Raw genomic sequence first — 57,671 nt, forward strand, 5'->3', positions numbered from 1 at the left:
GCCCCTCGTCCCCTGGTTGCTCACGAGGGTGCCGATCTTCTCACCCTTCACCGCCCGCGCGATATTGCCCTCGGCAAGGAGCTCGAAGACGAGGATCGGCAGCTTGTTGTCGCGGCAGAGGGTGACGGCCGTGGCATCGGCGACCTTCAGGTCGCGGGTGATGACCTCGCCGTACTCCAGGGCGTCGAACTTCACCGCATCGGGGTTCTTGGCGGGGTCGGAGTCGTAGACGCCGTCGACCCCGTTCTTCCCCATCAGCAGTGCCTCCGCGTGGATCTCCAACGCGCGCTGTGCGGCCGTGGTGTCGGTGGAGAAGTACGGCATGCCCATGCCGGCACCGAAGATGACGACCCTGCCCTTCTCCAGGTGCCGCACCGCCCGCAACGGAATGTACGGCTCCGCGACCTGTCCCATCGTGATGGCGGTCTGGACACGCGAGTCGATGCCCTCCTTCTCCAGGAAGTCCTGGAGGGCGAGGCAGTTCATGACCGTGCCGAGCATCCCCATGTAGTCGGAACGTGCCCGGTCCATGCCGCGCTGCTGCAGTTCCGCGCCGCGGAAGAAGTTGCCGCCGCCGATCACGACGGCCATCTCCGCCCCGTCCCGCACGACCGACGCGATCTCATGGGCCATCTTGTGCACGACATCGGGGTCGACACCGAGCCCCCCGCCGCCGGCGAACGCCTCACCGGAAAGCTTGAGCAGGAAACGCCGCCGGCCGCCGCGCTCCCCGCCGGTGTCACTCAGTGTGTCGCTGGTGTCGCTGCCCTTACCCATGAGTTCTCCTCGTGCACATACGAAAGAGGCCACTGCCGTCGGATCATCGCAATCCCTGGTGCGGCAATGGCCTCCTCGTCACAACTGCCCTGTGGCCCGACCCTAGCGGGTGCGTACCGGTTGCGTGCTCCACGCGACCGGCGTGCGTATGCGGGGTCGGGGCGTCAGGCGCCTACGCGGAAGCGGGCGAAGTGCTTCAGCGTGACACCCGCCTCGTCCAGAACCTTCTGGACCGTCTTCTTGTTGTCCTTCGCGAAGGGCTGGTCCAGCAGCGAGTTCTCCTTGAAGAACCCCGTGACCCGGCCTTCGACGATCTTGGGGAGCGCCTGCTCGGGCTTGCCCTCCTCGCGCGCGGTCTCCTCGGCGATGCGGCGCTCGTTCTCCACCGTCTCAGCCGGGACGTCCTCACGGGAGAGGAACTTCGGACCGAAGGCGGCGATGTGCTGCGCGACGTCCTTGGCGACCTCGGCGTTCTCCTTGTCCAGCTCGACCAGCACACCGACCTGCGGGGGCAGGTCCGGGCTGGTGCGGTGCAGGTAGGAGGCGACGAATCCGCCGGCGTACTGGGCGAAGCGGTCCAGGACGATCTTCTCGCCCAGGTTCGCGTTCGCCTCGTCGACGTACGCCTGGACGCTCTTGCCCGGCTCGATCTCCGAGGCGAGCAGGGCGGCGGTGTCGGCCGGGCCGGAGGAGGCCACGTGCGCGGCGATGGAGTCGGCGACGGCGATGAACTTCTCACCCTTGGCGACGAAGTCCGTCTCGCACTTCAGCTCGACCAGCACACCGGAGGTGTTGTCGTCGGAGATGCGCGCGACGACCGCGCCGTTGGAGGCGGTACGGCTCTCGCGCTTGGCGACGCCCTTCTGCCCCTTGACACGGAGGATCTCGACGGCCTTGTCGACGTTGCCCTCGGCCTCGTCCAGCGCCTTCTTGCAGTCCATCATGCCGGCGCCGGTCAGCTCACGGAGCTTCTTGACGTCGGCGGCGGTGTAGTTCGCCATTGTGGTTTCCTTCTGTGACCAGGCTCCGCCCCGCGCCGGTGGGCGCTGGGGCAGAGCTCGTCCGTGTTGAGGTCTCTCTGCGGCCGGATGAGACGCCTTCCACCGCCGCGGTGCGGTCGGCCGCCGCGGTGAGGCGGAGCACGGTCCGTACGTCTCTTCTCATACGGCCGTCGAGGCGGTTCGCCGGCCGGGGCGGGACGCTGCGTCCCGCCCCGGCCGGTGAACGTCACGCGTTCTCGGCGGCCTTCGGCTCGGCGGCTTCCTCGGCGGGCTTCTCCTCGGCCTTGGCCTCGGCGTCGGCCGGCGTCGCGTCGGCCGGCGTCGCGTCGGCTGCCTTGCTCTCGGCGGCCTCGCCCTCGGGAGCCTCGGCGGCTGCTTCCGTGCTCTTCTCCTTCTCACCCTCCAGGAGCTCGCGCTCCCACTCGGCGAGCGGCTCTGCGGCCTTGTCCCCGCCCTTGGCGGCCTCGGCCGCACCGGAGCGGGCGATGAGGCCCTCTGCCGCGGCGTCGGCGATCACGCGGGTGAGCAGGGTGACGGAGCGGATCGCGTCGTCGTTGCCCGGGATCTTGTAGTCGACCTCGTCCGGGTCGCAGTTGGTGTCCAGGATCGCGACGACCGGGATGTTGAGCTTCCGCGCCTCGCCGACGGCGATGTGCTCCTTCTTGGTGTCCACGATCCACACGGCGCTGGGCACCTTCTGCATCTCGCGGATACCGCCGAGCGTCTTCTCCAGCTTCGCCTTCTCGCGGGAGAGAACGAGCAGCTCCTTCTTGGTGAGGCCGGAGGCGGCCACGTCCTCGAAGTCGATCTGCTCCAGTTCCTTCAGGCGCTGCAGCCGCTTGTAGACGGTCGAGAAGTTCGTCAGCATGCCGCCCAGCCAGCGCTGGTTCACGTAGGGCATGCCCACGCGCGTGGCCTGCTCGGCGATGGCCTCCTGGGCCTGCTTCTTCGTGCCGACGAACATGATGGAGCCGCCGTGCGCGACGGTCTCCTTGACGAACTCGTAGGCGCGGTCGATGTACGACAGCGACTGGAGCAGGTCGATGATGTAGATGCCATTGCGCTCGGTGAAGATGAAGCGCTTCATCTTCGGGTTCCAGCGGCGGGTCTGGTGCCCGAAGTGGACGCCGCTCTCCAGCAGCTCCCGCATCGTGACGACGGCCATGGCCGTTCTCCTTGAGTTTCTCGGTTGTCGTCAGCGACAGCCAGGACGGCCATCGCTTGCCTGACGCCTCTGGTCGCGCTGTGCCCGGGAGGTGCCTGAGGGGCCCTCCTGGGACCGAGATGCGCGGCCACCGGGTGAGGGTGGCGAGGCGTGCGAAGTCAGTCCGGTGGGCCGGACCGCCACCAGCAGTGTACGGGACCTTGCGGGCGCGTGGCCCCCTCGCAGGGACGGCCTGCGGGCCGCGCGGGCAGGGGCGTACTCGGCAGGCACACCGCGCCGCCCGCCCGGGTGACGTCCTTGTCCACAACTTTCTGGTTGTCCACGGTTGTTCACCATGATCCCCGTCATCCGTGCCGAGACGCCACGGTGTGCGTATGGCAGCAGCACAAGAGGTGTTCCGGGCAGCCGCTCCCGGTGCTGGGCGGAGGAAGACGCGTGGTGGATCGGGAAGACGGCGGAAGGCACGGGTACGGGTGCTCCGGCTGGGGCTGCTCTGTGCGGTGGCCGGCCTGCTGCTCCTCCCCACCACCGGGCCGGCGGCAGTGACCGCAGCCTCCGGAACCTCGGCAGGCGCTCAGGCCGGTGCGGACGGCGGGGACGGGCCCCGGAGCCTGTCCCCGCCGACCGTCGGGCGCGACCGCGTCTGGCCGGTGACGGGTGGGACGGGTGCGGCGAGGCCGGTCGTGGAGCGCGGCTGGGAGCCGCCACCCAGCGACTGGGCGGCAGGACACCGCGGCGTGGATCTCACTGCACGGCGGGGCAGACCGGTGCGCGCGGTCGGGGACGGCCGGGTCTCCTTCTCGGGCAAGGTGGCGGGGCGAGGCGTGGTGTCGGTCGAGCTGTCGGGTACGGGCAATCCGCCCGTCCGCACCACCTACGAACCGGTGCGGCCCTCGGTGAGCGAAGGGGAAGAGGTACACGCGGGCGAGAGGATCGCCACCGTGTCGGACGGGCCGTTCCACTGCGCCGGTGCGTGTCTGCACTGGGGTGCGCGGCGGGACCAGCGCTATCTCGACCCGCTCTCACTGCTGCCGGACGCCCTCCTGCGAGGTGCCCCCTCCAGGCTGCTCCCCGTCTTCGGGGTCCCGGTGCCCGAAGACTCGTCGCACTCCCGCACCGGCTCCCTCTCCGGGACGGAACCGGGACGGGCGGCGCCAGCGGGGGACACGGGGCCCTCGGCCCGCACGGGAGGGTCGCGGTCCCATGCGGAGCACGGACATTCCGGCGGGGCCGGGGTCAGCGTGGGCGGAGGCGGCCTGGCTGTCGGGCTCACGGGAGCGGCACTGTTCGCCCGCCGCAGGCTGGCACGGCCCGGCACTTCACCGAGGGGCCCGCCGCCAACAGCCGGGAACTGTCCGGCTCCGGGGTGTCCACGCCCTCCAGCCGCACGCGTACCGGTGTCAGGTGCCGACGCCGCGCAGGGCCATGCCGACCGCGGCTTCCGTGATCTCTTCCGGGGTCTCGGCCGCGCCGAGTTCGATGCGGCGGACTGCCGCGTCCACCACGCCCTGGAGCAGCATCGCGGCCAGGCGCGGCTGTTCATGCCCCAGAGCACCGAGCGCCTCGACGACCATGGCCACGAGACCGCCGTGGGCGGCACGGATCTTCTCCCGCGCGCCCGCGTCCAGTTCGCCCGCCGAGATCGCCACGACCGCACGGTGCCGCCGGTCACCGACGAGCGCGAGCTGCCGGCGCACGTAAGCCTCGATCTGGCCTTCCGGCGACCCGGCCTCGGCCATGGCCGCTTCCACTTCGGCTGCCCACACGGGAAAGTCAACAGCGCAGAGTTCCTCGACGACCGCGCCGCGGGAGCGGAAGTACTCATAGACGGAGGAGCGCGCGAGCCCCGTCCGCTGCGCGAGGGCGGGGAAGGTCAGGGCTTCCGTGCCGCCTTCGGACAACAGTGCGCGGGCAGCGTCCAGCAGGGAGGCGCGCTGCATGGTCCGGTGCTCGGCCACCGAGGCCGCTCGAATCCTGGGCACGGCTCCACCATACGGACGGAGGTACCGGTTCAGCGACCGACGTCGGCCAGCTTGGCACGAAGTTGAAGCACCGACTTGGTGTGGATCTGGCTCACCCTGCTCTCGGTGACGCCGAGCACCTGCCCGATCTCGGCAAGGGTCAGCCCCTCGTAGTAGTAGAGGGTGACCACCGTCTTCTCGCGTTCGGGAAGGGTGTTGATGGCCCTGGCAAGGAGCCGTCGCATCTCGCGGCCCTCGGCGACCTCGACGGGATCGTCAGCGGCCGTGTCCTCCAGGGTGTCCATCAGGCTGAGCCCCGCGCCGCCCTCGCCACCGACGTGCAGCAGTTCCTCCTCCAGCGCGACGACGTTCGCCAGGGACAACTGGCTGAAGACTCCCCGCAGTTCCTCCAGCGGAATACCCATCTCCGCCGCGACCTCCGGCTCCGAGGGGCTGCGCCGCAAGCTCGCCTCCAGCGAAGCGTAGGCACGCTCCACAGCCCGCGCCTTCTGGCGTACCGACCGGGGAATCCAGTCCAGGGCCCGCAGTTCGTCGATCATGGCGCCGCGGATGCGTGTGATCGCGTACGTCTCGAACTTGATGGATCGCTCGGGGTCGAACTTCTCGATGGCGTCGATGAGTCCGAAGATCCCGGACGAGACGAAGTCGGCCTGCTCCACGTTGGAGGGAAGTCCGACGCTCACCCGTCCGGCGACGTACTTCACCAGGGGCGAGTAGTGCAGGATCAGCTGTTCCCGCAGCCCCTCGTCGCCCGTGGCCTTGTAGGACCGCCACAGCACATCGAGCGGACTGTGGTCGGCACCGTGCCCGGTGTTCTCGGCTGCGACCGGCGCCGCGGCCGTGGCCGCGCGGTCAGTCCCGGGGATGTGCTGGGGCATTCGTCGCCTTGAGCCGTTCTGCTGAGTAGTCGTCACGCGGAGGCAGCGTGACCGGATGCCTCTTCCATGGGTTTCGTGAGCGTAGCGTGATCACGGAGTCGCAATATGCGATGAGCACGCCCTTCGGGATGCGCAGATACGTTCCGCTGCCCGCACAGGGGAGTTACCCCGACGAGCGAACCCAAGACCGGCGTTCGGTACCGGAGGGGGCGAAACCAGAGCATACGGATCACTCTTTCATTCGATAGCCGCAGGTCAAGGACCGGCTCTTCACTCGATGGGGTGCCCGCCCCCCGGTGCGGCGGACCTGCTCAACTGCCAGCGGCTGCCACGGCGTTCGACGAAGCCGAGCGCGTGCAGCTCCTTGAGCCGCACCAGTGCGACCTCGGCGGTGACGCCGACGGACAGCGCCAGCTGTGCCGGGTCGGCCGTGCCGCGGCCGGGCAGTGCGTCGAGGACGAGCGCCGCCTCACCCGGGAGCACGTCGCGGGGGATGGCAGGGCCGCGCCGCTGGGGCGCCAGTTCACCGATCCTCCCGACCAGTTCGATCACTTCGGCGGCGTCCGTGACCACGCTGCCCTCCTCGCGCAGGAGTTCGTGTACTCCCGCCGACAGTCCCGAGGTGACCGGCCCGGGCACGCCCATCACGAACCTGCCCAGCCGCCGAGCGTGCCGGGCCGTCGAGAGGGAGCCGCTGCGCAGCGCCGCCTCCACGACGACGGTGCCGCGGGTGAGGGCGGCGATCACCCTGTTGCGGAGCACGAAGCGGCTCCGTGTCGGATGGTCGCCCGGCGGCAACTCGGCCACGAGCAGGCCCTGTTCGCCGACGCGCCGGATGAGTTCGGCATGGCCGGGCGGGTACGCCACGTCCACCCCGCACGCCAGCACCCCCACCGTTGCACCGCCGGCGGCAAGCGCACCCCGGTGCGCGGCACCGTCGATGCCGTAGGCCGCGCCGGAGACCACACTCCAGCCCCGCTCCGCCAGCCCGGCACCGAGGACGGACGCCACGTGCACGCCGTACTCCGTACATGCCCTGGCGCCGACGACCGCCACGGAGCGCAGCGCCCAGAAGCGCAGATCCGCCGCACCGCGCACCCAGAGTCCGACCGGTCTGGTGGCACCGAGGGCATCGAGCTGTCCTGGCCATTCCCGGTCGCCCGGGCACAGGAAGCGGCCACCCGCCGCGTCGACGGCTGCCAGGTCCGCCTCGGGCCGGGCTCTTCCGGTGCGTGAGCGCAGACCGGCCCAGCGTCGCTCGTCCGCGCCGGGGAGGGGCGCCCCGTTTCCGCGCAGTGCCCGCAGCACCTCCTGCGCTCCGTACGCCCTCAGCCATCGGCCCGCCCTCTCGTCGCCCGGCTCGACGATCCGGGTCAGAGCGACGCGGGCGAGCCTCTCGTCAGTGCCGGCGCCGCGCCCCTGGCTCTCCTGCGGCCCTCCCCCGGCTCCCGCCGAGCTGCCCGCGGGACCGTCCGTGCCGTCCACGTCGGCCATGTGATCCGCACCGTCCGTGCCGTCCGCCGCGCGGGGAGCACCCGGGTGCCGCGTGCGTTCCCGGCGGCTCTCGCCCTCGCGGCTCATGCCCCCGCCCCGGGCCCCGCAGGCAGCCTCGCACCGCGCCGGATCCCGGTTCGCAGTTCCAGGGCCCAGTCGACGTCCTCGGCTGTGGGCCGGTCGTGCCCGGCCAGGTCCGCGACTGTCCACGCGACGCGCAGCACGCGGTCCATTCCGCGGGCCGTCAGCAGGCCCAGTTCCATGTCCTCCTCCGCCCTGCTCAGCGCTCCGGGCTCGGGAGGCCAGCGCGTGCGCAGCTCATGGCCGGGAACGTCGCTGTTGGCCGTCCAGGGAGTCTCCGTGTACCGCTCGGCGGCTCGCCCGCGCGCCGCGAGCACGCGCTGGGCGATCACCGCAGTGGGCTCGGCGCCGCCGGGCAGCCCGGCGAGCTCGGACCGGGAGAGGGGTTTGACGGGGACCCGGAGGTCGACACGGTCCATCAGCGGCCCGGACAGCCTCGCGCGGTAGCGCCTGATGGACGAGGGCCGGCACTCGCATCCTCCGCCGTTCATCCCGTGCCGTCCGCAGGGGCACGGATTGGCAGCGAGGACGAGGAGGAAGCGCGCCGGCATGCGCATGGTCCCCGAGGCCCGCGCCACCACGACCTGACCGGACTCCAGCGGCTGACGCATCGCGTCGAGCACCCGGCCGCCGCACTCGGCGGCCTCGTCCAGGAACAGCACGCCGTTGTGGGCGAGGGATACCGCGCCCGGACGGGGCAGCCCCGAACCGCCGCCCACCAGCGACGCCATCGTCGCCGAGTGGTGCGGTGCGCAGTACGGCGGACGCGTCACCAGCGGCTGTCCGGAGGGCAGTTCCCCCGCGACCGAGTGCACGGCCGTCACCTCGAGCGACTCCTGCGAGGTCAGCGGCGGCAGCAGCCCGGGGAGACGCTCCGCGAGCATCGTTTTCCCGGCGCCGGGCGGCCCGGTGAAGAAAATGTGGTGCCGCCCCGCGGCCGCGACCTCCAGGGCCCTGCGCGCAGTCTGCTGACCGGCGACATCCGCCATGTCCACGGGCCGTGCGGAGCGCCTCCCGGGCCCCGGGCCCCATCCCCCGCCGGGCACGGCGAGTCCTCCCGGGCATCTGGACGGACTGTCCGGGCCCCGCGTCTCGGACGAGAGGCCGTACGGCGACGGGGCGGCCTCCTCCTCCGGCACCGGTTCGTCCGCGAGCAGCGCGACAAGCTGCCGCAGGCTGCGCACGCCGAGAACCGACACGTCAGGCACCAGCGAAGCCTCCGGCACCGCCTCCTCGGCCACGACGACCTGTGAGAAGCCCGCGTCGGCGGCGGCCAGCACCGCGGGGAGCACCCCGCGCACCGGGCGCACCCGTCCGTCCAGCCCCAGCTCGCCGATCATCATCAGGCCGGTCAGGGCCCGGGGGTCGATGCGTTCCGCCGCTCCGAGGACGGCACATGCCACAGCGAGATCGAATCCGCTGCCGCTCTTGGGCACCGCCGCGGGACTCAGCCCGACAGTGAGCTTCTTCTGCGGCCAGTCGGCGCCCGAGTTGACCACCGCGGCCCGGACCCGGTCACGGCTCTCGGTGAGGCTCTTGTCGGGCAGCCCCACCAGCGTGAACGCCGCGACGCCGGGCTCCAGGTCGGCCTGGACCTCGACGAGGACGCCTTCCACCCCGACGAGGGCGACCGAGCACGTACGGGCGAACCCCATCAGGCCACCCCCCGCGCGTGCTGCACCAGGGGGGCGCCCCGGTCGGGCAGCATCACCCCGACGAGATCGATCCGCACCCCGCCGTGAGGCGGCTTCCCGTACCGGGTCAGCCACCGCTCCGTGAGCCAGCGTGAGGCCAGCCGCCGCAGTCTTGCCGACTTCACGGGGGTAACCGCCGCCATGGGGTGCTCGAACATCGCTCCGCGCCCCGTGCGCCGCGTCTTGACCTCGCAGATCACCAGGGCGTCGCGGTCCCGGGCGACGATGTCCAGCTCCCCCTCGGCACAGCGCCAGTTGCGCTCCAGTACCGCCATGCCCGCTTCACGCAGCCTTCGGGCCGCCACGTCCTCGCCGTACCGGCCGATCGCCTTCCGGGCGCTCATCCGCACCACCTCCGGTCACCGACTGTGACGGAAGCGGGAGTCAACGGGTGATCATGCTGGATTTCAGGGGACAACCGATGGGCTGTGCAAAACCCCCTCACTCGCCCGAGTGAAGGGGTAGCGGGGCGGGACCGACAGGCGCATGCTCAGCCCTTGAAGCCGGTCCCCTCCGGGAGATCGAGATCGCTCTTGTTGAGCTCCTCGATGTTCACGTCCTTGAACGTCAGTACCCGTACCTGCTTGACGAAACGGGCCGGCCGGTACATGTCCCACACCCACGCGTCGGCCATCGAGACCTCGAAGAAGACCTCACCCTGCACCGAGTGCACCTGCATCTCGTAGTCGTTGGTGAGGTAGAAGCGCCGCTCCGTCTCGATCACGTACTTGAAGAGACCGACGACATCCCGGTACTCCCGGTAGAGCTTCAGCTCCATCTCGGTCTCGTACTTCTCGAGGTCCTCGGCGCTCATGGCATGTTCCCCTTCAGCCGTGCGTCCCCCCATTGTGCGTCAGCCGCGAGCGCCTCGTCCGGCCCGCCGCGCTATCGGTCCGTACGCCGCACCGCCCAGGATCAGCAGCGCTCCCACGACGATCGAGGTCAGCAGCGGTCCCAGCGGTCCCGGTTCGGACGTACCGCCGGGCAGGGCCGTGAAGCCCGGCGGCCGGTTCAGCATCCCCAGGCCGCTCATGGGCCAGGCGACGGCGTCCACACGAGCGTTCACAGCGGAGCGGGGGACGGCGCCGTGGTCGCCGTCGTCCAGGTGCACACGGGAGTCGAGCGAGTCCGCTCGGTGGTCGCCCAGCAGGAAGAGCCTGCCCTCGGGCACTGTCGTCGCCTTGAACGGAGGCTGGGAGTCCGGTCCGCTCTCCTTGAGATACGGCTCGTCGAGGGTCTTGCCGCTGACGGAGAGCCTGCCCTGCTTGTCGCAGCAGGCCACCCTGTCGCCGCCGGTGCCCACCACACGCTTGACGATCGGCACCGAGCCCCAGACGGAGTCCTGGAAGACGACGACGTCGCCGCGGTGCACCTCGTCGCCGTCTATCCGCTCCGCCAGCACCCGGTCACCCGCCTTGACGGTCGGGTCCATCGAGTCGGTCGGCACGGCGTAGGGCTGGTACAGCAGGGCGCTCCAGACGAAGCCCCCGAGGAAGAGCACGCAACCGACAGCGACGGCCAGCCCCGAGAGCGTATGCCCGAGGCGGCCGCGCCTTGTGCCCGTACGTCCCGCCTTGCCCATCGCCGCACTCCCGGTCAGCTCGCCGCATCGATCTGGGCGCACCTTACCCGGGGTACGAGCCGCGGGTACGGGGATGTCAGTCCTTGACCGACGGCTCGTTGATCACATCGTGGATCAGCCGCCTGCGCCGCCACAGGACGAGCGGCACAGCGCCGGCCAGCCCGAGGACCGCGGGAGCGCCTCCCGCGGCCTTGGCCGCCAGCCCCTTCTCGTCGAAGCTGTCCGGAACGGGCAGACCCGACCAGCGGTCCAGTGGCCAGGCGACGACGATCGCGCGGCCCACGACCTGGTCCGTGGGGATCGTGCCGCCGCCCTTGAGCTTCTGGTGGAAGCGGGAGTCGAGGGAGTCCTGGCGGTGGTCGCCCATCACCCACAGCCGTCCCTCGGGAATCTTCACCGGGCCGAAGGGCTTGTCGTCACACGCGGTGTTCCCCGGGAAGATGTACGGCTCCTTCAGCTCCGTGCCGTTGACCTCGACCGAGCCGCCGCGCTCGCACTTCACGGTGTCGCCGCCGACGGCGATGACACGCTTGATCAGGTCCTGCTCCGCCGCGGACGGCATCAGACCGATGAAGCTGAACGCCTGCTGAACCGCGCCGCCCACACCCGTCGGCTCGGGCACCGGCGACTCGCTCAACCAGCCGCCCGGGTCGTGGAAGACGACGACTTCGCCGCGGTCCGGCTCGGAGCCGAACCACGGGGTCAGCTTGTCGACGAGTACGCGGTCCCCGATCTGCAGCGTGTTCTGCATCGAGTTCGAGGGGATCGAGAACGCCTGGACCAGGAACGTCTTGATCAGCAGTGCCAGGACCAGCGCGATGCCGATCAACAAGGGCAGTTCCCTCAGGAATGACCGCTGCTTCCCCCGGTCGTTCCGCTGCTCGTGCTCGCTTCTGGTGCCTTCCTCGGCACCCGCCCTCACGCTGATGTCACTGCCTCTCTCCACGGCCGGCGCGTCACGCGCCGCGTTCTGTTCCTCAGGTCCGGGTTCGGATACGTCAGGACGTCTGCCGTCCGCTCCCTCTTCGCCATCGCCGTCGCCGGAACCGGAACGAGCGCCGACCGCCAGGTCCCCCACATTCACTCCTCACCACAGTCCACTGCCGCCCGCCCGACAGCCGGGACAGGCCCACCACTCCCATAACGAGCGGGAGTTCCGCAGGGATCGGGGATTGCGTCACTTGGCTGTCACCCGCGGCCGGTGCCGCCGAAGCCGAGCCCCGGGCGGCAGGGACCGAGGAGTACGCCCCCGCGTCCTCCAGCTTCGTCCAGTGGTCGAACGGCCATGCGATGACCACCGCGCGTCCCACCAGAAGCTCCTCCGGGACGCTCCCGTCACCCTTGTCGCGCAGATGGAAGCGGGAGTCGGCGGAGCTGGAGCGGTGATCCCCCAGGACGAACACACGGCCGACCGGCACCGTGACGTCGAACTTGATCTGCGAAGGCTTGTTGCCCGGGAAGACGTACGGCTCCTCGACGGGCTTGCCGTTGACCGTCACCTTGCCTTGCTTGTCGCAGCACTTGACGTTGTCGCCGCCCATTCCGACGACGCGTTTGATCAGATCCTGCTCGTCGTCCGAGGGCAGCAGTCCGATGAACGTCATGAACTGCTTGCCCTGCCTGACCCCCGGGGGATCGTCCTTCCGCTTCTCACTCTCCGGCAGCCAGCCGCCCGGATCCTTGAAGACGACCACGTCGCCCCGCTCGGGCTTCGAACCGAACCACGGCGTCAGCTTGTCGACCAGCACCCGGTCGCCGACGCGGATCGTCTGCTCCATCGAACCCGAAGGAATTACGAACGCCTGGACGAGGAAGGTCTTGAGCACCAGCGCGATGAACAGGGCGACACCGACGAGGATCGGTATCTCCTTGGTTATGGACAGCCTCCGGCGGCGCTTGGCCCTCCTCGCCGCACGCCGGCGTACGGCTCGTCCCTCACTGGGGCCCGACGGGATGCCGAGGGCCTCGTCCCTGCTCTCCCGGCCGGGCAGGGTCCCCGTCAGGGACAGCGCGCCCAACTGCAGGGTCTCGCCCGTGTAGTAGTTGTCGTCGGGTTCCCAGACGGGCAGATCGCTCGGCGGCGCCTGTGTGGGGGCCTTCATCACCGCGGGCGCCCTGCCGGCGGAACGTCCGAAGTAGTCGAAGGGCTCGCTGTAGTCGTACCCGCCGGGATAACCGCCGTTGCCGGACGAGCCGTTGCCCCAGCCTCCGTTGGCGTCGTAGCCGCCGCCGTTGCCGTTGGCGCCGTCGTAGCGGTTGCCTGCGCCCTGCTGGACGAACGGCCCGTCGTCGTTCGGTACGCCGTAGTCGTAACGGCCCTGCCCGCCCGCGCCCGGAGGCCGGGCTCCCCCCTGACCCTGGTGACGCCCCGGTGGGACGGGGCCCATACGGTCAGCCATGAGCACCTGCCCCGGCGCTGTGGACCGATCCCCAGCGTGCCATCGGCCAGGCGATTCCGTCGGCACGCCCGATCACCCGCTCCACGGGAACGGTGCCGCCGCCCGGGTCACCGAGGTGGTCCCGGGAGTCACTGGAGTCGGAGCGGTGGTCACCCATCATCCACAACCGTCCTTGCGGAACCTCGATGTCGAACGGTACTGCTGATGGAGCGTCACCGTCGTGCAGATAGCCCTCATCCAGCGGCTCACCGTTCACCTCGATTCTTCCGCTCTTGTCGCAACAACGGACTCGGTCCCCGCCGACGCCGATCACACGCTTGACGTAGTCGGTCTCGGACGGTCTCACCAGACCGGCCGCGGCGCCGGCCTCGCGCAGGAGACCGGTCACCGGATTCCCGTCCGCCCCCTCCTCGTTCACGAAGGATTCCCTGCCGTCGAAGACCACAACGTCTCCGCGCCCCGGAGAGTTGCCGGTCCGGTAGGCCAGCTTGTTGACCAGTACCCGGTCACCGACCTTCAACGTGGGAGTCATCGATGAGGACGGAATCAGAAAAGGCTGCACCACGAAGACGCTGACCAGCAAGAGGACCCCGAGCAGCGACGCGAGGCCCGTACACAGCCGAGCGGAGCGCGACCAGCGTCTCCGCACCGCGTTCGCGGTGCTTGAGGCGCGGTCGCGCTCCGCTTCGTCGTACTGCTGTGCGTCGGTGCTCATCGGGCAGCAAGCCTAGCCGCCGGACGGAACGCCTACAGCGCGATCAGTTTTCGCGCTTCTCCTTGATCTTGGCGGCCTTGCCGCGGAGCTGACGCAGGTAGTAGAGCTTGGCGCGGCGGACGTCACCGCGGGTCACGACCTCGATCTTCTCCACGATCGGGGTGTGCACGGGGAAGGTGCGCTCCACGCCGACACCGAAGCTGACCTTGCGGACGGTGAAGGTCTCGCGGACGCCACCGCCCTGACGGCGGATGACGACGCCCTTGAACTGCTGGACACGGGAGCGGCTGCCCTCGATGACGCGCACGTGGACGTTGACCGTGTCACCGGGACGGAAGGCCGGAACGTTGTCGCGCAGCGAACCGGCGTCGACCTGGTCGAGAAGCTGAGACATGACCGTCTGCTTTCCTCGCTGATGCCACAGGTCATCAGCGGAATGATCGTGATGCTGACTGGGGAGCGGCCACATCCGTGCGGGCGGCTGTCCCCCTGTGGCAGGGTCGCGCGCCGGGTGTGGAGCAGCCGCCTATTCTTCCACGCGCTTCCCCGGCGGCCAAAATCGGCCGTCCTCGCCCTGCCGCCAGCCCAGCTCCTCCAGCGTCGCGCGGTCGTGCCCGTCCAGCGCCCCGGGATCACATCTCGCGATGAGATCGGGGCGGTTGGCACTCGTACGGGCGAGCGCCTGGTCCCTGCGCCAGCGGGCGACACGGCCGTGGTGCCCGCTGAGCAGAACATCCGGAATGCCGCGTTCCCGCCACAGGGGGGGCTTCGTGTAGACCGGCCCCTCCAGCAGGTCCGCCATCGCTCCCGCGGAGAAGGAGTCGTCGCGGTGCGACTCGGCGTTGCCGAGCACCCCCGGCAGGAGCCGCGCGACCGCCTCGACCATCACCAGCACGGGCGCTTCCCCGCCGGCCAGCACGTAGTCGCCGATCGAGACCTCGCGCACGTCCAGCCGCCCGGCGTACTCCTCGATGACGCGGCGGTCGATGCCCTCGTACCGGGCGGGAGTGAAGACGAGCCACGGCCTGGAGGCCAGTTCGACGGCCAGTTCCTGGTCGAAGGGACGGCCGCTGGGGGTGGGCACCACCAGCACGGGCGCCGCGTCCGCCGCCGGCGCGGCCTCCTCCCCGGGCTGCGCGGCCCCCGGGAGACCGGCCGCCTCCGGTCCGTGGCCGGTGCCCCCGGCGGCGATGATCTCGTCGAGCGCCTCGCCCCACGGTTCCGGCTTCATGACCATGCCCGGACCGCCGCCGTAGGGGGTGTCGTCGACGGTGTGGTGCCGGTCGTGCGTCCAGTGGCGCAGGTCGTGCACGCGGACGTCCAGCAGGCCCCGGGCACGGGCCTTGCCGACGAGGGAGACGTTCAGCGGCTCCAGATACTCCGGGAAGATCGTGACGACATCGATCCTCACGGTGCGCCGTCCTTCGGAGGGCCGTCCTTCGGCGGCATCTCCTCCAGCAGGCCGGGCGGCGGGTCGACGACGATCCGCCCGCCCGGAAGGTCGATCTCCGGGACGATCTCGGCCACGAACGGAATGAGCGCCTCGGCGCCGTTCTCCCGCCTGACCACGAGGAGGTCGTGCCCCGGCGGGTGAGCCACCTCCTCGACCCGGCCGACGTCCGCGCCCTCGCGGGTGACCACGTCGAGGTCGATCAGCTGGTGGTCGTAGAACTCCTCGGGGTCCTCCGGCTGCTCCTCCGGGTCCACCTCGGCGATGAGCAGGGTGTTGCGCAGGGCCTCCGCCGCGCCCCGGTCCCGTACCCCCTCGAAGCGCAGCAGCAGGCGGCCGCTGTGGACACGGCCCCGCTCGATCGTCAGCGGTCCGGGAGAGGGCGGGTCGGTGGCCAGCACGGCGCCCGGAGCGAGCCGCAACTCCGGCTCGTCCGTGCGCACTTCCACGGTGACTTCGCCCTTGATGCCATGGGCCCGGCCGATACGTGCGACGACTAGCTGCACCTGTTTCTCCGTGCTCGACCTGTCCGTTGGAACCCTGCCGGCCGCCGCGCCGGGGTGCCCGTACGCGAACACGGGCCGGAGACGGTCGCTGCCGTCCCCGGCCCGTGCCGGTGGTGCTGCGCGCGGCTCAGCGGACCTGGTCCACGTCGACGAGGTCGACGCGGACACCCCGCCCGCCGAGGGCGCTCACGACGGTGCGCAGGGCGCGCGCCGTGCGGCCGCTGCGGCCGATGACCTTGCCGAGGTCGTCCGGGTGGACGCGGACCTCCAGCACCCGGCCACGGCGCAGGGTGCGCGAAGCCACCTGCACCTCGTCGGGATTGTCGACGATGCCCTTCACCAAATGCTCGAGGGCCTCCTCGAGCATGCTCAGGCCCCGGTCGATTCGGCGGAGGACTCGGCCTTGTCCGCCTCGTCCGCCTTCTTGTCGGCCTTCTTCGCCTTCGGGGTGATCGCCTCACCCTTGGGCTCGTCCGCCGACTCCTTGGCCGCGGCCTCGAAGAGGGCCTTCCTGTCGGCCTTGGGCTCGGCGACCTTCATCGGCTCGGGGGCCGGGAGGCCCTTGAACTTCTGCCAGTCACCGGTGACCTTGAGGATGGCCGCGACGGGCTCGGTCGGCTGCGCGCCGACACCCAGCCAGTACTGGACGCGCTCCGAGTCGACCTCAATGCGCGAGGGGTTCTGCACCGGGTGGTAGAGCCCGATCTCCTCGATGGCACGGCCGTCACGGCGCGTGCGCGAGTCGGCCACAATGATGCGGTAGTGCGGCGAACGGATCTTGCCCAGTCGCTTCAGCTTGATCTTGACTGCCACTTGTGTGGTGTCTCCTGGTCTTGACGTGGGTGGACACGACGGGTGGCCACGTGGGGTTGCGGTACCCGTATGTCCGATGGACGCGTCAGTCGGAGGAGAGAGGGGTCCTGTGCGACTGTCGAGTACAGCGGACCATGATGCCACACGTGCCCCGGTCGGCCGAACGTGCCTCCCGGCCGCATGCGCGGCGGCCGGGCACGCTCACAGCGGCCCGCCCGAGCATGACTCGGGGACGGGCGAAGAACGCCCGCCCCCGTGCCGTCCGGTGCCCGCCGCGTGGCTCATGGCTCATCCGACGCCGGCGACCGCCTCCACACGCTCGATCGCGAGTGCCGGGTCGGTGGCCGGATCGGGGATGCGGAACGGCTTGCCGCACGCACCGCACATGATCGGGGCCTGCGCCAGCACGGACGGAACCACGCGCACGTTGCGTCCGCAGTCGCAGACAGCCTTGACGCGCACGCCTCCGCCGGACGAACCGTGACGCGCGGCCGGACCGCGGAAGCTCTTTCCGGTGTCCGTCTCCGTGGCGGCGCTGTACGCCTTCAGCGCACGCTGCAGGCGCTCGATCGTCGGACGGTAGCGCCGTCTCGTCCCCGGTGAGGGGGTCACGAGCGAGAAACCGCTGCTCGGATGCGGCTCTTCGGGATGGACCAGGCCCAACTCCTCGGCGATGGCCAGGAATCTGCGGTTGTGGTAGCGGCCCGCACGGGAGGTGTCGCGGATGCCGCGCGCGGCGGCGATTCCGTGTACGGCCTCGTGCAGGAGCCGTTCGAAGGAGAGGCCGCTGCCGCAGGCGGACGACGACTCTCCGATCAGCGATTCGGGGGCGGCGAGATCCGGCAGTTCAGGGTGGTGCCTTTGAATGTCGGCCCACGATGCTGCCAGCTCGGCTGCGAGGACTGGTGGTGTCGTGCTCACGTCGTGCTCAACGAGTCGGACCGCCTCAGTGTTCCGATTTGGGGGCAACGTAAATATTTTGCACGTACCGGTCAGTCGACGCCGAGGTCCGCACAGAGGGGACGAGGGCGCGGAACTGCGAAGAATGCGCCCTCAGTCGACCCAAGCCGGGCGAACCTCCGGTTAGGCCCGCTCGGTGCCGATCGGTACATGTACACCCGGACGACCATACCGACATCCCCAGGAGTCGCATTCACCGGGGTATCCTCCGGAACGTTGGCAATATCCGGGATTCTGGATATTATCCTCGCATGATCAACAGCGCTGACGAGCGCTTCCTCACCCGCAACGGCATGGCAGCCCGGCAACTGGCCGCGCTGCTGCTGCACCACGACACCGACACCCGTCTGCCCCGGCTGCGCGACTTCGCCGGCGAGCTGAAAGTGGGCAACGGCACCGTCCAGGCCGGATTGCAGCTGCTGGAGGAAGCGGGCGCCGTCGAGACCAGGGCACGTGGCCACCTCGGTACGTTCCTGGTCCGGGCCGACCGCGCCGTACTGTGGCGGCTGGCCGGTCTCGGCACCCTACTCGCCGCGATGCCGCTGCCGTACTCGCGCCGCTACGAGGGGCTCGCCACCGGACTCAGAGCCGCCTTCGAGGAGGCGGGAGCCCCCTTCGCCATCACCTTCATGCGCGGCGCGGCCACCCGCCTCGGCGCCCTGCTGGAAGGCAAGGCCGACCTCGTGGTCCTCTCGCGGCTGGCCGCCGACCGGCTCGTCCCTGACCGTCCCGTGGAACTGGTCGCGGACCTGGGGCCGGGTACCTACGTGGGCTCGCACGGACTGCTGCTGCGCCGCGGTGTCGCAATGGAGTCGAAGGGCCTGCGCGTCGCCGTGGACTCCTCCTCCGAGGACCTGCGGATGCTGGCCGCGCGGGCGTTCGCGGGGCGGGACGACGTGAAATGGGTGGAGTCGTCCTACATGCAGCTGCGCGATCTCTTCGCACGCGACCGCGTGGACGCGACGGTGTGGAACCTGGACGAGGTGAGCGACCATCTCGGCCCGGACGTGGAGGCCATGCCGCTGAGCGAGGAGATCACCCGTGAGATCGCCTCACGCAACTCCAGCGCCGCTCTGATCGGACGCACCGACGGGGGGACGGCGCGGCCCGGCGCGCTCGAAGCGGTGCGCTCCTCGCTGGACTTCGGGCTCGTCACCAAGCTGCAGAACGAGGTGCTCAGGGGCGAGCGCGTGCCGCTGTACTGACGCCGGCCGGGCCCGTCCGCGCGCTGTACGGGCAGCGTTCCGCGCGCTGTCCGGGCCGCTCGGCCGTCTGCCCGTGCGCGTCCCCGGAGCGCCCCGGGGACGCCCCGAGCAAGAAAGCCGGGCATCGGGGGTTCCTCAAAAAGCAGAATCCTGATTATTGTCGTTCCAGCTGCTCGCGCCGCGGAAGGACACGCATATGGAGGAGAAACTGGCCCTCCGGATCCAGCTGTTCCGAGAAACCGGCCAAGTACGCCCGGACGTCGCCGAGTTCGTCCGGAGTGAGCTGGAGGACCTGGCCGCGGGGGGCCGTTCCGTCACCGAGGAGACGGCGGGCATGCTCACCAGCCATCTGATGATGGCGCTCACCAGGCTCGTGAACGGTGAGGCCCTCGAGGAGTTCCCGTCGGACGAGAGCGTCGAGGCGGAACTGGCGCAGCGGCCGGAGGCCGTCGGGCGGGCGCAGCAGATCGCAGGACGTGCCCGGAGCACTCTCGGCGCCCCCCTTCCCCGCTCCGAGATCAACTTCCTGGCGATGCATCTGGCCGTGCTGGACCAGCGTTCACCCATCGGCACAGCAGTGCGCGCCGTACCGGCCACCGGAACCGGAAGCGGGACCGGACCCGCGGAGGACACCGGCGCGCGGAAGAAGGGAGACCAGCCGTGACGAGAATCCTCACCGGCGGAGTCGGCAAGGCCCAAGTGGCCGAAGTCCTCGCCGAACTGGCCATCGACGGCCTCGAGGTCACCGTCTCCAACGACATGGAGGCGGCGATGCAACTGCGCGCCGGGCAGGCCGACTACTACCTGGGCACCTGCCACACCGGCGCGGGTGCCTCCCTGGGCGTGCTGCTCGGCGTCCTGGGCAGCGGCACATGTCACACCTTCGGGCGTGGCATCCCCACGGAGCAGGAAGTCACCGAACTGCTCGCGAGCGGCAAGAAGGTCTTCGGCTTCGGCATGGACCAGATCTCCGCCGCCACACCTGTGATCGCGCACGCCATCGCAGCCCGTACCGCCTGACCCCACGGCGCCCGACGGCGCCCTCCAGGGACTTAAGGAGCAGCACCCGTGAGCACCCTTCTCGCCGGCGCGGTGAGCGCGGGCAGCCAGAGCCTCGACTTCTCCGTGGCACAGAAGATCACTGTCATCGTCCTGTGCGCGCTGACCGCCCTCATATCCCACATGGCGCTGGCCGTCTTCAACGACGGCGTGCGCCCCTTCATGCTCGACTTCATCCAGGGGCGCAGCACGCGCAACGCCGCCACGGCCGTCTCCTTCGGGCTCTCGGCCGGTTTCATCTTCGGACTCGGGGCGCCGATGGCGCTGTCGACCGGGGTGCTCAACCCCTGGCTGCTGTTCCTGCCGACCGACGTGCTCGGCATCCTCTCGCCGAAGAAGTGGATCGCTCCCGTACTGGGCGGCGCCTGGGGCGCGGTGGTCGTCTTCGGGCTCAACGGCGCCAACGACGTCGCGCACGAGCTGCCCGTGGACTTCCTGACCGCCATGCAGCAGATGGCGACGCCGATCCTCTTCCTCTTCACGCTCTTCCCGGTGCTCGCGATCACCCGGCAGTTCGGCAAACTCCGCGGCGGAATAGCGGGGGTGGTGGAACTCGCCCTCGTGATCGTGACCATGAAGCTGTGGCCCGACGTGTTCCCGGGCGCCGCCGCCATGGCCGTCGGTGTGGTCATGCTGATCGGTTTCGCGATAGCCAAGGACATGCGGGCACGGCGCGCGGCGCGCGCGGAGAGCGCCGCGAAGGACGCCGCAGGGGGCGGGCAGGCGGGGAGCGCTCCGGAGGATGCGCCCGCCGAAGATCCGATGCTCTCCCTCTTCAGCGCGAGCGCCACCCGGCTGCGCCGTCATCTGCCGCTGTTCATGCTGCTGGGTGCGGGCGTGTGTCTGCTCGCCCAGATGCACGTCTTCGGCGGCGGAGAGGCCACGAGCTTCCTGATAGCGAAGGGCGACTACGCCGGCGCCGCGCAGGTCGACTTCTACCGCGTCTTCGGCTTCATCCCGCTGATCGCCACGACGGCGCTCGCCTCCGGCGCGTACGCCATCGCCGGTTTCACCTTCGTCTACCCGATCGGCTATCTGCTGCCGAGTCCGTGGCTGGCGCTGCTGGCCGGCGCGGCCGTCTTCGCCGTCGAGGTACTGGCGCTGTCCTGGATCGGCAAGATGCTCGGCAGGCTGCCGTCGGTCCGTGACTCGTCCGAGCATCTGCGCAACGCGATCAGCGAGAGCCTCTGGCTGGCGATCCTTTTCGGGTCGCTGCTGGCGGCCAACACGATGGGCGGCGGGCTCGGCATCCTCATCGTGGGCGGCCTCTACCTGCTCAACGAGGCGTGCGGACGGGTCGTGGTGCGGATGGCCGCCGCGCCGGCCGCCGTGCTCGTGGGCGGTGTGCTGCTCAACCTCCTGTACTGGCTGGATCTGTTCGTCCCGGTCAAGGGCTGACCGGGACGATCGCCGGCCCACGGCCAGGAAAGGCAGCAGCACATGCACGACCCGCACGCAACCCAGCCTCCGCCCGGGGTCTCAGCCGCGCCCCACGTGCGCACCGTGGACGGTCTGCTCGCGCCCTCGCTGGTGGACGGACCGGTGCTCGCCCATGAGCATCTGGCCCTCGACCTGACACGCGGGAGCGACTCCGCGGCCGTGCTCGGGCAGGCGCACCGGGGGCAGGTGACGGCCGAGCTGTCCGGGCTGCGCCAGGAGTACGGGCTCTCGCTGGTCATCGAACTGACGTGCCGCGGAATGGGCCGCGACGTCCGCGCGCTGCGTGAGATCTCGGCCGGCTCGGGCGTCGCCGTCGTCGCCGCGACGGGCTGGTACTACGAACCGTTCCACCCTCGTGAGGTGGCGGGCACGGACGCCGGGGAGCTGGCGGAGAAGCTGCTCCGGGAGATCGGCGGCGGACTCGACTCGACCCACGTACGGCCCGGCGTCATCGGCGAGGTCGGCAGCCACGGGGAGTCGCCGAGCGAGCCCGAGGTACGTACGCTCACCGCCGCCGCCCGCGCGGCGGTGGCCAGCGGACTGTCGCTGGCCACACACGCCCAGCTGGGACGCGGCGGCCTCGCACAGCTGGAGGTGCTCGGTGCGCAGGGGCTGGCGCCGCACCGGGTGAGCATCGGGCACCAGGACCTGCTCGACGCCCCCGAGGTGCACCGTGAGCTGGCGGCGGCCGGCTGCTACGTCGCCTTCGACACCGTCGGCAAGGAGAGCTACCAGAGCGACGAGACGCGGCTGCGGCTGCTGCTGGCGCTGCTGGAGGCGGGGCACGCGGACCGGGTACTGCTGAGCTGTGACGTCTCCCGGTTCGGCTATCTGCGCAGCGAGGGCGGCGGAGGCTACGGACACCTCTTCCGCTCCTTCCTGCCCCGCCTCCGCGCGGAGGGCGCCGACGAGGGCCTGATCGATCTGCTCACCCGCCGGAATCCGCTGCGCTTCCTGACGGGCGCCGCCTGTGAGGAGTCGTGAGATGAACCCGCATCTGCCGCGGACCTTCCCGCTCGCCACCGTTTCCCTGGAGGAGGCGGCCCAGCGGCAGTTCCGGCTGCTGGAGTGCACCGCGCGGCACTTCGAGGGGCAGCAGCTCTTCGAAGCGGACGCCGGCGTGGTGCCGGAGCTGGGCAGACCCCGTACGACGGCACGGGTGGAGGCCGTACTGGCCGACTTCTTCGGCGCCGAGGCGGCGGCGCTGGTGCAGGGAGCGGGCACCGGCGCGATCCGTTCCGCGCTGGGGGCGGCGCTGACGGCGCCTGAGCCGCTGCTCATCCACCGGGCGCCGGTCTACCGCACCACCGGGGTCACACTGCGCGGTCTGGGGGTACGCACGTCCGAGGCCGATTTCAACGACCGGGCGTCGCTGGAAACCGCGCTGGCGTCCGGCCGCTTCCGCTACGCGTACATCCAGCACAGCCGGCAGCGCCTCGGCGATTCCTACGAGCCCGGCGAAGTGCTGTCGGCCTGCCGCGCGGCGGGAGTGCGCACCATCGTCGACGACAACTACACCGCCTTGCGTGTGCCCGCCTCGGGCGTCGAACTGGGCGCGGACGCCTCCTGCTTCTCACTGTTCAAGCTGCACGGCCCCGAGGGTGTCGGCGCCGTCGTCGGCTCGCAGAGCCTCGTCGGGCAGGTGCACGCCGACAACTACTCGGGCGGCGGCCAGGTCCAGGGCCACCAGGCGCTGGACGCGCTGCGGGCGCTCACGCACGTACCGGTGATGTGGGCGCTGCAGTCGCGGACCGGCGCCGAGGTGGCGGAGCGGCTGGCCGCGGGCGAGGTGCGCGGCGTGGCCCAGGTGCGCGTGGCGAACGTGCAGGACCGGTGTGTGCTGGTGCGCCTGGAGCATCCCGTCGCCCGTGAACTGCCCGCGGCAGCCTGCCGTCACGGGGCGGCGTCCTACCCCGTGGGCTCCAACTCCCGATACGAGGTGGCCCCGCTCTTCTACCGCATGTCCGGCTCCTCCCTGCTGGACGAGCCCTCTCTGGCGGACTGGGCGGTGCGGATCAACCCCATGCGGGCCGGTGCGGATCTCGTGGTGGACATTCTGCGCCGTGCTCTGGAGGACCTGTACGCCGCGCACGACCTGACCGACGTCCAGAAGGACTGATCTTGTTCCTCGACACCGTCCTTGCCCGCAACCCCGAGCTGGCCGAGGCGGCCGCCAAGCTGCACCGCGAGGGCGCGATCCCTCCGGACACCTACGTCGTCGACCGCGACGCCGTCGAGGCGAACGCGGAACTGCTCGCCGAGCGGGCCGCGCAGCTCGGCCTGACCCTGTGGTTCGTGGTCAAGCAGTTCGGACGCAACCCGGAGCTGATCGAAGCGGTCGCCCGTCATCTGCCCGCCTTCGCCGCCATCGACGCCCCGGAGGCGCGTGCCCTGCGCGCCGCGGGCGCCCGTGCGGGCAACCTGGGGCATCTGGTCCAGATCCCTCGGCGGGCGCTCCCGGAGATGCTCGCCTGGCGTCCGGAGGCTGTCACCGTCTTCGACTCGGCCAACGCGCGCGCCGTCTCCCAGGAGGCGCAGCGGCAGGGTTTCGTGCAGGACGTCCTCGTACGGATCGCCGGCGCCCCCGACGCGGTCTACCCCGGGCAGGAGGGCGGCGTACCGGTGGAGGAGCTCGGCGCGTTCGCCTCCCGGGCGGAGGCACTGCCGGGCGTAAGGATCGCCGGTGTGACGGGTTTCCCCTGCCTGCTGTGCGACCCGGTCTCCGGCGAACCGCGTCCCACCGCGACGTTCACGCTGCTGCGCGAGGCGCGCGCCCTGCTGGCCGCCCGCGGGCACGACGGTCTCAAGCTGAGCGCCCCGAGCGCCACTTCGGTCTCCACGCTGCCGCTGCTGGCCGAACTGGGCGCCACGCACGGCGAACCCGGGCACGCGCTGACGGGGACGACGCCACTGCACGCAGTGGACCCGCACCAGCCGGAGCGCCCCGGATACGTCTACGTCACCGAAGTCGCCCACACGCTCGCCGACGGACGTCCTGCGCTGCACGGAGGCGGCTTCTATCCGCGTGCGCGCATCGAGGACGCGCTGCTGCACCGCGCCGGTGTGCGTCTGCACGTGCAGGAGATGCCCGCCGAGAACATCGACTACTACCGGCTGCTGTCGGCGCCGGGCCCGGACGGGGCGGAGGTGCGGGCCGGCGACACGGCCGTACTCGCCTTCCGCACCCAGATGTTCGTCACACGCAGCAACGTCGCCGTCGTGAGCGGCCTGTCCTCCGGCGCGGGGAAGCTGACCGGACTGCACGACGCGCTCGGCCGAGCGCTCTGAGAGGCGAGAACCCCATGAGCACAACCGTCATCGTCGTCGTGGACGGCTTCGGCGTCGGCGCGATGCCCGACGCGGGCGCGCTCCGTCCGGGCGACCGCGCGGCAGACACCCTCGGGCACGTTCTCGGCGGCTGCCGCACCGCCCGCGGCCGTGAACTGCGCCTGCCCGCCTTCGGCGCCCTCGGCCTCGGCCTGCTGCACCCCGCACCCGGTCCCGACGGCGCCACGGAGCTGCCGGTCGCGGTGTGCCGTGCGGGGCTGGGCTATCCGGGGGCGGACACGTGGGCGGGCCACCAGACCATGATGGGCGCCGACTTCACCGGTGTCACCGTCGCCCGGCTCGCCGAAGCCCTGCCCGAGGTCACCGACGCTCTGAGACGGGCCGGCCACACCGTCGGACTGCTGGACGGAGAGCCGCTGCCTGTGGTCGACGGGCACGTCCTGGTGCACGACAACCTGGAGGCCGACCCCGGAGTGAACTGGAACGTCTCCGGGCGCCTGGAGGACCTGCCCTTCGAGCAGATCCTCGGCATCGCCCGTGCGGTCCGCTCGGTCGCACCGGTCGCCCGGGTGATCGCCGTGGGCGGGCACGCGGACCGGCCGCTGCCGGAGTCCGTACGCCACGGAGACGGCGGCACCGTGGGACTGGACACCCCCGCCACCGGCTTCTACAGGAACGGTGGTCTGCGGGTACAGCACATGGGAGCGCCCATGGACCACACCCGGCAGCTCCCGGAGGTGGCCGCGCGGGCCGGCCTTCCGGTGACGCTGATCGGCAAGGCCGCCGACATCCTCGCCTGCGACAGTGCGGTGCGCCTCCCCGCGGTGAGGACGGACGAGGTGCTGGCGCACACCCTCGGCGCCGTACGCGCACGCGGGCGGGAGGACGGCCCCGCCCTGGTGGTGGCCAACGTCCAGGAGACCGACCTCGCCGGGCACCAGCAGGACACCCTGCGCTTCGGCGCCGTACTCGAAGAGGTGGATGCCGGACTCGGCGCGCTGCTGGAGGAACTGGACGGCCCGGGCGACCGGCTGATCGTCACCGGCGACCACGGCAACGACCCTGCGATCGGGCACGCCTTCCACACGCGCGAGTACGTGCCGGTTCTCATCCACCGTCCGGGCGCCGGTGAGGCGGCGCTGCAGGCCGACGCGGACACACTGGCGGACGTCGGTGCCACGGCGGCACGCTTCCTGGGACTGCCGCCGGACGCGCTCGCGAACGGTTCGCCCCTGCCGCCGGGCTGAACCGGCCTTGCGCCTCGCCGCTCAGCCCCACCCCGCACCGCCCTGCCTCCGGCCCCGGCCGGCACGGCTCCGGCTCAGCCTTGGCCCTGCCGCTGCCCTTCCCGCCGCTCCCGGCTGCCGGTGGCGGATTCGGTGGCGGATTCGGGCGCGGATTCCGCGGCGGATTCGAGTCCGGGCCCGGCCGCCCCGTTCCCCGCCCCGTTCCCGGCCCCGTTCCCGGCCTCGGCCGGTCGGCCACGGCCCCTCGCCCCGCTGTGCTCGCGGCTCCACTCCGCCCGGATGTCCGGCCACTCCTCGGCCGTCATCGCGAAGCGTTCGTGGTCCCGCCAGGCGTCGTTGAGAAAGAGCATCCGGGGCGAGAACCCCTCGTGCCGGAAGCCGAGACGGCGCGCCATGGCGATCGAACGGTCGTTCTCCGGCTGAACGTTGATCTCCAGTCGGTGCAGCCCCAGCCCTTCGGGGGCGTTCTCGAAGCAGCGGTCGATGATCAGCCGCATCCCCTCGGTCATACGTCCGGTGCCCGCGTAGGGCACGTAACTGTCGTAGCCGAGCGCGCCGTTGCAGAAGCGGGCGCGGACGATGTTGGCGACGTTGACCCGGCCGACCAGTCCGCCGTCCTCGATGTCCCAGATCATGAAGCTGCGCAGCGCCGGCCCCTGCCGCCGCAGCAGGTCGGGAAACCCGGCGGGCTCGACCGGGTTCCAGGGGGTGAGGTGATCGACCGAACGAAGGACCGCCTCGCGGTAGGCGGCTTCGTCGGAAGGCTGCGGAGGCCGGATGTGTACGCGCATGAACGACATCATCCGCCCCCGCGCCCGATGGTTCACTTCGGGGGCAGGATGTCCTTGAACTCCTGAGGCAGCTCGAAGTTCTCCGGGGCCCCTCCCCCGTCCGCACCGCCGAAGGCACCGCCCTGACCGGCGGCCTTGCGCTGTGCGGCGGCCTGCTCCTCCTGCTTGCGCTTCATCGGGTTGCCCGACTGGCGCTTGCCCTTGGCCTTCTTCTGCTGCTTCGCCTTCTTCTTACCAGCGCCACCCATTCCGGGCATGCCCGGCATCCCGGGCATGCCACCGCCCTGCGCCATCTTGGACATCATCTTGCGGGCCTCGAAGAAGCGCTCCACCAGGCCCTTCACCGCGCTGACGTCCACGCCGGAACCCCGTGCGATACGGGCCCGGCGCGAGCCGTTGATCATGGTGGGCTCAGCGCGCTCGGCCGGTGTCATCGACTTGATGATCGCGGCCGTACGGTCGACCTCGCGCTCGTCGAGATCGTTGATCTGGTCCTTCATCTGGCCCATGCCCGGCATCATCCCGAGCAGCTTGGAGATCGAGCCCATCTTGCGGACCTGCTCCATCTGCGCCAGGAAGTCGTCGAGCGTGAACTCCTTGGGGCCCTTCTGCAGCTTCGCGGCCATCTTCTCGGCCTCTTGCTGGCTGAAGGTCTGCTCGGCCTTCTCGATGAGCGTCAGCACATCGCCCATGCCGAGGATGCGGGACGCCATGCGGTCCGGGTGGAACGCGTCGAAGTCGTCCAGCTTCTCGCCGTTGGAGGCGAACATGATCTGCTTGCCGGTGACCTGGGCCACCGAGAGAGCGGCACCGCCGCGCGCGTCGCCGTCGAGCTTGGAGAGGACCACGCCGTCGAAGCCGACTCCGTCGCGGAACGCCTCCGCCGTGGTGACCGCGTCCTGGCCGATCATCGCGTCGACGACGAAGAGCACCTCGTCGGGGCTGACCGCGTCCCGGATGTCGGCGGCCTGCCGCATCAGCTCCTCGTCGATGCCGAGCCGCCCGGCCGTGTCGACGACGACCACGTCGTGCTGCTTCTCACGGGCGTGACCGACGGAGTCCTCGGCGACCTTCACCGGGTCGCCCACGCCGTTGCCCGGCTCGGGGGCGTAGACGGACACTCCGGCGCGTTCGGCGACGACGGAGAGCTGGTTGACGGCGTTGGGGCGCTGGAGGTCGCACGCGACCAGCAGCGGCGCGTGCCCCTGCTGCTTGAGCCAGCGGCCGAGCTTCCCCGCCAGCGTCGTCTTGCCCGAACCCTGCAGACCGGCGAGCATGATCACGGTCGGCGGGTTCTTCGCGAACCGCAGACGGCGGGTCTCGCCGCCGAGGATGCCCACCAGCTCCTCGTTGACGATCTTGATGACCTGCTGTGCGGGGTTCAGCGCCTGGGAGACCTCCGCCCCGAGGGCACGCTCCTTGACCTTCTTGATGAAGGCGCGGACGACGGGGAGGGCGACATCCGCCTCCAGCAGGGCGATGCGGATCTCGCGCGTCGTGGCGTCGATGTCCGCCTCGGACAAGCGGCCCTTGCCCCGTAGGTTCTTGAAGGTCGCTGCGAGGCGATCGGAGAGAGTGTCGAACACGGCGGTCGCGGGTCCTTCGCTTCGGGGTACGGATTCAAGACGGCAGTCGGCCTACAAGGGTATCCGTCCGCCCGCACTCCGGTCAGGTCCGGTCAGCGCCCCGGGGCGGCCGACGGTGTACCCTCCGGCGCCCGCACCAGTTCCCGCTCCAGCTCGGCGGCCAGACCCGCCGCGCGGTGCGACGGCAGAGGAGCGCCGTCGGCCCCCGTGACGTAGAAGGCGTCGACGGCGTTGGAGCCGAGCGTACTGACGTGTGCGCTGCGCACCACCACGCCCGCGCCCTCCAGCGCCCGCCCGATGCGGTACAGCAGGCCGGGAGCGTCCTGCGCCCTCACCTCCAGGACCGTGGCCAGCTCGGAACTGCCGGGAGCGACGGTGACGCGCGGCGGCGGCGCCTGTCCGGCGCGGCGGCGCGGCCGCCGGTACGCCGCCTCCCGCTCGGCGAGACGGGCGGGGATGTCGAGGGAGCCCTCCAGGGCACGTGCCAGATCGGCACGCAGCCGCGCCGCCTGCGGCAGCGAACCGTACTCGGCGGCGACCCGCCAGGACAGCAGCAGCACCGCGGCGTCCGCGCCTGGGGGCGCTTCCGTCTCCGCGGACGCTCCGGTCTCCGCGTCCCCGTCCCCGTCCGCATCCCCGTCCGCGCCGGTGGCCGGGGCGGTGGCCGGGGCGGACAGCCGCAGCACACGCAGGTCGGCGGCCCGAACGGTCAGCCGGTGCAGCGCCAGGACCCCTGCCACGGCGGGCAGTACGCCCATCGCGTACGCGCCCGACGTGCCCGGAGCGGACGTCGGGTCGTCCGGTGCCGGCGGCGCGGGAACGGTGACCAGCAGCTCGACGCCGACCGCGCCACCCGTGGCGGACCGCACCGCGGCTCCGCCGTACCCGTCACGCGCGCCGGAACGGCCGTCGCCATGCGTGCTCCCGCCGTCCTCCCCGCCGTCGTACGACGGCTCCGGAGGCACCTCGGACTGTGTGCACAGCGTGAGGACGGGCCCCTGGGTGCGCCATGCCTCGACGGCGAGCCGCTCCGCCTCGGCCGTCGGCTCGAAGGGGTCGGTGACCTCGTCCACGGCCTCGCCCGCCAGCACCCCGGCGACCCGCTTGGCCAGGTCGGCCACGAGGGTGCCGCGCCACGCCGACCAGGCGGCGGGCCCGGTGGCCAGCGCGTCCGCCTCTGTCAGCGCGTGCAGGAGTTCCAGCGTGCCGGTGGTGCCGACCACGTCGGCGACCGAGCGGATCGTCGCCGGGTCGTCCAGGTCGCGGCGCGTCGCGGTCTCGATGAGCAGCAGGTGATGGCGTACGAGCGTGGCGAGCACCTCAACGTCCGGCTTGTCGAAGCCGATACGGGCGGCCATGTCGCGGGCGATGGTCTCCCCCGCGACGGAGTGGTCGCCCGGCCAGCCCTTGCCGATGTCGTGCAGCAGAGCGCCGACCAGCAGCAGATCGGGCCGCTGCACCCGCCGGGTCAGGGCGGAGGCGTGTACGGCGGTCTCCACGAGGTGACGGTCGACGGTGAAGCGGTGCACGGGATTGCGCTGCGGGCGGCAGCGCACCCGCTCCCAGTCCGGCAGCAGACGGGCGATGAGCCCCTCCGCCTCCAGCGCCTCCCACACGGGGACCGTCGCCTCACCCGCGCCGAGCAGAGTGATGAACTCCTGGCGGGCCTCGGCCGGCCAGGGCACGGGCAGGACGTGTGCGGGGCCGGCGGACCGGCCGGCGCCGGTGCGACTGCCCGTGCGGCTGCCCGTGCCCGGCGAACCGCTCCCGGACCCGGCGCCCCTTCCCGAGGACGTGGCGCTCCCCGAGGACGTGGCGCTCCCCGAGGACGTGGCGCTCCCGGAAGACGTGGCGCTCCCGGAAGACGTGGCGCTCCCGGAAGACGTGGCGCTCCCGGCTGCGGCCATGCGCCGTACCGCGGGCAGCGCGAGCGGCAGTTGCGCCTGCGCCGCCGCGGCGGCCGCGCGCAGCGGCAGCACCGGATCGCGGTCCGGGCGGGCGCCGCGGGCGAGCACGGCCTCACCGTCGTGCTCGACGACGCCCTCGGCGAGCGGCGTCCGTTCCTGTTCGAGGGTGGTACGGCGCGTCCCGCTCGTGCCGCCGCTCAGCAGCCCGCGCAGCCGGGAGGTCCTTCCGCCGCGGGAGCGCAGCACGCGGGAGACCTCACGCCAGGTCACATCGCTGGCATAGGCGATCGTGCGGGCCGCCTCGTAGACCTGGCGCAGCAGGGAGTCGGCGTCCAGCAGCCGCAGTGCCGCGGCGACCTGGTCCTGGTCCTGCAACGCGAGTCTGTCGGTGGCACGGCCGGTGGTGAGGTGGAGCGCGTCGCGCACGTCCAGCAGCGTCTCGCGGGCCTCGGCCAGTCCGCCTCGCGGCGCGTCCGCAAGCCAGGACGCGGCCACCGCACGCAGCGCGGTGGCGTCCCGCAGGCCGCCCCTGGCCTCTTTCAGGTCGGGCTCCAGCAGGAAGCGCAACTCGCCGTGTGCGCGCGAGCGTTCCTCGGCCATCTCCCGCAGTTCGGGCAGGCGCTCGGCGGCCCGGGCCCGCCACGCGGCGAACGCTCCGGCGCGCAGGTCCGCCGTGAGGGCCTCGTCGCCGGCCACGTGCCGGGCGTCCAGCAGCCCCAGCTGGACCTTGAGGTCCTCCTCGGCGGTCCTGCGCGCCTCGGCGGTGGTGCGTACGGAGTGGTCCAGGGCGATGCCCAGGTCCCACACCGGGTACCAGACGCGGTCGGCGACCCGGGCGATCTCGCCCTTCCGGGTGCGCCCGTCGTGCAGGAGGAGCAGATCCAGGTCGCTGCGCGGGGACAGCTCCCCGCGCCCGTAGCCGCCGACGGCGACCAGGGCGATGCCCTCTCCCGCCGCCCCCAGCAGTCCCGCCAGCCAGTCGTCGGTCAGCCGGGCCAGTTCGGCACGGCGTGGTGCCCCGGCGAGCGCCTCCCCGTCGGTCCCCCCGCTGAGGAGGCGCAGCCGTGCCGCCGCGTAGCCGCCCGGTGCCGCACCGGGCCCGGTCGCCGTCTTTGTGATCTCGGCTTGTTCGGCCATGTGCGGTTCCCGACTCCTGTCCGGTGCTGGGCGTCTGCTGGCGGGGGTGTCTCCGGGGTCGGTCAGGCTGGTGCGGCGACCGGCAGGGTCTGCCCGCTGCTCGGGGGCAGACCCTGCCGGGACTTGTCGGACACCCCTCAGAGAGCGTCCGGCCCGCGGTCGCCGGTGCGCACACGCACGACGGACTCGACGGGGACGGTCCAGACCTTGCCGTCGCCGATCTTTCCGGTACGGGCGGCCTTGACGACGACCTCGGTCAGCTCCTCGGCGTCCTCGTCCTCGGCCAGCACCTCGATGCGCACCTTCGGCACCAGGTCGACGGTGTACTCCGCGCCCCGGTAGACCTCGGTGTGGCCGCGCTGGCGTCCGTATCCGCTGGATTCGGTGACCGTCAGTCCCTGCACGCCGAACGTGCGCAGTGCCTCCTTCACGTCCTCCAGCTGGTGCGGCTTGATGACCGCGGTGATGAGCTTCATGCGTCCACCTTCTTGTCCGTGAGCTGACCGGTCGTCGCCTGTCCGCCGGGCTGACCCTGCTGCCCGGGAGGCTCGGCGACGGGGCGTGCCGAGGAGGAGGAGCCGCCCACCGCGCTGAAGTCGTACGCGGTCTCCGCGTGGTAGGCGCGGTCGAGGCCGCTCGTCTCGTCGTCCTCGTCGGCACGGAAGCCGACCGTCACGTGGATCAGCTTGGCGATGATCCAGGAGACCACGAAGGAGTAGCCCATCACGGAGAAGGCTCCGGTGGCCTGCTTGCCGAACTGGGTCAGCCCGCCGGCTCCGTCGATGGCCAGGAAGCCGACCATCAGCGTGCCGATGACGCCGCCGAAGAGGTGGACGCCCACGACGTCGAGTGAATCGTCGAAGCCCATCTTGAACTTGAGGCTGACAGCCCAGGAGCAGACCACACCGGCGACGACGCCGATCGCCAGGGCCCCGACGGCGTTGACGTTCGCGCCGGCCGGGGTGATCGCCACGAGGCCCGCGATGGCACCGGAGGCGGCACCGAGGGTCGTGAAGGCGCCGTGCCGGATGCGCTCGTAGAGGAGCCAGCCGAGGACGGCCGCTCCGGTGGCGAGCTGCGTGTTCATCGCCATCGTGGCGGCGGTGCCGTCGGCGGCGAGCGCCGATCCGGCATTGAAGCCGAACCAGCCGAACCACAGCAGTGCCGCGCCGAGCACGACGAGCGGCAGGCTGTGCGGACGCATCGGCTCCTTCTTGAACCCGATGCGCTTGCCGACCACCAGGACGGCCGCGAGAGCGCCCACACCGGCGTTGATGTGCACAGCGGTGCCGCCGGCGAAGTCGATGACTCCCAGGTCGAAGAGCCAGCCGCCCTCCGCCCACACCCAGTGGGCGACGGGGAAGTAGACGAGCGTCGCCCACAGCGCGATGAAGACGGCCCATGCGCCGAACTTCACGCGGTCCGCGAGCGCGCCGCTCATGAGCGCCGGAGTCAGGATCGCGAACATCATCTGGAAGAGGGCGAAGGCGAAGACCGGGATGCCGCCCTCCTCGGTCATCGACTCGACCGTGATGCCCTTCAGACCGACGAAGTCGAAGTTCCCTATGACGCCGCCGGTGTCAGGACCGAAGGCCAGGGAGTAGCCGTAGAGCACCCAGAGGATGCTCAGGATGCCCAGCGAGATGAAGGACATCATCAGCATGTTGAGCGCGCTCTTGACGCGGACCATGCCGCCGTAGAAGAAGGCCAGGCCAGGCGTCATCAACATGACCAGAAACGCGCTGATCAGTACGAATGCGGTATCCGCGCCGTTCAATGTGGACGTCTCCTCAAGGTAACGACCCGTGCGGGAGGAACGGGATGGCCCGGAAGGGGCCATGAGTGGGCCGGGATGCGAGCCAGACTCCCCAGACCTCGTTTCCTTCGATGCCGCCCGGTGTTTCACGGCGGTGACGATGCCCGGCACGGTGTTACGCCTGCATGAACCGCTGGGGAGGGGTAGGCGATGCCGCTACTCTGCGGCCGCCACAGCGCGGCGCGGCCGCCCGTGAGATCGGGAACCGGCCACGACAGCGCCCTGTGATCGACCTGGCGTCGGGGGAGCCCAGTCGGTGTGTCGGGGCACTGGTCGCGGCCGGTGGTCCGGTCGGGGAACGGTGGTCCGGTCGGGGAAGGCGGCTCAGCCCGCCGCGGCGACCCCCTGCGCGTCCGGCAGTTCGGCAGCGAGCCTCTCGCCGAGCTCCACGACCTCGGCCACTTCGCCGAAGTCCCTCGCGGCCCAGGCAGCGGTCCTGCGCAGCCGGTTGTTCACCCGCTCGGAGCGCAGCCGCTTCGCCACCTCGATGGCCTCCTCCGCGCGGAATGCGCAGTGCTCCGGCTCCTTCTGCAGGAGGTGCACGCTCGCCATGCCGAGCAGGTTCAGGGCGTACGACCGCCGGTGGCCGCCGCCCTCGCTCTCCCGGGCCTCCCGCCGGAACAGCTCCACGGCACGCTCCATGGCCGGGCGGGCCATCGACGCGTACGTGGGGCTGCGCCCGGAGGAGTAGGCGAGGTCGCGGTAGGAGTGAGCCGTCTCCGCGTTCATCTCGGCCTCGGAGAAGAAGCGGATCCAGTCCGGGTCGCCGTCCGCCGGACCGACGTCCTCGAACGTCTCCTCGGCCATGCGCACGGCACGACGGCACTTGCCGGGCTGCCCCATGTTCGCGTAGGCGCGCGCCTCCATCGCGTGGAGCATCGCCTGCGTACGGGCGGTCGCGCCCTCCCGGCTGCCGTACTGCGCGAGGTGGACCAGCTCCAACGCGTCCTCGGCGCGGCCCAGATGGATCATCTGCCGGGCCATCTTGCTCAGCACGTACGACCCCAGGGGCCGGTCTCCGGCCTCCTTCGCGGCGCGCATCGCCAGCACGAAGTACTTCTGCGCGGTGGGCTGGAGGCCGATGTCATAGCTCATCCAGCCCGCCAGCTCGGCCAGTTCGGCCGTCACCCGGAACAGACGGCGGCCCACCTCCTTCGGGTGCTTGTCCTGCAGCAGGTCCGTCACCTCGTGGAGCTGGCCGACGACGGCCTTGCGGCGCAGGCCGCCCCCGCACTGCGCGTCCCACTGCCGGAACATCGCGGTGGTCTGCTCCAGCAGCTCCACCTCCGGCACGGACAGCTTCTCCGTGCGCCGGCGCGCCGCCGCCCCGGGACCGGGGACGGGGCCGCTCCCGCGGGCTCCACCGCCTCCGGCGGCTTCGGCCCCCACCTCGCCTCCGGGCAGGCCCGGACCTGGCACCAGCCAGCGCTGCATGGGCTCGATCAGGGCGGGACCGGCGGAGACGCTGAGCGAGGCCCCGAGGAAGCCACGGCCCCCCAGCATGAGGTCGCCGCGGGTGAAGTCGTTGATCATCGCGATCGTCTGCGGCCCCGCCCAGGGCAGGTCGACGCCGGAGTCCGAAGGAGTCTGCCGGGCGGACCGCAGTCCGAGGTCCTCGATGGCCACCACACAGCCGAAGCGTTCGGCGAACAGTTCCGAGAGGATGCGCGGGATGGGCTCGCGCGGCTGCTCACCGTCCAGCCAGCGGCGAACGCGCGAGGTGTCCGTGCTGATGTGGTGGGCGCCCAACTGCCGTGCCCGGCGGTTCACCTGACGCGCCAGCTCCCCCTTCGACCAGCCGCTGCGCAGGAACCACGAGCCCAACTGCCCGTTCGCGGGTTTGTCCTGCTCGCCCAACGCCGCTGCCCCCATCCGGCCTCTCACCGCCCCATGACACCCATGCCTCCGGCATACCCACGAGGCGAAGCTACGCCGACCGTGTGCACCGAAAGTAATCCTACGATCACGGTTCAGGCGAGCCCGTTCCCGGAAACGCCACCATTCGCCACCCCTTCGGATGAACCCCTCCGCCGCCGCACGCGATTCACTTGACGCTGAGTGCCGTGCCGGCACGGCGGACACGTGTCGCCGTGTCCGGTCACGGTGCGCAGCGCCTTCGTAACCATCAGCAGGCGGCACCCGTTGGAGGGAGCATGGGCTTCACGATCGGCGCCATCGGCGGTCTCAACGGAATCCGGGAGTTCTCCCAGCTGCGCCCGGGTGCCCGGCGTCGCAGCCGCGCCTCGGCCGCCACAGCCGTCGCCGAGTACACGGGCCTGTGGGGCTGGCCGGTGGTTCCCGGCGCCCGCGCCGTCCGTACGGCGGGCGGCCGCACGGAATGCTCGTGCGGCGCCCGGGCCTGCCCCTCGCCCGGAGCGCACCCTCTCGACGCCTCCCTGGAGGTGCCCGCGGGCGCCACGCTCGACGAGGCGGGGCAGGCCTGGGCGCAGGTACCGGGTGCGGCCCTGCTGCTGCCGACCGGCCGCGTGTTCGACGTGATCGACGTCCCGGCGCCCGCCGGGCACTGCGCACTCGTACGGCTGGAGCGGATGGGCCTGCCGCTCGGCCCGGTGGCGCTCGCGCCCCACGGCCGTGCCTGGTTCATCGTCGCCCCCGGCGCCGCCGCCGAACTCCCCGAACTCCTCTACCGCATGGGATGGGACGACGCACAGCTCGACCTGCGCGGCTGCGGCGAGGGCGAGTACATCACGGCGCCGCCCTCCGACCTCGGCGGGCTCGGGCCGGTGCGCTGGCTGCGCCCGCCGGCTCCGCAGGCGGCGGTCCGTCCACCGCAGGCACGACTGCTGCTGGGCACGCTGGCCTACGTATGCCACCGCTCGGCGGCCTCCTGACCGCGGGAGCGGTCACAAGCGCGCCCCGTCCCATCTGCACCGTGGGGCGGGGCGCTTGCCCCTGCGGGCCTCTCCGGCCGCGGCAGGACTCCGGTGTGTCCCCGTACGGACGCGCCGCTGCCGCCGGACCGGCGGGTGAAGCCGGTCCGGCAGGGCCGTAAGCCGGCCCCCGGCGCGTGCCGGGTCACTCCCTGCCGATCAGGGCGTCGACGAAGGCGCCCGGCTCGAACGGCGCCAGGTCGTCCGCGCCCTCACCGAGTCCGACCAGCTTCACCGGTACGCCCAGCTCGCGCTGTACCGCGACGACGATGCCGCCCTTCGCGGTGCCGTCCAGCTTGGTCAGCACGATGCCGGTGATGTCCACGACCTCGGAGAAGACCCGGGCCTGCACCAGTCCGTTCTGACCCGTGGTGGCATCCAGCACGAGCAGCACCTCGTCGACCGGGCCCTGCTTCTCGACGACGCGCTTGACCTTGCCCAGTTCGTCCATCAGACCGGTCTTGGTGTGCAGCCGGCCCGCGGTGTCGACGAGTACGACGTCGGCGCCCTCCTCGGTGCCCTCCTTGACCGCTTCGAAGGCCACGGAGGCCGGGTCGCCGCCCTCGGGTCCGCGTACGGTGCGGGCGCCGACGCGCTGCCCCCACGTCTGCAGCTGGTCGGCGGCGGCGGCCCGGAAGGTGTCGGCCGCGCCGAGGACCACCGACCTGCCGTCCGCGACGAGCACCCGGGCGAGCTTCCCGGTGGTGGTGGTCTTCCCCGTGCCGTTCACGCCGACGACCAGCACGACGCCCGGCCGGTCGACCGCGCCCCGCGTCTCGGTGTGCACCGTACGGTCCAGATCGGGGCCGACCAGGGTGAGCAGCTCTTCGCGCAGCAGGGCGCGCAGCTCCTCGGTCGTACGGGTGCCGAGCACCCGTACGCGCTCCCGGAGCCGCTCGACGAGCTCCTGTGTGGGTGTGACGCCGACGTCCGCGGTCAGCAGCGTGTCCTCGATCTCCTCCCAGGTGTCCTCGTCCAGGTGCTCGCGCGAGAGCAGCGTGAGGAGGCCCTTGCCCAGGGAGTTCTGTGAGCGGGAGAGGCGGGAGCGCAGCCGTACGAGCCGCCCTGCCGACGGCTCGGGGGTCTCGATCGGGGGTTCGGCGGGGGCGGGTGCCGCCGGTGCCTCCGCGGCCGGCAGACCGACCTCCTCGATCGTTCTGCGCGGCGCTTCGGGGGCGCCCTCGGCCTCCTCCCCCACGTGCGGTTCGGCGGGCGGCGCCGTGGTGGTCCCGGACGGGGCGGACTTCGCGGCGGTCGTGGCCTTCTTCCTGCGACCGCTGACGACGAGTCCGCTGATCGCGCCCAGCACGACCACGGCGATGACTGCGACAAGGATGACGATTTCCATAGCCCGTCCAGTATCCGCCACCGTCAACCGTGCACCGGCACGCCTCCCGGGTGACGGCGGGCCGCGCGTGCCCGGCGGGCGCCGCCCCCAGCGGCCGCTGCCCCGGTCGGGGTTCCGAACCGGGGCAGCGACCGTGCAGAGGAGTGGGCGGCGGGGTCGGTCAGCCCATCTCCTCCAACGCCTTGCCCTTCGGTTCCGGCACCCACTTGAGCAGGAACGGGATCGAGAGCAGGGCGAAGGCCGTGTAGATGACGTACGTGCCCGAGAGGTTCCAGTCCGACAGGCTCGGGAAGGTCGCGGTGATGGTCCAGTTGGCGACCCACTGGGCTGCCGCGGCGATACCGAGGGCGGCGGCGCGGATCCTGTTCGGGAAGATCTCGCCGAGGAGCACCCAGACGACCACGCCCCAGGACAGCGCGAAGAACAGGGTGAAGGTGTGGGCGCCGATCAGCGCCACGGTGCCTTCGGTGTCCGGCAGGGAGACGTTGTCGCCCGACCCCGTACGGGCGGAGAAGGCCCAGGCGACGAGCGCGAGGGAGAGGGCCATGCCCACCGAGCCGACGAGGCCGAGCGGCTTCCGGCCGATCCTGTCGACCAGGGCCATGGCGATGACGGTGCCGATGATGTTCACGATCGAGGTCGTGAAGGAGTAGAAGAACGAACTCGCGGGGTCGATGCCGACGGACTGCCACAGCGTCGAGGAGTAGTAGAAGACCACGTTGATGCCGACGAGCTGCTGGAAGACCGACAGCCCGATGCCGACCCAGACGATCGGCAGGAACCCGAAGCGCCCGCCGAGCAGGTCCTTGAACGTGGACTTGTGCTCGCTGTGCATCTGGTGCTCGATCTCGCCGACGCGGGTGTCGATCGCGTCGTGTTCTCCCTCGACGCTGCTGAGCACCGTCCGGGCCTTCTCGCGCTCCCCGATGGAGATGAGGTAGCGCGGCGACTCAGGGATGACGAAGGAGAGCAGGAAGTAGGCGACCGCCGGGACCACTTCGATGCCGAGCATCCACTGCCAGGCTTCCAGGCCCGCGATCTCGCCGCGCTGGTCGCCGTCGGCGGCGGTGAGGATGCCGTAGTTGACGAGCTGTGACATGGCGATGCCCAGGACGATCGCGCCCTGCTGGAATGAGGCGAGCCGGCCCCGGTAGGCCGGAGGGGAGACCTCGGCGATGTAGGCGGGGCCGATCACCGAGGCCATGCCGATGGCGACACCGCCGACCACCCGCCACAGGGCCAGGTCCCAGACGGTGAAGGGCAGTGCCGAGCCGATGGCGCTCGCCGTGAAGAGCACGGCGGCTGTCTGCATGACGCGTATTCGGCCGATACGGTCGGCGGCCCGGCCCGCGATGGTCGCACCTATCGCGCTGCCGATCAGTGCGGCGGCGATCACCTGGGCGAGGAGGGCCGAACCGATCTCGAAGCGTCCGCGCACCGCCTCGACCGCTCCGTTGATCACTGAGCTGTCGTAGCCGAAGAGGAAGCCGCCCATCGCGGCGGCCGCCGCGATGAAGACGACACGTCCTAGCGGGGCCGACCGGTCGCCCGGTGTGGTCGCTGCCTGTGGAGTGCTGGTCACGATCTCTCCTGCGCTGCCCGGAGCCACAGCCGGGTTCGGGGTCTTCTCGCCTCCGGGCGCGGCTGTAGCGCACCAGGGGGCACGCGCCACGACTTGAAGGTAAAAGTGACGTTGCAGAGACTATGACTTTAAGTTTCTAAGTCAATACCTCGGCGGGAATCGTGATCCAGCGACAGCCGAGTCCCGGATGTTCAAGGTGTGAAGGATTGGTGGGCCGATCTCAACTCAGGCGCTGACTGATGACCTTGGAGACCCCGTCACCCTGCATCGATACGCCGTAGAGGGCGTCGCCGACCTCCATCGTCCGCTTCTGGTGCGTGATCACGATCAGCTGGGAGCTGTCCTTGAGCTCCTCCATGATCCTGATCAGCCGCTGCAGGTTGGTGTCGTCGAGCGCCGCCTCCACCTCGTCCATCACGTAGAACGGGCTCGGCCGCGCCTTGAAGATCGACACCAGCAGCGCCACCGCCGTGAGGGACCTCTCACCGCCGGAGAGCAGTGAGAGCCGCTTGACCTTCTTGCCCGGAGGCCGCGCCTCGACATCGACGCCGGTGGCGAGCATGTTGTCCGGGTCGGTCAGCACCAGACGCCCCTCACCGCCCGGGAAGAGCCGTGAGAAGACGCCCTCGAACTCGCGCGCGGTGTCGTGGTACGCCTCCGTGAAGACCTGCTCGACCCGCTCGTCGACCTCCTTGACGACCTGCAGCAGATCGGCACGGGTCTTCTTCAGGTCCTCCAGCTGCTCACTGAGGAACTGGTGCCGCTCCTCCAGGGCGGCGAACTCCTCCAGCGCCAGCGGGTTGATCTTCCCCAGCTTCTGGTAGGCGCGTTCGGCCGCCTTCAGCCGCTTCTCCTGCTCGGCGCGCACGAAGGGCACCGGCTTGTTGCGCGGGTGCTCGGGGTCCTCCGGAAGCTCCTCACCCTCAGCGGGCGGCGACGGCGGTACGAGCTGGCCGGGACCGTAGTCGCGGATCAGCCCCGCCGGCTCGACGCCCAGCTCCTCCAGCGCCTTGGTCTCCAGCTGCTCCACCCGCATGCGCTTCTCGGCGCCCAGCACCTCGCCGCGGTGCATCGAGTCGGTCAGCTTGTCCAGCTCGTCCTTCAGCTCCCGTCCCTCGTTGCGCTCGGCGACCAGGGCACGCTCACGCTCGTTCTTCGCCCGCTCCGCCGTCTCGCGCTCCTGCTCGGCACGGCCCAGCGACGCCTCGACGTGGGCCAGGAGCTGACGTGTGCCGGACGCCACCGCACCCGCCACCTCTGCCTCGTGCCGCATGCGGGCCCGCCGCTGCTCCGCGCGCGCCCGCGCCTCACGCTCGGCACGCGCCCCACGGTCGAGTGAATCCGCCCGGCCCGCCAGGGACTTGACCCTCTCCTCATGGGTACGGACCTGGAGGCGTGCCTCCATCTCCGTCTGCCGTGCGTTGGCGCCGTCGGCGGAGAGCCGGTCCCGCAGGGAGGTGTCCGGCTCGTCGTCGGCGTCCTCCTGTGCCTCCTCCGCGACCGCCAGCCGCTCGGCCAGCTCCTCGGCCTCCTCGGTCGCCCGTACGAGAGCCGCCTCGGCCTTGGCCACGGCGGCGGCGGTCCGCTCGGCCTCGCCGGCCGCGCCGCGTGCCTGCCCGCCCAGGGTGCCCAGCCGCCCGGCGATCTGCGACTTCTCCTTGTCCGCCGCGCTGCGCCGCTTCCCCAACTCCTCGACCCGGGCTGCGCACTCGCGCCGCCGCTCCCTGGCCCGCTCCTGCTCCCCGCTCAGCGCGGTGTGCCGGGAGGCCATCTCCTCCAGCTCCGCCGCGGCCTCGTCCACGGCGGCCTGCGCCTCCAGGAGGCTGGGCGCGCCGGCGGAGCCGCCCTGTGCGAAGTGGGTGCCGAGCACGTCACCCTCCGCGGTCACGGCGACGGCGCCCGGCCGGGAAGTGACCGTCTGCTCGGCGTCCTCCAGGGTCTCCACGACGACCACGTCCCGCAGCAGCGTGCGAACCGCCGTCATCAGGGCGTCCGGGCCCCTCACCAGATCCGCCGCAGACTGCGGGACGCCCGGGGCGCGCGGCGCGGGGTCCGCAGCTCCCGCCGGCGGGGCCCCGCCGGCCTCGGCAGCGGCACCGGCACCGGCACCGGCACCGGACGAGCCCAGCAGCAGAGCGGCACGCCCCGCGTCGTGCTTGCGCAGCAGACGCAGCGCGTCGGCGGCCGCCGAGGCGTCGGCGACGGCCACGGAGTCGGCCGCCGCTCCGAGAGCGGCGGCGACCGGTACCTCGAACCCCTGTGTCACGGTGAGCAGTTCGGCCGCGGGCCCGAGGATGCCGGTGAGTCTGTCGGTGGCGGCGAGCAGCGCACCCGTACCGTCCTTGCGACGCAGCCCCAGTGCCAGGGCATCGTGCCGGGCGGAGGTGGCGGCACGCTCGCGCTCCACCGTGGTGACGGCCTCGCGGGCGGCGTTCAGCGCCGTCTCCGCGCCCGCCAGGTCCCGCTTGGCGGTCTCGTGCTGCTCGGCCAGCTCCGTGTCACCGGCGTCCAGCCCTTCGACCTCGCCCTGGAGCGTCTCGTACTCCTGCTGGGCCGCCGCGGCGCGCTCCTGTGCCTCGTCACGGGCGGCCGTCAGCCGGTCGATCTCGGACTGGGCCGAGGACGCCCGGCTGCGTGCCGCATTGACCTGACCGTTCAGCCGGGCAAGGCCCTCGCGGCGGTCGGCGATGGCGCGGGCGACGTCCTTGAGGCGGCGCTCCTCGTCCTGGAGCTGCCGCTCCAGCTCCGCCCGGTGCGCCACGGTGTCGTCCAGCGCCCTCTCGGCCGCCTCCAGCGCGGCCTCCAGCTCGGCCTCCTGCTCCCGGACGCGGGCCGCCTCGCGCTCCATCTCGTCCGGGTCGCGTCCGCGGCGCTCCTCTACGGGGCCGGCCTCGGCGTGCTGTACGCGCTGGTCGGCCAGCCCGATCGTGCCGCGGACCCGCTCCGCGAGCTGCGAGAGCTCGTACCAGGTCTGCTGGGCGCGTTCCAGGCGCGGCGTCAGCGTCCGTACCTGCTGCTCCAGGTCGGCCTCACGGCGCAGCGCCTCCTTCAGCCGCGCCTCGACCTCCTCCTTGCGCTCCTTCAGCGCGGCCTCGTCGGCGACCTCCGTCCTCAGAGCCTCCCGCAGCGCGGTGAGGTCGTCGGCGAGCAGCCTGAGCCGGGCGTCGCGCAGGTCCGCCTGGATGACCTGCGCCCTGCGCGCGACGGCTGCCTGACGGCCCAGCGGCTTGAGCTGACGCCTCAACTCGTCGGTCAGGTCCTGTACGCGGGCCAGGTTGGCCTGCATCGCGTCCAGCTTCCGCAGCGCCTTCTCCTTGCGCTTGCGGTGCTTGAGGACCCCCGCTGCCTCCTCGATGAAGGCGCGGCGCCCCATGGGGTCTGCGTGCAGAACGCCGTCGAGCTGGCCCTGGCCGACGATGACGTGCATCTCGCGCCCGATACCGGAGTCGGACAGCAGCTCCTGGATGTCCAGCAGCCGGCAGGTGTCTCCGTTGAGCTGGTACTCGCTGCCCCCGTTGCGGAACATGATCCGCGTGATGGTGACTTCGGAGTAGTCGATCGGCAGTGCGCCGTCGTTGTTGTTGATGGTGAGGGAGACCTCGGCGCGGCCGAGCGGCGGACGGCCGGTCGTACCGGCGAAGATGACGTCCTCCATCTTGCCGCCGCGCAGCGACTTGGCGCCCTGCTCCCCCATCACCCACGACAGGGCGTCCACGACGTTGGACTTGCCGGAGCCGTTGGGACCGACGACGCAGGTGATGCCGGGCTCGAAGCGCAGCGTCGTGGCGGAGGCGAAGGACTTGAATCCCCGCAGTGTCAGGCTCTTGAGGTGCACGCCGTCGGACTCTAGTCCACTTGCCGCCCTCGCCCCTCCCGGACCGCCCATGCAGCGCGCCGAAGTCCCGGTGGTCCGTTTCGGTTTCACCCGGGAAGGTGGAGGGCACATCAGTCGGTAAGCGCAGCGCCCGACAGTCAACAGCACACGCGGTGGCGGAGGGGAAGACCACCCGAAAACAACGAAGGGACGCCGAAGCGTCCCTCGCAGAATGATGAAACGGCAGGCTGTACGCCGAACCGGCCCTGAAGACAGGTCAGGTCAGCGCAGGCTCCGCCTGGTGCATGTCGATGTCGATGCTCTCGAGCATCGAGTCCTGGTGCCGTGCGGCGGCGGACAGAGCGTCGTTCTCGGCCTGCATCCGTACCAGTTCGGATTCCAGGTCCTGTACACGCTGCTGCAGCCGTCGCATCTCGGAGAGGACTCGGGGGTCGGAGCCGCCGACGTAACCGAGAAGCGCCTTTGCCATGATGGATGGTCCTCCACACTGAGTGACCAACCCCAGTGGTGTTGGTCGTGAGGGAAAATTCGCGCCCGCCTGTACCACTTCTGAACTTATTTTCCGGGCCAAAGAGCCCGGCTGCGGGGGACTTCAAGCTTCTCACCAAAAGGTTTGACGGTCAACACGATCACACCCCGCAGCCCTGGGCGGCCCTGACTCGACGGCGCTCGATCACCGGAGGCGGCAGCCCGCGGGGGGCTTGAAGATCAATTCCAACCACTCGTGGCGTGAGCCTTCCACGGCGCGCCGCGAATGGCAACCGCTTTGGATCATCGAATTGCGAAGCTCGCGTAGCCGCCACGGGGCCGGTGCCATATCTCCGTGACACCGTCGACCTGCCCGGGCGTGTCGCCGGCACGGAGCCAGTCCAGGAGCTGTTCGCACTCGTACCGCCTTCCCTCGGCCACCACTTGGACCCGCCCGTCCCCGAGGTTGACCACGAAGCCGTCCAGGCCGCCTATGCGCAGAGCGGCCGCGCGCGTGAACCAGCGGAACCCGACGCCCTGTACGCGCCCGCGCACCCATGCCGTCATCCGCACACCGGCATCCGCGCCGCCCGGGGTACCCGGGTTAGCACCAACCTCACACATGTGGCGCACGCTATAGGGACATTTCCCCGGAGGGCACATGCGCCCCGTGTGTCATCCAGTAAAGTCCCGCCCAGCGAGCTTCACTCGAACGGGGGAAGCCGAGAAAGCCGAAGACATGTGAGGACTTGAGAGATGGGCCGTCACAGACGCGTATCCCAAGCTCCCGAGCCCGTCGTCACCTATTCCTATGACGTCGGACCGAGGCAGCGGGTCTCGCACCGCAGACCGACCCCCCCACCATCAGCCAGGGGCGGCGGTTTTTCGGCGCGGGCGGGACTTCTGGGAGCGTCGGCGGCGATGGCCATGGGTGCAGTGGCCGTCGCTTCCACAGTCGTTCCGCAGCCCGGTGGTGGCTCGGGCACGCAGTACAGCGACAGGGTCGATGCCGGAGGGCCTCCCGAGGACTCGGCCGACCTTCCCACCGTGCCCTCCCCCTCGGGAGGGTCGGAGTCTCCCGGCGGAGGCGGCCAGGGGAACGAGGAAGGCGAGAACGTGCCTCCCGACCCGTCGGAGACACCCGAGCCGCCGCAGGACCCCGGCTCCCAGCAGCCGGACCCCGGCGGCGGCAACGAGGGCGGAGGCGGCAGCACGCAGCCCTCCGACCCCGGCAAGGGGAACGGGAACGGCGAGGGCAACGGGAACGGAGGCGGCTCCGGAGGCGGCCAGGGCTCCGGCGGCGGGAGTTCCCGTCCGTCGAGCCCGACGGCCATCGCCGAGGCCGAAGTGCTGGAACTGGTCAACGAGGAGCGCCGCGACGCCGGCTGCCGTTCCGTCAAGGCGGATTCCGATCTGGCCGACCTGGCGGGCGAATTCAGCAAGGACATGGCGACCCAGGGCTTCTTCAGCCACCTGTCCCCCGACGGCGCGGACCCCTGGGACCGGGCCGAGGACGCGGGCATTCTCGAACTCGGCGGCGAGAACATCGCCCGTGGGCAGGCCGACGCCGAGGCCGTGATGGAGGCATGGATGGACAGCCCGGGGCACAGGGCCAACATCCTCAACTGCGAGTACCAGACCCTCGGTGTCGGGGCGTACCTCTCCGGCAACGACGGACCCTGGTGGACGCAGAACTTCGGCTACTGATGTCCGCAGGTCAGGGCAGTGCCCTGACCTGCGGGCCGTACCGGGGACGGCATGTCTCACATCGGCGTGCCCGGACGCTCTCCGTACTCACTCCGAGTTCGGGGCTCTCCCCCGTTTCCACTCCGGGCGACGGCTCGTGAACGTCGACCGAGCCGTCCCGGGAGGCAGTTGCGCCGCACCGCCAGCTACTCGAAGAGCGCCCACGGGTGTCCGTGGGCGCTCTTCGGCGTTTCCGCTCCGGTGTCCTGCCCCCAGCGGGTACGTGCCGAGGCCCGGCGGCTCCCTGCCGGCGGGTCACGTCTGTCGCGGCCGCCCCGGCGCCACGGTTCCTGCCCGCCCCGGCGCGACGGGTGCGGCGGCCGGAGCACGCCCCGCCCGCGGCGCGGGCTGGCACTTCGGGCAGAAGTAGCTGGAGCGGTTCATCCAGGGCCGGCGGCGCATGAGAGTGCCGCACCGGCGGCAGGGCTCGTCCGCGCGGCCGTAGGCGTCCAGGGAACGCTCGAAGTAGCCGGATTCGCCGTTGACGTTCACATAGAGGCTGTCGAAGCTGGTGCCGCCCGCGGCCAGCGCCGCGTGCATGACGTCACGGATATGGCCGAGCAGCTCGGCGGTGCGGGGCCGGGTCAGTGTCGCGGTCGGCCGCTCGTAGTGCAGCCTGGCCCGCCACAGCGCCTCGTCGGCGTAGATGTTGCCGACCCCGCTGATCAGCGACTGGTCCAGCAGGGCGCGCTTGACCGTCGTACGGCGCCTGCGGAGCGCCGCGTGGAAGGCCGCCTCGTCGAAGGCGGGGTCGAGCGGGTCGCGGGCGATATGGGCGATCACGTCGGGGAGGGTGTCGCCCTCGTCGGGACGCCCTGCCCGCGTGGCGGCGTCACGGACGGGCGTCTCGGGGTGCAGCGAGAGACCGCCGAAAGTGCGCTGGTCGACGAAGCGCAGCTCGCCCGCCTGCGGGTCCTCGAAGGTGATCCGGACCCGCAGATGCTTCTCGTCAAAGGCGCCCTCCGGCTGGACGAGGAGCTGGCCGCTCATGCCCAGGTGGGCCAGCACGCAGAAGCCGGGGTCGAGGGGCAGCCACAGATATTTGCCGCGGCGCCGCGCCGGACCGAAGCGGTGACCGCGCAGCCGGTCCGCGAAGTCCGCCGCGCCTGCCGCGTGGCGCCGTACGGCCCGGGGGTGCAGCACCTCGGCGCCGGCGATCGTACGGCCGCTCGCCCAGCGCTCCAGCCCCCGGCGCACCACTTCGACCTCGGGCAGCTCGGGCACGGTCCCTCCTCACTGGAGCGGGCGCGAAGGAGCGGGTGCGCGCCCGGTACGTACGAGCCCCGCAGAGCCCGTCCCCGTCGGGGCGGCCCCTGCGGGGTCGGTGATGCGGTTGCCCTCGGTCGCGGTGGCTCAGGCGCCCGGCGTGGACGCCTTGGCGTCCGGCGGGGACGCGGATTCGTCCGCCGCCGCGCGGATGGCCCGCCAGGCCGTCTCCGCCGCCTGCTGCTCCGCTTCCTTCTTGCTGCGGCCGGTGCCGGTGCCGTACGCGACACCACCGACGCGGGCAGCAGCCGTGAAGATCTTCTCGTGGTCGGGACCGGTCTCGGTGACCGCGTACTCCGGGACACCCAGGCCCTCGGCGGCCGTGAGCTCCTGGAGGCTGGTCTTCCAGTCCAGGCCGGCTCCGAGGTTCGAGGAGTGCTCGATCAGGGGATCGAAGAGCCGGTGGATGAGCTCTCCGGCGGCATCGAGGCCCTGGTCGAGGTAGACCGCGCCGATCACGGCCTCCAGGGTGTCGGCCAGGATCGATGCCTTGTCACGGCCTCCGGTGCCCTCCTCGCCCCGGCCGAGCCGGATGAAGGCGCCCAGTTCCAGGCCGCGGGCGACGCCGGCGAGGGCACGCGAGTTGACCACGGCGGCGCGCAGCTTGGCGAGCTGGCCCTCGGGGAGGTCGGGGTGGAGACGGTAGAGCGTATCGGTGACGACCAGTCCGAGAACGGAGTCGCCGAGGAACTCGAGACGTTCGTTGGTGGGCAGCCCGCCGTTCTCGTACGCGTACGAGCGGTGCGTCAGCGCACGCACCAGAAGGGCGGACTCGAGCCCATAGCCGAGCCGCCCTTCCAGAAGTGCGTGGGACGAGGCCGCATCCACCAGATCCGCCGCGCGTGCCGCCGGTTCGCTCCCGTCGCGACGGTCGCTTCCAGGGGTTCGGGCGTCTGACATGAAGCCTGTCACCAGCCGATCAGACCTCGAGGACCTGACGCTTGTTGTAGGTGCCGCAGTTCGGGCACGCGATGTGCTGCTGCTTCGGTTCCTGGCAGCGCTCGCACTTCACCAGGGTCGGGACCGCAGCCTTCCACTGCGACCGGCGGTGGCGCGTGTTGCTGCGCGACATCTTCCGCTTCGGAACAGCCACGGCTACTTCTCCTGTGAGTCGTCCCCGGAATCCCGGGGCGTGTCCTTCTCGCCGTCCGTCATGGTCTCGGCGAGTCCCTGCAGTGCCGCCCAACGGATGTCGACGGCGTCTTCGTGTTCGTGTTCCGGGTCGTCGGCCAGCCGTGCCCCGCACAGGGAGCACAGGCCGGGGCAGTCGTCCCGGCACACCGGCTGCAGCGGCAGTGACAGCACCACCGCGTCCCGCAGCACGGGTTCGAGGTCGAAATAGTCGCCCTCGAGGGAGGAGGTCTCCTCCTCCTCGGCGTCGTCACCGGTCTCCGCACCAGGGCGGCTCCGGTCGTCGGCGTCGGGGTAGGAGAACAGCTCCTGGAAATCCGCCTCGCTTTGCTGCTCCAGCGGCTCCAGACACCTTACGCACTCCCCCTTGAGCGGTGCACGGGCGGTGCCGGTGACGAGCACACCCTCCATGACCGACTCCAGGCGGAGCTCGATGTCGATCGTCGCGTCGTCCGGCACCCCGATGAACTCGACACCGAGCTTTCCGGGGGACGGCACCGTGCGGGAGAGCTGCTTCATCGCGCCAGGACGACGCCCCAGTTCCCGTGTGTCGAACACGAGAGGGGCACGGGGGTCGAGGCGGGCGTTCAGGGCTTCCTGCTTTCTACGGTGGGGCATTGCCGCCCGGCCGGGAACTCCGGGCAGCAGTCATCGCCGACATGCGCGTGACCGAAGAGCCACAATACTGGACCGACCCGGCGGCGACCCAATCGAGTCTCAGCCGCCCTGGCCGTACCCCTGCCCGTAACGCGCCTCGTACTCGCGCACCTGCTCCAGGTCGATCATGCTCGTGTCGAAGAAGCTGGTCTCCTCCAGCTGGGCCTGGGCCTGGGCCTGGGCCTGGGCCTCGGGCGGGGCCTGCTGTCCGTAGGAGTGCTGCGGGAGCTGCCCCTGCTGGTACGCGTAGTACGGGTCGGGCTGCTGCTGGCCGTAGTAGGCGTACTGCTGCTGTTGGTACGCGTAGGCGTCCTGCCCGGCGTAGTACGCCTCCTGCTGCTGGGCGGCGTACGGGTCGGCCCCCGCGACAGCCGGCTGGTAGCCGGGCTGCTGCTCGGGGACGGCAGCGACGGCGGGCTGGGCCGCGTGGCCGGAACCGCCGTGCTGGGGGGTTTGGCCGATCGCGGCCAGGTCTGCCATGTAGTCGGCGTCGCTGGCCTGGCGGCCCTGCGCCGCGGCGGCGTCCTGGGCGGCCATGTGGGCTCCCAGTTCGTCGGCGGGCCGGTTGCCGAGAAGTTTGGTGCGGCCCCTGCCGACGGCTTCGAGGGTCTTGGTGAGCACTGCCGCGACGGAGCCGAGGCGGGCGTCGACGTAGTTGTCGGCCCGCTCCCGCAGCTCCCGGGGGTCGGTGGAGCGCTCGGGCGCGTCCTCGGCGTACTCCTCGTTCCACTCCTCGGAGCCGGGGCCGCTGCCGAGCAGCTTCTCGCGGCCGCGCTCGACGGAACCGATCGTCTTGCTGAGCACGACCTCGAAGTTGGCGAGCTTGCTGTCGACGTAGTCGTCGGCCTCAGCGCGGATCTCCGCCGCCTCCTGCCGGGCCCCCGCCAGCAGCTGCTCCGCCTCGGCCTGTGCCTGGCGTACGACCTCCGTGCCGGAGACCAGCGAACCGCGCTCCGCGTGCCCGGATTCGATGATGCGCTGCGCCTCGGCCTGCGCCTCGGCGACCATCTGCTCACGGCCGCCGAGAAGTTGCTCGGCCTGGGCGAGGGAGCCGGGCAGCGCGTCGCGCACTTCCTGGAGCATGGCGAGCAGTTCGGCTCGGTTCACCACGCATGAGGCCGACATGGGCATCGAGCGCGCGCTGTCCACGGCCGTCACGATCTCGTCGAGTTTCTGCTGAACGTCCACGGAAGTGACTGTACGGCCACAGGCACCGAAGTCGACAGCCGATGCCCCGGGCCCGCCCGCCCGGCGGGGGTTCAGGGCTTGGCGAGCCGCTCGGCCAGAGCGCGCCGCACCGGCTCGGGAACCAGGTGCGAGACGTCGCCGCCCCAGGTGGCGACCTCCTTGACCAGGCTGGAGGAGAGGAAGCTGTGGGTGGGGTTGGTCGGCACGAAGAGCGTCTCCACGCCGGTGAGGCCGTTGTTCATCTGGGCCATCTGCAGCTCGTAGTCGAAGTCCGAGACGGCGCGCAGGCCCTTGACGATCGCGGGGATGTCGCGGTCCTTGCAGAAGTCGACGAGCAGGCCGTGGAAGGCCTCCACGCGGACATTGCCGAAGCCCGCGGTCACCTCATGGATGAGGTCTATCCGCTCGTCGACCGAGAAGAGTCCCTGCTTGGAGTTGTTGATCATCACGGCCACGTAGACCGAGTCGTAGAGCTTGGAGGCACGGCCGATGATGTCGAGGTGTCCATTGGTGACGGGATCGAAAGATCCCGGACAGACTGCGCGACGCACTGGTGTTTCCTCGCTCTCCGGACGATCGGGGGCCGGTGCGGCGTCCCCGGTGGAGGTCAACATGACTCGGGAGTAACTCCGTTGGCAGCGGCGCGACCGTACCAGAGCGTCCCTTCGCCGTAACGCCGCGACCGGAGCCCCTCGAAGCCGCCGGGCCAGCGGAATTCACCGCCCCTGGTGCTTCGTTCCACCGTGGCGAGGGCTTCGTCCGCCAGCCAGTCACCTGACCGGAGTGTGAGCAGGATCTCCCGCACCTGCTCGTCGGCCAGGGCGTAGGGCGGGTCGAGGAAGACCAGGTCGTAGGGGGCGTCCGGAGCGGGGCCGGAGACGGTCTGCTCAGCCTTGGCATGCCGGACCTCCGCGCCGGGCAGCCCCAGCTCACGGACGTTCTGCCGGATCGTGCGGGCGGCCCGCGCGTCCGACTCGACAAGCAGTACGTGCGCCGCTCCGCGCGAGAGCGCCTCCAGGCCGACCGCGCCCGAGCCGCCGTACAGGTCGAGCACGCGGGTTCCCCGCCATGCCGCCGCGCCGCCCAACTGGGCCTCCCAGCTGGAGAACATGCCCTCGCGCGCGCGGTCGGAGGTGGGCCGGGTGCCCTGGCCCGGCGGCACGGTCAGCCGCCTGCCGCCGACGGCGCCTGCGATCACGCGGGTCATGGTGCGAAGCCCTTCGTCCAGTCGTGGCGTGCCGGAGGGGCGGCCGGGTCCCGGGGCCCCGTTCACCGGCGTCTCTCCGGGATCGAGGATCGCACGGCGGCGGCGGGGACGCGCGGTTCAGCCCTTGTCGAGGTAGTCCTCGCGCTCCTGGTCCAGCAGGGCTGCCAGCGCCGTACGCAGCTCCGGCTGGCGCTCAAGCTCCGGGTCGTCGGCGACGAGGGCGGTCGCCGCCCCGCGGGCGGCCTCGATGATCTCCTCGTCCTCGATCACCGCGAGCATCTTCAGCGACGACCGCACGCCCGACTGCGCCTGGCCCAGCACGTCCCCCTCGCGGCGCTGCTCCAGGTCGATGCGGGAGAGCTCGAAGCCGTCCAGGGTGCCGGCGACGGCCTCCAGACGGGCGCGCGCCGGCCCCGCCCCGGGCGCTTCGGTGACCAGCAGGCACAGGCCGGCGGCCGCACCGCGGCCGACGCGTCCGCGCAGCTGGTGGAGCTGGGAGACGCCGAACCGGTCGGCGTCCATGATGACCATGACGGTGGCGTTGGGGACGTTGACCCCGACCTCGATGACGGTCGTGGCCACCAGGACGTCGAGCTCTCCCCCGGCGAAGCGGCGCATCACCTCGTCCTTGGCCTCGGGCTGCATACGTCCGTGCAGGGCCGCCACACGCAGGCCGGCCAGCGGGCCCTCGCCCAGTTCCGCCGCGATGTCGAGGACGGCGAGCGGCGGACGCTTGTCGGCGTCCTCCGCCGTCCCGTCCGCCGTACCGTCCGCGGCCCGCTCCGCCGCGGTCTCCCGCGCCGCCGCCTCCTCGTCCGCGGCGTCGGGCCGCTGTCCTGCCCTGCCCTTGGCCTTCCCCTTCGAATGCGAAGGGGGCTGCTCCTCGTCACCGATGCGCGGGCAGACGACGTACGTCTGGTGCCCGGCCTCCGTCTCCTCCCTTACGCGCTCCCACGTACGGGTGAGGAAGTGCGGCTTGTCCCGGACGGGCACCACGTGGCTGGCGATGGGCGAGCGCCCTGCCGGGAGCTGGTCGAGCACCGAGGTCTCCAGATCGCCGAAGACCGTCATGGCGACGGTGCGCGGAATGGGCGTCGCCGTCATCACCAGCAGGTGCGGCGGCTGGGTTCCCTTGGAGCGCAGCGCGTCGCGCTGCTCGACGCCGAAGCGGTGCTGCTCGTCGACGACGACGAGGCCGAGGTCGTGGAAGCGGACCTTGTCCTCGATGAGGGCGTGCGTGCCGATGACGATGCCGGCCTCGCCGGTGGTCAGGTCCAGCAGGGCCTGCCTGCGGGCGGCCGCGCCCATGGAGCCGGTGAGCAGCACGACCTTCGTGCCCTGTTCGGCTCCGCCGAGCATGCCGCCCTCGGCCAGTTCGCCCATCATCTCCGTGACCGAGCGGTGGTGCTGCTGGGCGAGGACCTCTGTCGGGGCGAGAAGGGCCGCCTGGCCCCCGCTGTCGACGACGGTCAGCATCGCGCGCAGCGCGACCATGGTGTTGTGCGTGACGGTGAAGTTGTCCGTGACGTAGGCACGGTCGGGATGGCGCACGCTGATGCACTGCGCCGGTCTGCGTCCCACGTACTCCACGGCGCGGATGCGGCGGGTGGGCACGGGGTGCTCGCCGCCCGCCCCGGAGCCGCTCTCCGGGCGGAACGGCCCGTGCTGCGGCGGGAGATGGACGCGGACGCCGAAGGTGCCCTCCGGGGAGGCGCAGGTACGCGCGTGGCCCCCGACGGAGCGCGCGAGCCAGGCGGCGTCGTCCACGAGCGGCGCCGACGCCGAACGGAAGATGATGCCCTGCCGCGGGTCGTCCCCCGCCTCACCGCGCGCGTCCAGGAGTCCCTGGAGCACCGCGAGCCTGTTCTTGACGGAGTTCTCCAGGTACGGGCGCGGTACGTGGCCGGCGTCGCGGGAGGCGAGGCCCAGGCCCGTCCCGTAGGGGTCCTCGGGTACGTCCGCGGGGGCGCCCAGGTCCACGGGGACGGCTTCGGGGAGGCACCACTTCGGTGAACCGTCGGGTGCGGTGAGGTCGTTCCTGATCTCCCTCGTGGTCAGCACCTGAGGGTCCGCCCCGCGTGCGCCGCCCTCCCGCGAGGCCCCGCCCCCGCCGCCGAGCGAGGGCGGAGCGTCGCCGGTGCCCACCAGCCACAGATGTTCGTCGTCGCACTCGACGGTGCTGCCGTCGGTGAGTTCCAGCCGCCACACCTCGCGCTCCCCCTGGGGGAAGACGCCCTCGACGACGGCCGGCTCCCCCGAGGGGGTGATCACTTCGTCGCCGACGCCGATCGTCCCCATCGGCCGGAAGCCCGCGGGGGTGAGCACGAGCGCGTCCAGCGGCTGGGCCTTGCCGGACCCCACCTCGCCCTGCAGCAGCCGGTGCATGGGGTGTTCGGCCGCGAGGCCGTCGAAGATCTCGCGGCTGACGTGGCGCTGGCCCTCGGTGAGGGTGAAGGGCAGCTTCGCGTCGAAGGCGTCCAGCAGGCCGCCCTCGACCGGGACGCGTGCCAGGGCGGGCAGCTGGGTGTCGGCGAGGCGGCGGCGGGCGAGGGCGACCTGGAGGACGAACGCCTCGTCCCACTTCAGGCGGTCCCGCGCCTCGGCGACGTCGGCCTTGGTGCGCGGCCTGTGCACCTTCTCGAACGCGTCGGACAGCGGGATCAGCCGGCGCTCCTCGCGGACGCCGGACGGAAGGGGGTCGGCGAGCCCGTCCCAGCGCGTGGCCTCCATGGAGGCCAGCACCATCTGCACGGCTTTCGCGATCTTCCAGGAGGCCATCTGCGCGACGGCCGGATAGATCGGCATCAGCCTGTTGGCGAAGGCGTCGACGTCCTCCTCGTCGCTGCCGGTACCGAGGAGTTCGTACTGCGGATGCGCGAGCTGCAGGCGGCGGTTGAAGACGCCCACCTTGCCCGCAAACATCGCACGGCGGCCCGGCTGGAGATCCTTCTGCGGCTTGAAGATGCCGCGCCCGAAGAAGACGAGCTGCAACTGGCCGCTGCCGTCGGTGAGTACGACTTCGAGGCGCTGGCCCCTGCCCCGGTTGAACTTGTGGACGGCCGACTTGGCGACCTGGGCGAAGACGGTCACGTGCTCGTCCAGCGGCAGATCCGCGAGCCGTGTGAGCCGGCCCCGTTCCTCGTAGCGCCGGGGGTAGTGGTGGAGGAGGTCACCGACCGTGTGCAGGTCGAGGTGTTCGGCCATCACTTTCGCGGTGTTGCCGCCGAGGATCTTCTTCAGTGGTTCATCGAGCGCGGGCACGTCCCCCATTGCACACCATGGCGGTGACAGGACCGGGGTATTGCGGCACCCCGGCCGTTCCCCACGGACGGCCGCGCCCGGACGGCCACGGCGTCACTCGACGCCGATCAGCAGCGGCGAGCCGCTCTGCCGTCCCTCGTGGACGACGGTGTCGACGGCGAGATGGCCGCTTCGCACCTGCTCCTCCAGGCGGGCCGCCAGGCCCTCCGGCGCCGCCTCGCCGAGCACCAGCGTGACCATCTCCCCGCCCGCGGCGAGCATCCGCTCCAGCACCTCGGCTGCCGTACGGGGCACGTCGGAACCGATCACGGCGACGTCACCCTCCACCAGTCCGAGGACGTCACCGGCCTGGCAGACGCCCGCCGTCGTCCAGGAACGGCGTTCGGCGACGGTCACCTCGCCGTAGCGGGTGGCTCCGGCCGCGGCCGTCATGGAGACGACGTCGTCGTCGAAGGGGCGCCGCGGATCGTGCACGGCGAGGGCGGCTATGCCCTGCACGGCGGCGCGGGTGGGGACGACGGCGACGCGTATGCCCGGTCCGCCGGTGCGGGCCTCCTCGGCGGCGCGTGCCGCGCACGCGTGCAGTTCGGCGTCGTTGGGCAGCAGCACGACCTCCGCGGCGCCGCAGGCGCGGACGGCCGCGGGCAGCGCCTCGCCGCCGACGGCTTCCCCGGCCCGTACGACCACGGCACCCGCTTCCGCGCACAGCGCGGCGAGACCGTCTCCGTGCACGACGGCGACGACGGCGCGCCCTTCGGAGGGCGCGGGGACGGCGGGCGCGGGGGCCGAGGGCGCGGGGGCCGAGGGCGCGGCGGGGTACGTGGCACTCTCCGGCCCGCAGGAGGCGCGGGGCTCTCCCCGTGCGAGGTGGCTGATGCGGATGCGGTGGGGCCGTCCCGCTGTGACGCCCGCCTCGACGGCCGCACCGGCGTCGTCCACGTGCACGTGCACGCTCCACAGTCCGTCGCCGCCGCCGACGACGAGGGAGTCACCCAGCCCGTCGAGCCGTTCGCGCAGGACGGTCACCGCCGCCTCGTCCGCGTCCAGGAGATACATCACCTCGAACGCGGGGTCCCCGTCGGGCGGCTCCTGCCCGCCCGTACCGTCCTCCGCCGGCCCGGTCGGCAGCCGCACGAGCGGACGGTGCTCCCGCGCGGCGCCGGAGTCCGCGTCCGGACCCGGGCCCGGGCCCGCGAGCACACGGGCCAGCGCGCCGAGCACCGCGACGAGACCGCTGCCCCCGGCATCGACGACCCCGGCCAGACGGAGTGCTTCAAGCTGTCCGGTCGTCTCCGACAGCGCGGTGACGGCGCCCTGGTGTGCCTCGCGTGCCACCTCCGCGGCGCCGTCGGCCGCTCCGCCCTCCGCCGCCGGTGTCCCCTGCCCGGCCGACCCGGCCGACCCGGCGGTGCCGGCCGCCGCACGCTCGGCGGAGTCGGCCGCGGCCCTCGCGACGGTGAGCATCGTCCCCTCAACGGGCCGGGCCACGGCCTCGTACGCGGACTGCGCGGCACGCCGCAGCGCGGCGGCCAGCAGCCGCCCGTCACGTGCGGGTCCGGACCCGTCGCCCGCTCCGCCCCGGCCCGGGTCCGACTCCGCCTCCCCGTACGCCTCCGCCATGCCGCGCAGCAACTGGGCCAGGATCGTGCCGGAGTTGCCGCACGCGCCGAGCAGCGCCCCGCGCGCCAGGGCCCGCAGCTCCGGTGACGCGGGACCCGGCGTCTGCGCTCCGGGGCCGAGGCCGCGCGCCGCGGCGTCCAGGGTGCGCAGGAGGTTGGTGCCGGTGTCGCCGTCGGCGACGGGGAAGACGTTGATCGCGTCGATCTCCTCGCGGCCCTCGCCGAGCACCTCCAGGGCGAGCGAGATCCATGCCCGTACCGCGGCGGAGTCGAACGGGTGCGGCACGTGAGGACCTCCTGCGGGCTGTGACGTGGGCGGTTCCCGAGGGCTGGGGGAGAGCGGACGCGGGAACGCGCGTGGCACCGTGCTTGTTCCCCGGCCGCCCCGGGACACTCGCGGTGGAGCCCGGCTCCTGAGCTGGTTTCACTGTTCAAGAGCGGGCGTTGTATGCTGCTCCGGTTGCCTGATGAGTATCGGGCTCATGTCCTCCCTGGCAGTGCCGGTCTTTCACTGTGCCTGCGTCTCGCCCGGGATTTTCCGTACGTGCATCTGAAGTCTTTGGAGTGACCCGTGGCTGCCAACTGCGACGTCTGCGGCAAGGGGCCCAGCTTCGGCAACAGCATTTCCCACTCGCACCGCCGCACCCCGCGCCGCTGGAACCCGAACATCCAGCGCGTGCGTGCCGTGGTCAACGGGACGCCGAAGCGCCTCAACGCCTGCACCTCGTGCATCAAGGCCGGCAAGGTCTCGCGCTGACGTAACGCAGCGCGGCCACCTCGCTGGCTGCTGTCACAGCCGGTCCGTCCAGCGACGGGCCGGCTTTGTGCGTGCCCCCACGCGCACACGTCCGGCGGGAGCGCGCACGCGGGGCCCCTCAGCCGCCCTGCTCCGCCTGCCTCCTCAGCCGGCCCCCTCAGAGCCCCTCCGCACGCTCGCGCCGCCGCAGGTTCCAGGCGTGGTCCACGGGGCCCAGCCCGGTCCCCAGCGGAAATCCCGCCTCGATCGCTCCCGTGACGTATGCCTTCGCCCCGGCCGCTGCCTCCGGCACGGTCCGCCCCCGTGCCAGCAGCGCCGCCAGCGCGCTGGCGAGCGTGCAGCCGGTGCCGTGCGTGTGCCGGTTGTCGTGACGGGCGGCGCGCAGCCAGTGCTCCTCGTCGCCGTCCGTGAGCAGGTCGACGGCCTCGCCGAGGAGCGGCCGTGCCGACCCGGCAGACCCTGCGGGCCCCGAAGGCCCCGAAGCCTCCGAAGCCGGCAAAGCCCCCGCGGGCAGGTGCCCGCCCTTGATCAGCGCCCACTTCGGCCCGTGGGCGAGCATGGCCGCCGCTGCTTCCCGCATGCCGGCCTCGTCGGTGACGCGTACGCCCGTGAGCTGGGTGACCTCGTTCAGGTTGGGTGTGACGACGGTCGCCGTCGGCAGCAGCTTGGTGCGGACGGAGTCCACGGCCTCCTGCGCGAGCAGGGAGTCGCCGTGCTTGGAGACACCCACCGGGTCGACGACGACGGGCGCTCCCGACCCGGCCAGCAGCCCGGCCACCGTCTCGACCAGTTCCGCCGACGCCAGCATGCCGGTCTTGACCGCCTGTACGCCGATGTCGTCGACGACGCTGCGGAACTGGGCGCGTACCGCCTCCGCCGGAAGCTCCCAATAGCCCTGCACGCCGACGGAATTCTGCGCGGTGACGGCGGCGACGACGCTCATGCCGTGGGTGCCCAGCGCCAGCATCGTCTTCAGGTCCGCCTGGATGCCCGCGCCGCCACCGGAGTCGGAACCGGCGACGGTCAGCACCCTGGCGGGCGCGGACGGCGCGGTGCCGCCGGCCCTGGGCCCGGGGGCGTGCTGTCCGGAGTGCGGGTCGTGTTCGGGCGGGGGCGGTGTGTCCATGCCCAGACAGTAGCGGCACGCCCGCCGCGGCCCACCTCTCAGGTCTCCTCGTCGCCGCCGAAGTGGTCCCAGCCGCCGGCCTTCCTCCACGGGGCGCCGTCCACCGTCACCTGCGGCTGCCCCCTCGACGCGAGCACGTCCCCGATCTTGCGCCAGCGGGCGGGGAGCTTCGCGTCCGCGGGGAAGGTCGCCACCAGGGCGTGGTCCTCGCCGCCGGTGAGCACCCAGTGCAGCGGATCGACGCCGACGGCCTGGCCGATGTCCGACATCTGCGCGGGCACGTCCAGGTCGGCCGAGCGCAGGTCGATACGGACCTTGCTGGCCTCAGCGATGTGCCCGAGGTCGGCCACCAGTCCGTCGCTCACGTCGGTCATCGAGGTGGCGCCGAGCCCGGCCGCCGCCGGCCCGGCGTGGTACGGCGGCTCGGGACGGCGGTGCGCCTCGACGAAGGCGCGCGGCGAGCGGAAACCGCGGGAGAGCACCGCGTGCCCGGCCGCCGACCAGCCCAGCCAGCCGGTGACGGCGACGATGTCGCCGGGGCGCGCTCCGAAGCGGGTGACCGGCTCCATGTTGCGCAGGTCGCCGAGCGCCGTGATGGAGACGGTGATGGTCTCGC

At 71.5% G+C, this 57,671-nt stretch carries 50 protein-coding genes and 3 pseudogenes (2 of these 53 running past the window's edge); 12 read left to right on the forward strand and 41 right to left on the reverse strand.

Annotated features, from left to right (window positions below):
- From pyrH to rpsB, 3 genes are all read right to left on the reverse strand, one after another.
- Positions 1-777: the 5' portion of a UMP kinase gene (gene pyrH / locus H343_RS0125115; RefSeq protein ID WP_028433369.1), read on the reverse strand. It extends 3 nt beyond the left edge of the window; the window shows 777 of its 780 coding nt (coding positions 1-777); the start codon lies at positions 775-777; its stop codon lies beyond the left edge, outside the window.
- A 164-nt stretch (positions 778-941) separates the two neighbouring features.
- Positions 942-1,778 carry a translation elongation factor Ts gene (gene tsf, locus H343_RS0125120; protein WP_028433370.1) on the reverse strand — a complete coding sequence of 279 codons (837 nt, stop codon included), beginning with the start codon at positions 1,776-1,778 and terminating at the stop codon, positions 942-944.
- A 226-nt stretch (positions 1,779-2,004) separates the two neighbouring features.
- Positions 2,005-2,943 carry a 30S ribosomal protein S2 gene (gene rpsB / locus H343_RS0125125; RefSeq protein WP_028433371.1) on the reverse strand — a complete coding sequence of 313 codons (939 nt, stop codon included), beginning with the start codon at positions 2,941-2,943 and terminating at the stop codon, positions 2,005-2,007.
- 374 nt (positions 2,944-3,317) lie between these two features.
- Between rpsB and H343_RS34565 the strand changes: the two are divergent.
- Positions 3,318-3,902 (forward strand): annotated as a pseudogene (locus H343_RS34565) (peptidoglycan DD-metalloendopeptidase family protein); the annotation flags it as partial.
- Positions 3,903-4,343: 441 nt separating this feature from the next.
- On the opposite strand, the gene H343_RS0125130 reads toward H343_RS34565, so the two are convergent.
- From H343_RS0125130 to H343_RS0125205, 16 genes are all read right to left on the reverse strand, one after another.
- Positions 4,344-4,901 carry a TetR/AcrR family transcriptional regulator gene (locus tag H343_RS0125130; RefSeq protein ID WP_028433372.1) on the reverse strand — a complete coding sequence of 186 codons (558 nt, stop codon included), beginning with the start codon at positions 4,899-4,901 and terminating at the stop codon, positions 4,344-4,346.
- A gap of 53 nt (positions 4,902-4,954) precedes the next feature.
- Positions 4,955-5,803, reverse strand: a complete 849-nt coding sequence (gene whiG / locus H343_RS0125135; RefSeq protein ID WP_028433373.1) for an RNA polymerase sigma factor WhiG — start codon at positions 5,801-5,803, stop codon at positions 4,955-4,957.
- Positions 5,804-6,073: 270 nt separating this feature from the next.
- A complete protein-coding gene (gene dprA / locus H343_RS0125140; RefSeq protein WP_486587040.1) occupies positions 6,074-7,384 on the reverse strand; it encodes a DNA-processing protein DprA in 1,311 nt (436 codons plus the stop codon).
- Positions 7,381-9,033, reverse strand: coding sequence for a YifB family Mg chelatase-like AAA ATPase (locus H343_RS0125145; protein WP_028433375.1), 1,653 nt, complete (start codon positions 9,031-9,033; stop codon positions 7,381-7,383). The genes dprA and H343_RS0125145 overlap by 4 nt, the downstream gene beginning before the upstream one ends.
- Entirely contained in the window at positions 9,033-9,416 is a 384-nt protein-coding gene (locus tag H343_RS0125150) for a YraN family protein (RefSeq protein WP_028433376.1), read from the reverse strand. Before H343_RS0125150 ends, H343_RS0125145 begins: the two co-directional genes overlap by 1 nt.
- A 146-nt stretch (positions 9,417-9,562) precedes the next feature.
- Entirely contained in the window at positions 9,563-9,886 is a 324-nt protein-coding gene (locus H343_RS0125155; protein ID WP_028433377.1) for a DUF2469 domain-containing protein, read from the reverse strand.
- A gap of 39 nt (positions 9,887-9,925) precedes the next feature.
- Positions 9,926-10,654 carry a signal peptidase I gene (lepB, locus tag H343_RS0125160; RefSeq protein ID WP_028433378.1) on the reverse strand — a complete coding sequence of 243 codons (729 nt, stop codon included), beginning with the start codon at positions 10,652-10,654 and terminating at the stop codon, positions 9,926-9,928.
- 76 nt (positions 10,655-10,730) lie between these two features.
- A complete protein-coding gene (gene lepB / locus H343_RS32810) occupies positions 10,731-11,723 on the reverse strand; it encodes a signal peptidase I (RefSeq protein WP_078506122.1) in 993 nt (330 codons plus the stop codon).
- Positions 11,653-13,053, reverse strand: a complete 1,401-nt coding sequence (lepB, locus tag H343_RS32815) for a signal peptidase I (RefSeq protein WP_486587041.1) — start codon at positions 13,051-13,053, stop codon at positions 11,653-11,655. Before lepB (H343_RS32815) ends, lepB (H343_RS32810) begins: the two co-directional genes overlap by 71 nt.
- Positions 13,046-13,768: a signal peptidase I gene (gene lepB, locus H343_RS0125175; RefSeq protein WP_028433379.1), complete on the reverse strand. Its 723-nt coding sequence runs from the start codon at positions 13,766-13,768 to the stop codon at positions 13,046-13,048. Before lepB (H343_RS0125175) ends, lepB (H343_RS32815) begins: the two co-directional genes overlap by 8 nt.
- 43 nt (positions 13,769-13,811) lie before the next feature.
- Positions 13,812-14,162 carry a 50S ribosomal protein L19 gene (rplS, locus tag H343_RS0125180; RefSeq protein WP_028433380.1) on the reverse strand — a complete coding sequence of 117 codons (351 nt, stop codon included), beginning with the start codon at positions 14,160-14,162 and terminating at the stop codon, positions 13,812-13,814.
- Positions 14,163-14,294: 132 nt separating this feature from the next.
- A complete protein-coding gene (gene trmD / locus H343_RS0125185) occupies positions 14,295-15,179 on the reverse strand; it encodes a tRNA (guanosine(37)-N1)-methyltransferase TrmD (RefSeq protein WP_028433381.1) in 885 nt (294 codons plus the stop codon).
- Positions 15,176-15,724, reverse strand: coding sequence for a ribosome maturation factor RimM (gene rimM / locus H343_RS0125190; RefSeq protein WP_028433382.1), 549 nt, complete (start codon positions 15,722-15,724; stop codon positions 15,176-15,178). The genes trmD and rimM overlap by 4 nt, the downstream gene beginning before the upstream one ends.
- 127 nt (positions 15,725-15,851) lie before the next feature.
- Positions 15,852-16,091, reverse strand: coding sequence for an RNA-binding protein (locus H343_RS0125195; RefSeq protein ID WP_028433383.1), 240 nt, complete (start codon positions 16,089-16,091; stop codon positions 15,852-15,854).
- Positions 16,092-16,093: 2 nt separating this feature from the next.
- Entirely contained in the window at positions 16,094-16,537 is a 444-nt protein-coding gene (gene rpsP / locus H343_RS0125200) for a 30S ribosomal protein S16 (RefSeq protein WP_028433384.1), read from the reverse strand.
- Positions 16,538-16,825: 288 nt separating this feature from the next.
- Positions 16,826-17,458, reverse strand: a complete 633-nt coding sequence (locus H343_RS0125205; protein WP_028433385.1) for a hypothetical protein — start codon at positions 17,456-17,458, stop codon at positions 16,826-16,828.
- 293 nt (positions 17,459-17,751) lie between these two features.
- Here H343_RS0125205 and yhfZ point away from each other — a divergent pair, with 293 nt between their 5' ends.
- The 8 genes and pseudogenes from yhfZ (at position 17,752) to H343_RS0125245 (ending at position 25,736) form a co-directional block, all read left to right on the forward strand.
- A complete protein-coding gene (yhfZ, locus tag H343_RS0125210) occupies positions 17,752-18,702 on the forward strand; it encodes a GntR family transcriptional regulator YhfZ (protein ID WP_028433386.1) in 951 nt (316 codons plus the stop codon).
- Between the two features lie 196 nt (positions 18,703-18,898).
- A pseudogene (locus tag H343_RS32820) lies at positions 18,899-19,267 on the forward strand (PRD domain-containing protein); the annotation flags it as partial.
- A gap of 95 nt (positions 19,268-19,362) precedes the next feature.
- On the forward strand, positions 19,363-19,722 hold the full coding sequence (locus tag H343_RS0125220; RefSeq protein WP_028433387.1) for a DUF2620 domain-containing protein: 360 nt from the start codon (positions 19,363-19,365) through the stop codon (positions 19,720-19,722).
- Between the two features lie 162 nt (positions 19,723-19,884).
- Positions 19,885-21,159 carry a YhfT family protein gene (locus H343_RS0125225; RefSeq protein ID WP_486587057.1) on the forward strand — a complete coding sequence of 425 codons (1,275 nt, stop codon included), beginning with the start codon at positions 19,885-19,887 and terminating at the stop codon, positions 21,157-21,159.
- Between the two features lie 42 nt (positions 21,160-21,201).
- On the forward strand, positions 21,202-22,185 hold the full coding sequence (locus H343_RS0125230; RefSeq protein ID WP_051266011.1) for a phosphotriesterase family protein: 984 nt from the start codon (positions 21,202-21,204) through the stop codon (positions 22,183-22,185).
- Between the two features lies 1 nt (position 22,186).
- The gene (locus H343_RS0125235) at positions 22,187-23,320 is read left to right on the forward strand and encodes an aminotransferase class V-fold PLP-dependent enzyme (RefSeq protein ID WP_028433390.1); all 1,134 of its coding nucleotides are present in this window, start codon (positions 22,187-22,189) and stop codon (positions 23,318-23,320) included.
- Positions 23,321-23,322: 2 nt separating this feature from the next.
- Entirely contained in the window at positions 23,323-24,489 is a 1,167-nt protein-coding gene (locus tag H343_RS0125240) for an alanine racemase (RefSeq protein ID WP_028433391.1), read from the forward strand.
- A 14-nt stretch (positions 24,490-24,503) separates the two neighbouring features.
- The gene (locus tag H343_RS0125245; RefSeq protein WP_028433392.1) at positions 24,504-25,736 is read left to right on the forward strand and encodes a phosphopentomutase; all 1,233 of its coding nucleotides are present in this window, start codon (positions 24,504-24,506) and stop codon (positions 25,734-25,736) included.
- A gap of 284 nt (positions 25,737-26,020) precedes the next feature.
- On the opposite strand, the pseudogene H343_RS32825 reads toward H343_RS0125245, so the two are convergent.
- The 6 genes and pseudogenes from H343_RS32825 to nsdA form a co-directional block, all read right to left on the reverse strand.
- A pseudogene (locus H343_RS32825) lies at positions 26,021-26,539 on the reverse strand (GNAT family N-acetyltransferase); the annotation flags it as partial.
- Positions 26,540-26,559: 20 nt separating this feature from the next.
- On the reverse strand, positions 26,560-28,113 hold the full coding sequence (gene ffh, locus H343_RS0125255; RefSeq protein WP_028433393.1) for a signal recognition particle protein: 1,554 nt from the start codon (positions 28,111-28,113) through the stop codon (positions 26,560-26,562).
- Positions 28,114-28,205: 92 nt separating this feature from the next.
- Positions 28,206-31,157 (reverse strand): bifunctional uridylyltransferase/uridylyl-removing enzyme, encoded by a 2,952-nt coding sequence (locus H343_RS0125260; RefSeq protein WP_037905101.1) that lies wholly within the window; start codon positions 31,155-31,157, stop codon positions 28,206-28,208.
- Positions 31,158-31,294: 137 nt separating this feature from the next.
- Positions 31,295-31,633: a P-II family nitrogen regulator gene (locus H343_RS0125265; RefSeq protein ID WP_028433395.1), complete on the reverse strand. Its 339-nt coding sequence runs from the start codon at positions 31,631-31,633 to the stop codon at positions 31,295-31,297.
- On the reverse strand, positions 31,630-32,934 hold the full coding sequence (locus H343_RS32830) for an ammonium transporter (RefSeq protein ID WP_051266013.1): 1,305 nt from the start codon (positions 32,932-32,934) through the stop codon (positions 31,630-31,632). The genes H343_RS0125265 and H343_RS32830 overlap by 4 nt, the downstream gene beginning before the upstream one ends.
- Before the next feature lie 363 nt (positions 32,935-33,297).
- Positions 33,298-34,845 carry a transcriptional repressor NsdA gene (nsdA, locus tag H343_RS0125275; protein WP_028433396.1) on the reverse strand — a complete coding sequence of 516 codons (1,548 nt, stop codon included), beginning with the start codon at positions 34,843-34,845 and terminating at the stop codon, positions 33,298-33,300.
- A 281-nt stretch (positions 34,846-35,126) separates the two neighbouring features.
- Between nsdA and H343_RS0125280 the strand changes: the two genes are divergently transcribed.
- Complete coding sequence (locus tag H343_RS0125280) at positions 35,127-35,825, forward strand: bifunctional DNA primase/polymerase (protein ID WP_028433397.1); 699 nt, start codon at positions 35,127-35,129, stop codon at positions 35,823-35,825.
- Between the two features lie 184 nt (positions 35,826-36,009).
- Here the strand turns inward: H343_RS0125280 and ftsY are convergent, their stop codons facing one another.
- The 5 genes from ftsY to H343_RS0125305 all read right to left on the reverse strand — a co-directional run bounded on the left by ftsY (position 36,010) and on the right by H343_RS0125305 (position 43,664).
- Positions 36,010-37,212 (reverse strand): signal recognition particle-docking protein FtsY, encoded by a 1,203-nt coding sequence (ftsY, locus tag H343_RS0125285; RefSeq protein ID WP_028433398.1) that lies wholly within the window; start codon positions 37,210-37,212, stop codon positions 36,010-36,012.
- Between the two features lie 160 nt (positions 37,213-37,372).
- Positions 37,373-38,794 (reverse strand): sugar porter family MFS transporter, encoded by a 1,422-nt coding sequence (locus tag H343_RS0125290; RefSeq protein WP_028433399.1) that lies wholly within the window; start codon positions 38,792-38,794, stop codon positions 37,373-37,375.
- Between the two features lie 220 nt (positions 38,795-39,014).
- Positions 39,015-42,629, reverse strand: coding sequence for a chromosome segregation protein SMC (gene smc, locus H343_RS0125295; protein ID WP_028433400.1), 3,615 nt, complete (start codon positions 42,627-42,629; stop codon positions 39,015-39,017).
- A 256-nt stretch (positions 42,630-42,885) separates the two neighbouring features.
- Positions 42,886-43,098 (reverse strand): hypothetical protein, encoded by a 213-nt coding sequence (locus H343_RS0125300; RefSeq protein ID WP_028433401.1) that lies wholly within the window; start codon positions 43,096-43,098, stop codon positions 42,886-42,888.
- Positions 43,099-43,400: 302 nt separating this feature from the next.
- Positions 43,401-43,664, reverse strand: coding sequence for an acylphosphatase (locus tag H343_RS0125305; RefSeq protein WP_028433402.1), 264 nt, complete (start codon positions 43,662-43,664; stop codon positions 43,401-43,403).
- Between the two features lie 354 nt (positions 43,665-44,018).
- Here H343_RS0125305 and H343_RS0125310 point away from each other — a divergent pair, with 354 nt between their 5' ends.
- Positions 44,019-44,804, forward strand: a complete 786-nt coding sequence (locus H343_RS0125310; RefSeq protein WP_037905106.1) for a CAP domain-containing protein — start codon at positions 44,019-44,021, stop codon at positions 44,802-44,804.
- Between the two features lie 294 nt (positions 44,805-45,098).
- Here the strand turns inward: H343_RS0125310 and mutM are convergent, their stop codons facing one another.
- From mutM to H343_RS0125355, 9 genes are all read right to left on the reverse strand, one after another.
- Positions 45,099-46,067 (reverse strand): bifunctional DNA-formamidopyrimidine glycosylase/DNA-(apurinic or apyrimidinic site) lyase, encoded by a 969-nt coding sequence (gene mutM / locus H343_RS32835; RefSeq protein WP_051266016.1) that lies wholly within the window; start codon positions 46,065-46,067, stop codon positions 45,099-45,101.
- 129 nt (positions 46,068-46,196) lie between these two features.
- The gene (rnc, locus tag H343_RS0125320) at positions 46,197-47,009 is read right to left on the reverse strand and encodes a ribonuclease III (protein WP_078506099.1); all 813 of its coding nucleotides are present in this window, start codon (positions 47,007-47,009) and stop codon (positions 46,197-46,199) included.
- Between the two features lie 19 nt (positions 47,010-47,028).
- Positions 47,029-47,202 (reverse strand): 50S ribosomal protein L32, encoded by a 174-nt coding sequence (gene rpmF, locus H343_RS0125325; RefSeq protein ID WP_028433405.1) that lies wholly within the window; start codon positions 47,200-47,202, stop codon positions 47,029-47,031.
- A gap of 2 nt (positions 47,203-47,204) precedes the next feature.
- Positions 47,205-47,858, reverse strand: coding sequence for a DUF177 domain-containing protein (locus tag H343_RS0125330; RefSeq protein ID WP_078506100.1), 654 nt, complete (start codon positions 47,856-47,858; stop codon positions 47,205-47,207).
- Between the two features lie 99 nt (positions 47,859-47,957).
- Complete coding sequence (locus H343_RS0125335) at positions 47,958-49,085, reverse strand: hypothetical protein (protein ID WP_028433407.1); 1,128 nt, start codon at positions 49,083-49,085, stop codon at positions 47,958-47,960.
- Positions 49,086-49,156: 71 nt separating this feature from the next.
- Positions 49,157-49,636 (reverse strand): pantetheine-phosphate adenylyltransferase, encoded by a 480-nt coding sequence (gene coaD, locus H343_RS0125340; RefSeq protein WP_028433408.1) that lies wholly within the window; start codon positions 49,634-49,636, stop codon positions 49,157-49,159.
- A gap of 56 nt (positions 49,637-49,692) precedes the next feature.
- A complete protein-coding gene (rsmD, locus tag H343_RS0125345) occupies positions 49,693-50,292 on the reverse strand; it encodes a 16S rRNA (guanine(966)-N(2))-methyltransferase RsmD (RefSeq protein ID WP_028433409.1) in 600 nt (199 codons plus the stop codon).
- Between the two features lie 117 nt (positions 50,293-50,409).
- Entirely contained in the window at positions 50,410-53,562 is a 3,153-nt protein-coding gene (locus tag H343_RS0125350; protein ID WP_028433410.1) for a helicase-related protein, read from the reverse strand.
- A gap of 84 nt (positions 53,563-53,646) precedes the next feature.
- Positions 53,647-55,458 carry a DAK2 domain-containing protein gene (locus H343_RS0125355; RefSeq protein WP_028433411.1) on the reverse strand — a complete coding sequence of 604 codons (1,812 nt, stop codon included), beginning with the start codon at positions 55,456-55,458 and terminating at the stop codon, positions 53,647-53,649.
- Positions 55,459-55,743: 285 nt separating this feature from the next.
- Between H343_RS0125355 and rpmB the strand changes: the two genes are divergently transcribed.
- Complete coding sequence (rpmB, locus tag H343_RS0125360; protein ID WP_028433412.1) at positions 55,744-55,929, forward strand: 50S ribosomal protein L28; 186 nt, start codon at positions 55,744-55,746, stop codon at positions 55,927-55,929.
- A gap of 157 nt (positions 55,930-56,086) precedes the next feature.
- Here the strand turns inward: rpmB and thiD are convergent, their stop codons facing one another.
- Entirely contained in the window at positions 56,087-57,055 is a 969-nt protein-coding gene (thiD, locus tag H343_RS0125365) for a bifunctional hydroxymethylpyrimidine kinase/phosphomethylpyrimidine kinase (protein WP_078506102.1), read from the reverse strand.
- Positions 57,056-57,093: 38 nt separating this feature from the next.
- A protein-coding gene (locus tag H343_RS32840; protein WP_037905110.1) for a thiamine-phosphate kinase crosses the window boundary here: on the reverse strand, positions 57,094-57,671 show its 3' portion. It continues 442 nt past the right edge of the window; only the last 578 of its 1,020 coding nucleotides appear in the window; the start codon falls outside the window, past its right edge — the gene reads right to left on this strand; it ends in the stop codon at positions 57,094-57,096.

The organism is Streptomyces sp. TAA204, assembly GCF_000424965.1.

What these genes read in the sequence shown, in the direction of transcription:
- H343_RS0125300 (WP_028433401.1), bottom strand. Translation starts at nt 43,098, where the DNA reads ATGGCAAAGGCGCTTCTCGGTTACGTCGGCGGCTCCGACCCCCGAGTC.
- nsdA (WP_028433396.1), bottom strand. Translation starts at nt 34,845, where the DNA reads ATGGGGGCAGCGGCGTTGGGCGAGCAGGACAAACCCGCGAACGGGCAG.
- H343_RS0125195 (WP_028433383.1), bottom strand. Translation starts at nt 16,091, where the DNA reads ATGCTCGAGGAGGCCCTCGAGCATTTGGTGAAGGGCATCGTCGACAAT.
- H343_RS0125225 (WP_486587057.1), top strand. Translation starts at nt 19,885, where the DNA reads ATGGCGCTGGCCGTCTTCAACGACGGCGTGCGCCCCTTCATGCTCGAC.
- H343_RS0125245 (WP_028433392.1), top strand. Translation starts at nt 24,504, where the DNA reads ATGAGCACAACCGTCATCGTCGTCGTGGACGGCTTCGGCGTCGGCGCG.
- H343_RS0125230 (WP_051266011.1), top strand. Translation starts at nt 21,202, where the DNA reads ATGCACGACCCGCACGCAACCCAGCCTCCGCCCGGGGTCTCAGCCGCG.
- H343_RS0125235 (WP_028433390.1), top strand. Translation starts at nt 22,187, where the DNA reads ATGAACCCGCATCTGCCGCGGACCTTCCCGCTCGCCACCGTTTCCCTG.
- whiG (WP_028433373.1), bottom strand. Translation starts at nt 5,803, where the DNA reads ATGCCCCAGCACATCCCCGGGACTGACCGCGCGGCCACGGCCGCGGCG.
- H343_RS0125305 (WP_028433402.1), bottom strand. Translation starts at nt 43,664, where the DNA reads ATGACGGCATGGGTGCGCGGGCGCGTACAGGGCGTCGGGTTCCGCTGG.
- ftsY (WP_028433398.1), bottom strand. Translation starts at nt 37,212, where the DNA reads ATGGAAATCGTCATCCTTGTCGCAGTCATCGCCGTGGTCGTGCTGGGC.
- H343_RS0125350 (WP_028433410.1), bottom strand. Translation starts at nt 53,562, where the DNA reads ATGGGGGACGTGCCCGCGCTCGATGAACCACTGAAGAAGATCCTCGGC.
- rpsB (WP_028433371.1), bottom strand. Translation starts at nt 2,943, where the DNA reads ATGGCCGTCGTCACGATGCGGGAGCTGCTGGAGAGCGGCGTCCACTTC.
- H343_RS0125330 (WP_078506100.1), bottom strand. Translation starts at nt 47,858, where the DNA reads ATGCCCCACCGTAGAAAGCAGGAAGCCCTGAACGCCCGCCTCGACCCC.
- thiD (WP_078506102.1), bottom strand. Translation starts at nt 57,055, where the DNA reads ATGGACACACCGCCCCCGCCCGAACACGACCCGCACTCCGGACAGCAC.
- H343_RS0125310 (WP_037905106.1), top strand. Translation starts at nt 44,019, where the DNA reads ATGGCCATGGGTGCAGTGGCCGTCGCTTCCACAGTCGTTCCGCAGCCC.
- H343_RS0125150 (WP_028433376.1), bottom strand. Translation starts at nt 9,416, where the DNA reads ATGAGCGCCCGGAAGGCGATCGGCCGGTACGGCGAGGACGTGGCGGCC.
- H343_RS0125155 (WP_028433377.1), bottom strand. Translation starts at nt 9,886, where the DNA reads ATGAGCGCCGAGGACCTCGAGAAGTACGAGACCGAGATGGAGCTGAAG.
- H343_RS0125145 (WP_028433375.1), bottom strand. Translation starts at nt 9,033, where the DNA reads ATGGGGTTCGCCCGTACGTGCTCGGTCGCCCTCGTCGGGGTGGAAGGC.
- lepB (WP_486587041.1), bottom strand. Translation starts at nt 13,053, where the DNA reads ATGGCTGACCGTATGGGCCCCGTCCCACCGGGGCGTCACCAGGGTCAG.
- rplS (WP_028433380.1), bottom strand. Translation starts at nt 14,162, where the DNA reads ATGTCTCAGCTTCTCGACCAGGTCGACGCCGGTTCGCTGCGCGACAAC.
- H343_RS0125260 (WP_037905101.1), bottom strand. Translation starts at nt 31,157, where the DNA reads ATGGCCGAACAAGCCGAGATCACAAAGACGGCGACCGGGCCCGGTGCG.
- lepB (WP_028433378.1), bottom strand. Translation starts at nt 10,654, where the DNA reads ATGGGCAAGGCGGGACGTACGGGCACAAGGCGCGGCCGCCTCGGGCAT.
- H343_RS0125265 (WP_028433395.1), bottom strand. Translation starts at nt 31,633, where the DNA reads ATGAAGCTCATCACCGCGGTCATCAAGCCGCACCAGCTGGAGGACGTG.
- H343_RS0125280 (WP_028433397.1), top strand. Translation starts at nt 35,127, where the DNA reads ATGGGCTTCACGATCGGCGCCATCGGCGGTCTCAACGGAATCCGGGAG.
- dprA (WP_486587040.1), bottom strand. Translation starts at nt 7,384, where the DNA reads ATGAGCCGCGAGGGCGAGAGCCGCCGGGAACGCACGCGGCACCCGGGT.
- tsf (WP_028433370.1), bottom strand. Translation starts at nt 1,778, where the DNA reads ATGGCGAACTACACCGCCGCCGACGTCAAGAAGCTCCGTGAGCTGACC.
- rnc (WP_078506099.1), bottom strand. Translation starts at nt 47,009, where the DNA reads ATGTCAGACGCCCGAACCCCTGGAAGCGACCGTCGCGACGGGAGCGAA.
- rsmD (WP_028433409.1), bottom strand. Translation starts at nt 50,292, where the DNA reads ATGACCCGCGTGATCGCAGGCGCCGTCGGCGGCAGGCGGCTGACCGTG.
- lepB (WP_028433379.1), bottom strand. Translation starts at nt 13,768, where the DNA reads ATGAGCACCGACGCACAGCAGTACGACGAAGCGGAGCGCGACCGCGCC.